The 56,746-nt window shown below is 69.6% G+C and carries 50 protein-coding genes, 1 tRNA gene and 2 pseudogenes (2 of these 53 running past the window's edge); 29 read left to right on the forward strand and 24 right to left on the reverse strand.

What is annotated here, in order from left to right; genetic code table 11:
* From ACIRB4_RS16310 to ACIRB4_RS16345, 8 genes are all read left to right on the forward strand, one after another.
* On the forward strand, window positions 1–475 hold the end of the coding sequence (locus ACIRB4_RS16310; RefSeq protein WP_403291732.1) for a FecCD family ABC transporter permease. 635 nt of this gene lie to the left of the window's left edge; 475 of the gene's 1,110 nt are visible here — the last part of the coding sequence; the start codon falls outside the window, past its left edge; its stop codon occupies window positions 473–475.
* Entirely contained in the window at window positions 475–1,287 is an 813-nt protein-coding gene (locus ACIRB4_RS16315; RefSeq protein WP_403291734.1) for an ABC transporter ATP-binding protein, read from the forward strand. The genes ACIRB4_RS16310 and ACIRB4_RS16315 overlap by 1 nt, the downstream gene beginning before the upstream one ends.
* Window positions 1,288–1,302: 15 nt before the next feature.
* The gene (locus tag ACIRB4_RS16320; RefSeq protein WP_403291736.1) at window positions 1,303–2,325 is read left to right on the forward strand and encodes an ABC transporter substrate-binding protein; all 1,023 of its coding nucleotides are present in this window, start codon (window positions 1,303–1,305) and stop codon (window positions 2,323–2,325) included.
* Window positions 2,326–2,506: 181 nt separating this feature from the next.
* Entirely contained in the window at window positions 2,507–3,847 is a 1,341-nt protein-coding gene (locus tag ACIRB4_RS16325; RefSeq protein ID WP_403291738.1) for a hemolysin family protein, read from the forward strand.
* Window positions 3,844–4,860, forward strand: coding sequence for a hemolysin family protein (locus ACIRB4_RS16330; RefSeq protein ID WP_403291740.1), 1,017 nt, complete (start codon window positions 3,844–3,846; stop codon window positions 4,858–4,860). The genes ACIRB4_RS16325 and ACIRB4_RS16330 overlap by 4 nt, the downstream gene beginning before the upstream one ends.
* Before the next feature lie 148 nt (window positions 4,861–5,008).
* Window positions 5,009–6,328 (forward strand): hemolysin family protein, encoded by a 1,320-nt coding sequence (locus tag ACIRB4_RS16335; protein WP_403291742.1) that lies wholly within the window; start codon window positions 5,009–5,011, stop codon window positions 6,326–6,328.
* Entirely contained in the window at window positions 6,325–7,344 is a 1,020-nt protein-coding gene (locus tag ACIRB4_RS16340; RefSeq protein ID WP_403291744.1) for a hemolysin family protein, read from the forward strand. The genes ACIRB4_RS16335 and ACIRB4_RS16340 overlap by 4 nt, the downstream gene beginning before the upstream one ends.
* 110 nt (window positions 7,345–7,454) lie before the next feature.
* Entirely contained in the window at window positions 7,455–8,051 is a 597-nt protein-coding gene (locus ACIRB4_RS16345; RefSeq protein ID WP_403291746.1) for a DinB family protein, read from the forward strand.
* 103 nt (window positions 8,052–8,154) lie between these two features.
* Here ACIRB4_RS16345 and ACIRB4_RS16350 read toward each other — a convergent pair whose 3' ends face one another.
* The gene (locus tag ACIRB4_RS16350; RefSeq protein ID WP_403291748.1) at window positions 8,155–9,432 is read right to left on the reverse strand and encodes an Nramp family divalent metal transporter; all 1,278 of its coding nucleotides are present in this window, start codon (window positions 9,430–9,432) and stop codon (window positions 8,155–8,157) included.
* Window positions 9,433–10,031: 599 nt separating this feature from the next.
* On the opposite strand from ACIRB4_RS16350, the gene ACIRB4_RS16355 reads away from it, so the two are divergent.
* Genes ACIRB4_RS16355 through ACIRB4_RS16375 form a run of 5 tightly spaced genes read left to right on the forward strand, consistent with a single transcriptional unit; the run spans window position 10,032 to window position 13,874 of the window.
* Window positions 10,032–11,891, forward strand: a complete 1,860-nt coding sequence (locus ACIRB4_RS16355; RefSeq protein ID WP_403291749.1) for a sensor histidine kinase — start codon at window positions 10,032–10,034, stop codon at window positions 11,889–11,891.
* Window positions 11,892–11,898: 7 nt separating this feature from the next.
* Window positions 11,899–12,333, forward strand: a complete 435-nt coding sequence (locus ACIRB4_RS16360; protein ID WP_403291751.1) for a roadblock/LC7 domain-containing protein — start codon at window positions 11,899–11,901, stop codon at window positions 12,331–12,333.
* A 2-nt stretch (window positions 12,334–12,335) separates the two neighbouring features.
* Complete coding sequence (locus tag ACIRB4_RS16365; RefSeq protein WP_355115101.1) at window positions 12,336–12,707, forward strand: DUF742 domain-containing protein; 372 nt, start codon at window positions 12,336–12,338, stop codon at window positions 12,705–12,707.
* Window positions 12,685–13,308: a GTP-binding protein gene (locus ACIRB4_RS16370; RefSeq protein WP_403291753.1), complete on the forward strand. Its 624-nt coding sequence runs from the start codon at window positions 12,685–12,687 to the stop codon at window positions 13,306–13,308. The genes ACIRB4_RS16365 and ACIRB4_RS16370 overlap by 23 nt, the downstream gene beginning before the upstream one ends.
* Window positions 13,305–13,874 (forward strand): GAF domain-containing protein, encoded by a 570-nt coding sequence (locus ACIRB4_RS16375; RefSeq protein ID WP_403291755.1) that lies wholly within the window; start codon window positions 13,305–13,307, stop codon window positions 13,872–13,874. The genes ACIRB4_RS16370 and ACIRB4_RS16375 overlap by 4 nt, the downstream gene beginning before the upstream one ends.
* An 83-nt stretch (window positions 13,875–13,957) precedes the next feature.
* On the opposite strand, the gene ACIRB4_RS16380 is transcribed toward ACIRB4_RS16375, so the two are convergent.
* The 3 genes from ACIRB4_RS16380 to ACIRB4_RS16390 form a co-directional block, all read right to left on the reverse strand.
* Window positions 13,958–15,157, reverse strand: a complete 1,200-nt coding sequence (locus tag ACIRB4_RS16380; RefSeq protein WP_403291757.1) for an acyl-CoA dehydrogenase family protein — start codon at window positions 15,155–15,157, stop codon at window positions 13,958–13,960.
* A 592-nt stretch (window positions 15,158–15,749) separates the two neighbouring features.
* Window positions 15,750–16,643 (reverse strand): transketolase family protein, encoded by an 894-nt coding sequence (locus tag ACIRB4_RS16385; RefSeq protein WP_403291759.1) that lies wholly within the window; start codon window positions 16,641–16,643, stop codon window positions 15,750–15,752.
* A 95-nt stretch (window positions 16,644–16,738) separates the two neighbouring features.
* Window positions 16,739–17,476, reverse strand: coding sequence for a transketolase (locus ACIRB4_RS16390; protein WP_403291761.1), 738 nt, complete (start codon window positions 17,474–17,476; stop codon window positions 16,739–16,741).
* Window positions 17,477–17,603: 127 nt separating this feature from the next.
* Here ACIRB4_RS16390 and ACIRB4_RS16395 point away from each other — a divergent pair.
* Window positions 17,604–17,677, forward strand: a tRNA-Pro gene (locus tag ACIRB4_RS16395).
* Between the two features lie 97 nt (window positions 17,678–17,774).
* On the opposite strand, the pseudogene ACIRB4_RS16400 reads toward ACIRB4_RS16395, so the two are convergent.
* Window positions 17,775–18,151, reverse strand: a pseudogene (locus ACIRB4_RS16400) (tyrosine-type recombinase/integrase); the annotation flags it as partial.
* A 134-nt stretch (window positions 18,152–18,285) separates the two neighbouring features.
* Between ACIRB4_RS16400 and ACIRB4_RS16405 the strand changes: the two are divergent.
* Entirely contained in the window at window positions 18,286–19,218 is a 933-nt protein-coding gene (locus ACIRB4_RS16405; RefSeq protein ID WP_403291763.1) for a hypothetical protein, read from the forward strand.
* Window positions 19,219–19,511: 293 nt separating this feature from the next.
* Here ACIRB4_RS16405 and ACIRB4_RS16410 read toward each other — a convergent pair whose 3' ends face one another.
* Both ACIRB4_RS16410 and ACIRB4_RS16415 read right to left on the reverse strand, forming a co-directional pair.
* Window positions 19,512–19,847 (reverse strand): hypothetical protein, encoded by a 336-nt coding sequence (locus ACIRB4_RS16410; protein WP_403291765.1) that lies wholly within the window; start codon window positions 19,845–19,847, stop codon window positions 19,512–19,514.
* 404 nt (window positions 19,848–20,251) lie between these two features.
* A complete protein-coding gene (locus tag ACIRB4_RS16415) occupies window positions 20,252–20,416 on the reverse strand; it encodes a hypothetical protein (protein WP_403291766.1) in 165 nt (54 codons plus the stop codon).
* 1,102 nt (window positions 20,417–21,518) lie between these two features.
* Here ACIRB4_RS16415 and ACIRB4_RS16420 point away from each other — a divergent pair.
* Entirely contained in the window at window positions 21,519–21,725 is a 207-nt protein-coding gene (locus tag ACIRB4_RS16420; protein ID WP_403291768.1) for a hypothetical protein, read from the forward strand.
* Entirely contained in the window at window positions 21,722–22,729 is a 1,008-nt protein-coding gene (locus ACIRB4_RS16425) for an MvdC/MvdD family ATP grasp protein (protein ID WP_403291770.1), read from the forward strand. The genes ACIRB4_RS16420 and ACIRB4_RS16425 overlap by 4 nt, the downstream gene beginning before the upstream one ends.
* 280 nt (window positions 22,730–23,009) lie before the next feature.
* On the opposite strand, the gene ACIRB4_RS16430 is transcribed toward ACIRB4_RS16425, so the two are convergent.
* The 4 genes from ACIRB4_RS16430 to ACIRB4_RS16445 all read right to left on the reverse strand — a co-directional run bounded on the left by ACIRB4_RS16430 (window position 23,010) and on the right by ACIRB4_RS16445 (window position 26,362).
* Window positions 23,010–23,869 (reverse strand): IS5 family transposase gene (locus tag ACIRB4_RS16430; protein ID WP_403291866.1). Its coding sequence is split into 2 segments (ribosomal slippage): window positions 23,010–23,510 and window positions 23,513–23,869, totalling 858 coding nucleotides; the frame shifts between segments, so codons are not numbered across the junction.
* Between the two features lie 44 nt (window positions 23,870–23,913).
* Window positions 23,914–24,978, reverse strand: coding sequence for a ferritin-like protein (locus ACIRB4_RS16435; protein WP_403291771.1), 1,065 nt, complete (start codon window positions 24,976–24,978; stop codon window positions 23,914–23,916).
* Between the two features lie 116 nt (window positions 24,979–25,094).
* Window positions 25,095–25,265, reverse strand: a complete 171-nt coding sequence (locus tag ACIRB4_RS16440; protein ID WP_403291773.1) for a hypothetical protein — start codon at window positions 25,263–25,265, stop codon at window positions 25,095–25,097.
* A gap of 113 nt (window positions 25,266–25,378) precedes the next feature.
* Window positions 25,379–26,362: a hypothetical protein gene (locus ACIRB4_RS16445; RefSeq protein WP_403291774.1), complete on the reverse strand. Its 984-nt coding sequence runs from the start codon at window positions 26,360–26,362 to the stop codon at window positions 25,379–25,381.
* 258 nt (window positions 26,363–26,620) lie between these two features.
* Here ACIRB4_RS16445 and ACIRB4_RS16450 point away from each other — a divergent pair.
* Window positions 26,621–27,479 (forward strand): IS5 family transposase gene (locus ACIRB4_RS16450; RefSeq protein WP_403291868.1). Its coding sequence is split into 2 segments (ribosomal slippage): window positions 26,621–26,974 and window positions 26,976–27,479, totalling 858 coding nucleotides; the frame shifts between segments, so codons are not numbered across the junction.
* A 214-nt stretch (window positions 27,480–27,693) separates the two neighbouring features.
* On the opposite strand, the pseudogene ACIRB4_RS16455 reads toward ACIRB4_RS16450, so the two are convergent.
* The 3 genes and pseudogenes from ACIRB4_RS16455 to ACIRB4_RS16465 all read right to left on the reverse strand — a co-directional run.
* Window positions 27,694–27,807 (reverse strand): annotated as a pseudogene (locus tag ACIRB4_RS16455) (IS5/IS1182 family transposase); the annotation flags it as partial.
* 73 nt (window positions 27,808–27,880) lie between these two features.
* The gene (locus tag ACIRB4_RS16460; protein WP_403291775.1) at window positions 27,881–28,708 is read right to left on the reverse strand and encodes a hypothetical protein; all 828 of its coding nucleotides are present in this window, start codon (window positions 28,706–28,708) and stop codon (window positions 27,881–27,883) included.
* 205 nt (window positions 28,709–28,913) lie between these two features.
* Window positions 28,914–30,008, reverse strand: a complete 1,095-nt coding sequence (locus ACIRB4_RS16465) for a hypothetical protein (protein WP_403291776.1) — start codon at window positions 30,006–30,008, stop codon at window positions 28,914–28,916.
* A gap of 1,252 nt (window positions 30,009–31,260) precedes the next feature.
* On the opposite strand from ACIRB4_RS16465, the gene ACIRB4_RS16470 reads away from it, so the two are divergent.
* The gene (locus tag ACIRB4_RS16470; protein ID WP_403291777.1) at window positions 31,261–32,112 is read left to right on the forward strand and encodes a DUF72 domain-containing protein; all 852 of its coding nucleotides are present in this window, start codon (window positions 31,261–31,263) and stop codon (window positions 32,110–32,112) included.
* A 188-nt stretch (window positions 32,113–32,300) separates the two neighbouring features.
* On the opposite strand, the gene ACIRB4_RS16475 is transcribed toward ACIRB4_RS16470, so the two are convergent.
* Together ACIRB4_RS16475 and ACIRB4_RS16480 are read right to left on the reverse strand one after the other, a co-directional pair.
* The gene (locus ACIRB4_RS16475; protein ID WP_403291779.1) at window positions 32,301–32,708 is read right to left on the reverse strand and encodes an FKBP-type peptidyl-prolyl cis-trans isomerase; all 408 of its coding nucleotides are present in this window, start codon (window positions 32,706–32,708) and stop codon (window positions 32,301–32,303) included.
* Window positions 32,709–33,031: 323 nt separating this feature from the next.
* Window positions 33,032–33,217, reverse strand: a complete 186-nt coding sequence (locus ACIRB4_RS16480) for a ComEA family DNA-binding protein (RefSeq protein WP_403291870.1) — start codon at window positions 33,215–33,217, stop codon at window positions 33,032–33,034.
* A 501-nt stretch (window positions 33,218–33,718) separates the two neighbouring features.
* On the opposite strand from ACIRB4_RS16480, the gene ACIRB4_RS16485 reads away from it, so the two are divergent.
* Window positions 33,719–35,227, forward strand: coding sequence for a DUF4246 domain-containing protein (locus ACIRB4_RS16485; RefSeq protein WP_403291781.1), 1,509 nt, complete (start codon window positions 33,719–33,721; stop codon window positions 35,225–35,227).
* Between the two features lie 650 nt (window positions 35,228–35,877).
* Here ACIRB4_RS16485 and ACIRB4_RS16490 read toward each other — a convergent pair.
* Entirely contained in the window at window positions 35,878–36,363 is a 486-nt protein-coding gene (locus tag ACIRB4_RS16490; protein ID WP_403291783.1) for a class I SAM-dependent methyltransferase, read from the reverse strand.
* A 219-nt stretch (window positions 36,364–36,582) separates the two neighbouring features.
* Between ACIRB4_RS16490 and ACIRB4_RS16495 the strand changes: the two genes are divergently transcribed.
* The 5 genes from ACIRB4_RS16495 to ACIRB4_RS16515 all read left to right on the forward strand — a co-directional run bounded on the left by ACIRB4_RS16495 (window position 36,583) and on the right by ACIRB4_RS16515 (window position 41,977).
* Window positions 36,583–37,347, forward strand: coding sequence for an NAD(P)H-binding protein (locus tag ACIRB4_RS16495; RefSeq protein ID WP_403291784.1), 765 nt, complete (start codon window positions 36,583–36,585; stop codon window positions 37,345–37,347).
* A gap of 73 nt (window positions 37,348–37,420) precedes the next feature.
* Window positions 37,421–37,888, forward strand: a complete 468-nt coding sequence (locus ACIRB4_RS16500) for a VOC family protein (protein ID WP_403291786.1) — start codon at window positions 37,421–37,423, stop codon at window positions 37,886–37,888.
* Window positions 37,889–38,311: 423 nt separating this feature from the next.
* Entirely contained in the window at window positions 38,312–39,844 is a 1,533-nt protein-coding gene (locus tag ACIRB4_RS16505) for a Re/Si-specific NAD(P)(+) transhydrogenase subunit alpha (RefSeq protein ID WP_403291788.1), read from the forward strand.
* 1 nt (window position 39,845) lies between these two features.
* Window positions 39,846–41,264, forward strand: coding sequence for a Re/Si-specific NAD(P)(+) transhydrogenase subunit beta (gene pntB, locus ACIRB4_RS16510; RefSeq protein WP_403291790.1), 1,419 nt, complete (start codon window positions 39,846–39,848; stop codon window positions 41,262–41,264).
* Between the two features lie 146 nt (window positions 41,265–41,410).
* A complete protein-coding gene (locus ACIRB4_RS16515) occupies window positions 41,411–41,977 on the forward strand; it encodes a HutD family protein (RefSeq protein ID WP_403291792.1) in 567 nt (188 codons plus the stop codon).
* A gap of 82 nt (window positions 41,978–42,059) precedes the next feature.
* On the opposite strand, the gene ACIRB4_RS16520 is transcribed toward ACIRB4_RS16515, so the two are convergent.
* The 5 genes from ACIRB4_RS16520 to ACIRB4_RS16540 all read right to left on the reverse strand — a co-directional run bounded on the left by ACIRB4_RS16520 (window position 42,060) and on the right by ACIRB4_RS16540 (window position 48,564).
* The gene (locus ACIRB4_RS16520) at window positions 42,060–42,353 is read right to left on the reverse strand and encodes a hypothetical protein (protein WP_403291793.1); all 294 of its coding nucleotides are present in this window, start codon (window positions 42,351–42,353) and stop codon (window positions 42,060–42,062) included.
* Window positions 42,354–42,385: 32 nt separating this feature from the next.
* Window positions 42,386–43,864 (reverse strand): serine/threonine-protein kinase, encoded by a 1,479-nt coding sequence (locus ACIRB4_RS16525; protein ID WP_403291794.1) that lies wholly within the window; start codon window positions 43,862–43,864, stop codon window positions 42,386–42,388.
* Window positions 43,861–44,670: an FHA domain-containing protein gene (locus ACIRB4_RS16530; protein WP_403291796.1), complete on the reverse strand. Its 810-nt coding sequence runs from the start codon at window positions 44,668–44,670 to the stop codon at window positions 43,861–43,863. The genes ACIRB4_RS16525 and ACIRB4_RS16530 overlap by 4 nt, the downstream gene beginning before the upstream one ends.
* Window positions 44,671–44,717: 47 nt before the next feature.
* Window positions 44,718–46,952, reverse strand: a complete 2,235-nt coding sequence (locus ACIRB4_RS16535) for a family 43 glycosylhydrolase (RefSeq protein ID WP_403291798.1) — start codon at window positions 46,950–46,952, stop codon at window positions 44,718–44,720.
* Window positions 46,953–47,025: 73 nt separating this feature from the next.
* Entirely contained in the window at window positions 47,026–48,564 is a 1,539-nt protein-coding gene (locus tag ACIRB4_RS16540) for a peptidoglycan DD-metalloendopeptidase family protein (protein WP_403291800.1), read from the reverse strand.
* A gap of 222 nt (window positions 48,565–48,786) precedes the next feature.
* On the opposite strand from ACIRB4_RS16540, the gene ACIRB4_RS16545 reads away from it, so the two are divergent.
* Together ACIRB4_RS16545 and ACIRB4_RS16550 are read left to right on the forward strand one after the other, a co-directional pair.
* Window positions 48,787–51,255, forward strand: a complete 2,469-nt coding sequence (locus ACIRB4_RS16545) for a penicillin acylase family protein (RefSeq protein WP_403291802.1) — start codon at window positions 48,787–48,789, stop codon at window positions 51,253–51,255.
* A gap of 76 nt (window positions 51,256–51,331) precedes the next feature.
* Window positions 51,332–52,366, forward strand: coding sequence for an alpha/beta hydrolase (locus ACIRB4_RS16550; RefSeq protein ID WP_403291872.1), 1,035 nt, complete (start codon window positions 51,332–51,334; stop codon window positions 52,364–52,366).
* Window positions 52,367–52,466: 100 nt separating this feature from the next.
* Here the strand turns inward: ACIRB4_RS16550 and ACIRB4_RS16555 are convergent, their stop codons facing one another.
* Window positions 52,467–54,128, reverse strand: coding sequence for a peptidase M23 (locus tag ACIRB4_RS16555; protein WP_403291804.1), 1,662 nt, complete (start codon window positions 54,126–54,128; stop codon window positions 52,467–52,469).
* A gap of 183 nt (window positions 54,129–54,311) precedes the next feature.
* Here ACIRB4_RS16555 and ACIRB4_RS16560 point away from each other — a divergent pair, with 183 nt between their 5' ends.
* On the forward strand, window positions 54,312–54,977 hold the full coding sequence (locus ACIRB4_RS16560) for a cutinase family protein (RefSeq protein ID WP_403291806.1): 666 nt from the start codon (window positions 54,312–54,314) through the stop codon (window positions 54,975–54,977).
* 80 nt (window positions 54,978–55,057) lie between these two features.
* On the opposite strand, the gene ACIRB4_RS16565 is transcribed toward ACIRB4_RS16560, so the two are convergent.
* A complete protein-coding gene (locus ACIRB4_RS16565; protein WP_403291807.1) occupies window positions 55,058–56,137 on the reverse strand; it encodes a BTAD domain-containing putative transcriptional regulator in 1,080 nt (359 codons plus the stop codon).
* Window positions 56,138–56,360: 223 nt separating this feature from the next.
* Here ACIRB4_RS16565 and ACIRB4_RS16570 point away from each other — a divergent pair, with 223 nt between their 5' ends.
* Window positions 56,361–56,746, forward strand: partial view of an MFS transporter gene (locus ACIRB4_RS16570; RefSeq protein ID WP_403291809.1) — the 5' portion only. It continues 862 nt past the right edge of the window; only the first 386 of its 1,248 coding nucleotides appear in the window; it begins with the start codon at window positions 56,361–56,363; its stop codon lies beyond the right edge, outside the window.

Below are 56,746 nucleotides of genomic sequence, written 5' to 3' on the forward strand. Positions count from 1 at the left end.
GATGATGTGGCTGCTCGGCAGCCTCGGCGGAGCCAGCTGGGCCTCCGTGCCGATCGCCGCGGGAGCCGTGCTCGCCGGCCTCACCCACCTCACGGTGTCGGCGCGCCGCCTGAACGCGCTGGCGATGGGTGACGAGACCGCGGCCGCCCTCGGGGTGGACGCGGGGAGGCTGCGCAAGGAACTGTTCCTGGTCTGCGCCGCCGTCACGGGTGCCGTGGTCGCGGTGAGCGGCGCGATCGGTTTCGTCGGCCTCATGGTCCCGCACGCCGCACGGATGCTGGTCGGCGCGGACCACCGCCGGCTGCTGGCCGTCGCCCCCCTCGCCGGCGCCGTCCTGCTGATCTGGGTGGACATCCTGTCCCGTGTGGTGCTCGCGCCCGTCGAGCTGCCGGTGGGCGTGCTGACCGCCGTCATCGGCGTCCCGTGCTTCGTCCTGCTGATGCGCCGCCGCTCCTACACCTTCGGAGGCGCGTGATGCGGATCGACATCGACGCACTCACGGTCGAGGTCACCGGCGCGAAGCTGGTGCGCGAGGCCACGCTCCGCGCGGACAGCGGGCAGGTCGTCGGGCTCGTCGGGCCCAACGGCAGCGGGAAGTCCACCCTGTTGCGCTGCGTCTACCGAGCCCTGCGCCCCTCGGCGGGGATGGTCCGCCTCGGCGGTGAGGACCTGCACTCGCTGAGCGCGCGCGAAGGCGCCCGCCGGCTGGCCGCCCTGCCCCAAGAGGCGGTCACCGAGTTCGACTTCACGGTCGCCGAGGTCGTGGCTATGGGACGGCTGCCCCACCAGCGATCCGTGGCCCGGACCACCGACGAGGACCGGAAGGCGTGCGAGGCCGCGCTGGTACGGGTCGGCGCCGGCCACCTCGCCGACCGCGGCTTCCTCACCCTCTCCGGCGGCGAGAAGCAACGGGTCCTGATCGCCCGCGCGCTCGCGCAGCAGCCGCGCGTCCTGGTCCTCGACGAGCCGACCAACCACCTCGACATCGCCCAGCAGTTGGAAGTCCTGGCCCTCGTGCGCGGCTGGGGGTCCCCCCGGACGGAGTCTGGGGGAGGGCTGACCGTGCTCACCGCCCTGCACGACCTCAACCTCGCCGCGCTCCACTGCGACCTGCTCTACGTCATCGACAGCGGCCGGATCGTCACCTCCGGCGCCCCGCACGACGTACTGACGCCCGACCTGCTCGCCGAGGTCTTCGGCGTACGGGCGCACCGGGTGCCGCATCCGGAGTCCGGCGCCGTGCAGCTGCTCTTCGACCGTCTCCCGCCCACTCAGCCCGCTTCCTGAGGAGTCATCGCCACCATGCCGAACCTCGTACGCCCCGCCGTACTCGCCCTCGCCGCCGCCCTGGTGCTCACCGGTTGCGGCGCGCAGGTCACCCCGGAGAGCGAGGAGGGGGGCGGTGCCAAGGCACGCGGCGGCCACTATCCGGTCACCGTCGAGAACTGCGGCCAGAAGAAGAGCTACGACAAGGCGCCCCAGCGCGTGGTCACCAATGACGTCGGCATCACCGAGATCATGTTCGCGCTCGGGCTAGAGAACCGCATGGCGGGCTATGTGATGCCCGACGACAGGGGCGACCTCTCCTCCGTTCCCTGGAAGGACGCGTACCAGAAGACGAAGTGGCTCTCGAAGAAGACGATCAACAAGGAGCTGGTCCTCGACGCCCGCGCCGATCTGGTCTTCGCGGGCTGGAACTACGGCTTCAACGAGGGGGAGGGCTTCAGCCCCACCGAGCTGGCGCGGGTGGGCATCGACTCGTATCTGCTGAGCGAATCGTGCCGCAACGGGCAGGGAAAGGCGCGCGGGGTGATGCCGCCGCTCGAAGCGCTCTACACCGACCTGCGGAACCTGGGAAAGATCTTCGACGTCGAGGACCGTGCGGAGGCCCTCGTCGCGGACTTCCGTAAGCAGGTGGCCGAAGCGCAGGCGAAGGCCCCGAAGGGCGCCGACCGGCCGCGCGTCTTCCTCTACGACGACGGGCGGGACAAGCCGCTGACCTCGGGCCTGTACGCCGGGCCGCACGACATCATCACCAAGGCGGGGGGCGACCACGTCATGAAGGACCTCAAGGACAGCTGGGCGACGGTCGGCTGGGAGACCGTGGTGGAGCGTGACCCCGAGGTGATCGTGATCAACGATTACGGTGACACCAGCGCGGAGCAGAAGCGGAAGTTCCTCATGTCCTACCCGCCGCTCGCCGGCGTCTCGGCCGTCAAGAACCACCGGATCGTCGTCCTCGACTACGCGGAGCTGGTGGAGAGCCCCCGCAATCCCGCCGCCATCGCCTCGCTCGCCGCCGACCTGAGGAAATTCGCTTCCTGACCTGACCCCTGCGTGGCGGCACGGACCGGGGACCGGGCTGCCGGGATCCGGACCCCGTCCTTTACCGTGGGTGTAGAACCCGGAACGAGTAGAGGAGCCACAGGCCCGCGATGGAGCCTCCCAGTACCAGCCGTGCCATGGCCCGCCCACCGATCTTCGACGTGGCGGCGGGGGTGGCACGGTGACCGAGCTCCTTCTCCTGCTTCTGGCTGTCGCGCTGACGCTCGCCTGCGCGGTCTTCGTCGCGGCCGAGTTCTCCCTCACGACCGTCGAACGCGGTGAGCTGGAGCGCGCCGTCGAGGCGGAGGAGCGCGGCGCGGAAGGCGCCCTGCGGGCGGTCCGGCGCCTGACGCTCCAGCTCTCCGGAGCCCAGCTGGGCATCACCGTCACCTCGCTCGTGATCGGCATGCTCGCCGAGCCCTCCCTGGCGGCCCTGCTGCGTGGCCCGCTGCGTGCCGTCGGGCTCGGCGGGGCCGCCCCGTCCGTCGCCACCTTTCTCGGTGTGGCGGTCTCGACCGTGGTCCTGATGGTCGTCGGCGAGCTGGTGCCGAAGAACTGGGCGATCTCCCGTCCCCTCGCGGTCGCGAAGGTCGTGGCCGGACCGCAACGGGCGTTCACCGCCGCGTTCGGGCCGTTCATCCGGCACCTCAACCACACCGCGAACCGGTTCGTGCGCCGCCTCGGCCTGGAGCCCGCCGAGGAGCTGGCCTCCGTCCGCACCCCCGCCGAGCTTGCCTCCCTGGCCCGCCACTCGGCCGCCGAAGGCGCCATCGACGCCGACTCCGTCGAGCTGTTCGTACGGACACTCCACCTGAGCGAGCTGACGGCGGAGAACGTCATGACCCCGCGTGTCGAGGTCCGCGCCCTGGAGGCCAGAGCCACGGCCGCCGACGCGGCCAACCTCACGTACGCCACCGGCCTGTCCCGCTTCCCCGTCTACCGGGTGAACCTGGACGACGTGATCGGCACCGTCCACATCCGCGACGTCCTCGCGCTCGAGCCGGCCGCACGGGCGGGTACGCCCATCACCCAGCTGGTGACCGAGCCGCTGCTCGTGCCCGAGACGCTCACCGCCGACCGCCTGCTGGAGCGGATGCGGGCTCACCGGACGATGGCGGTCGTGATCGACGAGTACGGCGGCATGGCCGGCGTGGCGACGGTCGAGGACATCGTCGAGGAGGTCGTCGGCGAGGTCCGCGACGAGCACGACCCCGTCGAGGCGCCGGACCTGCTGCCCGCGCCCTTCACGGAGGACGGCCGGGCCGGCTGGGAGGCCGGCGGAGGCGTCCGTATCGACGAGCTGGCCCGGATAGGACTGCGGGTACCGGAAGGACCGTACGAGACCGTCGCGGGGCTGATCGCCACGCGCCTCGGCCGTATCCCCGAGGCGGGTGACGCGGTCGATCTGGTCGGATGGCGGCTGGAGGTGCTGGACGTCGAGCACCACCGTGCCGACCGGGTCCACATCACCGAAGCCGCCGGTCTCCCGCCGCGGAAGCACCCCCACGGAGCGGCCCGATGACCGTCGTCCAGCTCGCCATCGGCTTCCTCACCCTCCTGACGAACGCGTTCTTCGTCGGGGCCGAGTTCTCCCTGATCTCCGTACGGCGCAGCCAGATCGAGCCGTACGCCCACGACGGCCACCAGCGCGCCCGCATGACCCTGTGGGGCCTGGAGCACATCTCGACGGTGATGGCGACGGCCCAGCTCGGCATCACCGCCTCCTCGCTCGTCCTCGGAGCGGTCGCCGAACCGGCCATCGCCCACCTCGTGGAGCCCGCCTTCGAGGCGGCGCACGTGCCCGGCGGCCTGGTCCACCCGGTCGCGTTCGTCATCGCGCTCACCCTGGCGACGTACGCGCACATGCTGATCGGCGAGATGGTCCCGAAGAACATCGCCCTGGCCGCCCCGGTGCGGACCGCGCTGCTGCTCGGACCGCCGATCGTCGCCCTGACCCGGACCCTCAGGCCCGTCGTGTTCGGCATCAACGCCTCCGCCAACGCCCTGCTGCGGCTGCTGCGGGTCGACCCGAAGGACGCGGTCGCCTCCGTGTTCACCGACGACGACCTCGCCCGGATGATCCAGGACACCAGCGAGGCCGGGCTGCTCTCGCCCACCGACGGGCAGCGGCTGCGCGACGCCCTGGAGCTGGGGACCCGGCCGGTCGGCGAGATCCTCGTACCGACCGCCAGGATGGTCACGGTCGACCATCGCATCACCCCCGCCGAGCTGGAACGAGCCGCGGCCCGCGCGGGCTACTCCCGCTTCCCCGTCATCGGCCCGACCGGAGCCGTCCTCGGCTATCTGCACATCAAGGACACCCTCGGCGCCGTCGACCGCGACAGGCCGTTCCCCCGCGCCGCGCTGCACGCGGTCACCCGCGTCCGTATCGACACACCGCTGGACGACACCCTCACGGCGCTGCGGGCCGCCGGCAGCCACCTCGCCGCGGTCACGGGCGAGACGGGCGCCGTCCTCGGCTACGTGACGATGGAGGACGTCCTGGAGGAGCTCGTGGGACCCGCCGCCGTGTGAAGCCCTCCCGGCCCGCCGGCACCCCGATACTCAGTTCTCACCCCCTTCTCACTTCTCACCCTCTTCTCAGTTCTCGCCCCCTTCGCGAAGGAGCCCCTTTCTTGTCTGCCAGACCGACGTCCACCGACGCCACGATGAGGTGCGGTCGATGAACGCCGCTCTCGGCCTGCTGGCCGTCCTCGTCCTGACCGCCGGCACGGGCTACTTCGTCGCTCAGGAGTTCGCCTACGTCGCCGCCGACCGGCTTGCGCTGGCCCGCGACGCCGAGGCGGGCGACAAGCGGGCGGCGCGTGCGCTGACGGTCCTCGAACGGCTCTCCTTCATGCTGTCCGGGGCACAGCTCGGCATCACCGTGACCGGACTGGTCGTCGGTTTCCTGGCCGAGCCGTCCGTCTCGGCGCTGATCAGACCGGCCCTGGAGGGCATGGGGCTGCCCGACGGCGCGGTCTCCGCGATCTCCGTCGTCCTCGCGTTCGTGGTGGCGACGGTCCTGCAGATGGTGCTCGGCGAACTGGCCCCGAAGAACCTGGCCCTCGCCGTTCCCGAACGGCTCGCCAAGTCCCTCGCCTCCTCCACCCTCGTCTATCTGAAGATCGTCGGACCGGTCGTACACGTCTTCGACGGCGCTGCCGACAAGCTGCTGCGCAAGGCCGGCATCGAGCCGGTCGAGGAGCTGCACCACGGGGCCACCCTCGAGGAGCTCAGTCACCTGATCGGGGAGTCCCACGAGCAGGGCGAGCTGCCGCCTGACACCGCCGAGCTGCTCGACCACGCCCTGGAGTTCTCCGAGCGGACCATGGACGAGGTGATGGTGCCCCGCGTGGACGCCGTGTTCGTACGCAAGGACGCCACCCTCACCGAGGCCGTGGAGCTCATCGCGCGGTACGGACACTCCAACTACCCCGTTCTCGGCGACCACCCGGACGATGTCGCCGGGGTTCTCGGCGTGAGCGAGCTGACGCGCCTGCCGGCCGCGGACTTCGACACGACCACCGCGGGCGAGGCCGCCCGCCGCACCCTCCTGCTCCCCGACACGCTGCCGCTGCCCCAGGCGGTGGCGCAGATGCGGGAGCGCGACGACGAGTTCGCCGTGGTCCTGGACGAGCACGGCGGCGTCGCCGGCATCGTCACGTACGAGGACATCGCCGAGGAGCTGGTCGGCGACATCGCGGACGAGACCGACACCGTCGTCGACCTGGCCGTCCCCGACGGGGCCGGCTGGCGCGTCGACGCGGGCCGCCGCCTCGACGAGATCGAGGAGGCGACCGGAATCGACCTGCCGGAGGAGGACGACTATGACACCGTCGCGGGCCTGATCATCGACCGCCTCGGCCGTTTCCCGACGATCGGTGACCGGCTCACGGTGAACGACGTCCGGATCGAGGTCCTCAGCCTGGACCGTCACGTCCCCGAACGCGTACGCATCGAGAAGACCGTCGCCGAGCGGTCCGAGGAGGCCCAGGCATGAGTTTCCCCATGGCCATCTTCGTCACGATCCTGCTGCTGGTCGGCAGCGGATTCTTCGTCGCCGCCGAGTTCGCGCTCGTCGCCGCCAAGCGGCACCGCATCGAGAAGGCCGCCGCGGAGGGGCAGCGCGGAGCCAGGGCCGCGCTCGCCGGTATGCGCGAGCTCTCCCTGATGCTCGCCGGCGCCCAGCTCGGCATCACCATCTGCACCCTGGGCCTCGGCTCCATCTCCAAGCCCGCCATCTCCCACGAACTCGACCCGCTCCTCGTCAGGCTCGGCCTGCCGACAGGGCTGAGCTACGGCATCGCGTTCGCCGTCGCCATGACCATCGTGGTGTTCCTGCACATGGTGGTCGGCGAGATGGCCCCCAAGTCCTGGGCCATCGCCCACCCCGAGCGCTCGGCGATGCTCCTCACCCCGGCCTTCCGCGCCGTCGTCAAGACGGTCAGGCCGCTGATCTGGGTGCTCAACAAGGTCAGCAACGCGCTGGTACGGATGTGCCGCGTCCAGCCCCGCGACGAACTGGCCGCCGTCCACAACCGCGAACAGCTCACCCACCTGGTGGAGGAGTCCGAGCGGCTCGGCCTGATCAACAAGACCGACTCGCAGCTCATCACCCGCTCCCTCACCGAGCCCCACACCCCGGTGGCCGAACTCCAGACCCCGGCCGCCGCCATCGTCACCGTCCCCGCCTCCGCCGGCCTCGACGCGATCCTCGCCCGCGCCGCCGAAGCCGACCGCTCCCGCCTCCTCGTCCACGACGGCGAGCGCGTGCTCGGCTCGGTCCACGCCCGCGACGCCCTGGTCGCCCGCACCCGCGGCCGAGACCTGACCGCCCGGGACCTCGCCCGCCCCGTACCGGAACTGGCGGCCGCGGACACCGTCTCCCACGCCGTCGAACAACTGCGGCAGCGCCGCTCCTCCCTCGCCGTCGTACGCGACGAACACGGCGCGCTCACCGGCCTCGTCAGCCTCGACGACCTGCTGGTACGGCTCATGGGACCGCACATGGTCTGATCGACGCCGACGACGTCCGATGCCGATGACGTCCGATGCCTACGACGTCCGATGCCTACGACGTCCGATGTCACGCCCGGCTGTCAGTGCCGGGTGGAAGACTGCCCGGCATGATCGAACCGAACCCGAAAGCGGACCTGCTGCGGTACCTGCGAGAGGCGCGTGACGCCCTGGTGTGGAAGCTCGACGGGCTCTCGGAGTACGACACACGCCGTCCGCTGACCCCCACGGGCACGAACCTCCTGGGTCTGGTCAAGCATGCCGCCGGCGTGGAGCTGGGGTACTTCGGCGACACGTTCGGGCGGCCGTTCTTCGGCGAGGAGCGGCCGCCCTGGTGGTACACCGAGGAACCGGAGGACAACGCGGACATGTGGGCCACCGCGCACGAGTCACGGGAGCAGATCGTCGGGCTTTACCGCCAGGCGTGGGAGCACTCCGACAGCACGATCGCGGCGCTGCCGCTCGACGCGATCGGCCACGTCCCGTGGTGGCCCGAAGAACGGCGGGAGGTGACGCTGCATCACCTCCTCGTGCGGGTCATATCCGATACCCAGCGGCACGCCGGCCACGCCGACATCGTGCGCGAGCTCATCGACGGCTCCGCCGGAAGTCTGCCGGGCAAGGACTCCATGCCGCCGGGGGACCAGGCATGGTGGCAGGGCCACCGGAGCCGACTGGAGCGCGTGGCGCGGGAAGCCGGCGGCTGACCTGTCCTCGGCCGGCGCCGCCGCGTCGCCCGCCCCATGCTGTGCATGTAGGACGGGCGACGGGCGACGGGCGACGCGAGAGGGAGCCATCGACCATCGGCGTCTACCAGGGCAGGTCGCGGACCTGTTGGACGCAGAGCACGAGGAACAGCAGGCCGGCCGCCCCCAGCATGCCGTTGCTCAGCAGGCCGTTGCGCCACTCGGACGGGGTGCGGGCGGAGTTGAGCAGCCACAGCAGGGTGAGGGCCAGGAACGGCATGAAGAGGGCGCCGATCACCCCGTACGCGACGATGAGGCCGAACGGCTGGTCGAGGAAGAGCAGGCTGATCGGCGGGAAGGTGAGCCAGAGCAGATAGGCCCGGAAGGGCACCGACTTGTCCGGGCGGGTGCCGGGGGCGATCAGGGACGGCCGGTACTTCGTCACAAAGTCGGCGAACATCAGGCTCACGCCGTGCCAGACGCCGATCAGCGAGGTGAAGGACGTGGCGAAGAAGCCGATCAGGAAGAGCTTGGCGGTCGCCGACCCGTAGCGCTCCTCCAGGACGGCGCTCAGGTCGAGCAGACCCCTGTCGCCCTTCGCCAGAGCCACCCCGGACGAGTGGAGCAGCTCCGCCCCGACGAAGAGCATGGCCACCACGAAGATCCCGGTCGTCACGTAGGCGACGCGGTTGTCGAGCCGCATCACCTTCATCCAGCTCGTGTCGGTCCAGCCCTTGGCGTTGACCCAGTAGCCGTACGCGGCGAGGGTGATCGTGCCGCCCACGCCGCCGATCAGGCCGAGTGTGTAGAACAGCGACCCGTCCGGAAGGACGGGCGCGAGGCCGGCGAAGGCGCTGTCGAGACGGGGCGTGACCCTGATCGCGAGGTAGACGGTGACCAGGAACATCACGCCGACCAGGACCGTCATGACCTTCTCGAAGACGGCGTACCGGTTGAACCAGACGAAGACCAGCCCCACCAGGCCGCACAGTACGGCCCAGAGCTTGAAATCCATCACGTCGGGGAAGAGCGCGGCCAGCGGAAGGGCGCTGGAGGACATCGCCGCGGCGCCGTAGACGAAGCCCCAGATGACGACGTACCCGGCGAAGTAGACGGTGGTCCAGGAGCCGAGGCTGCGCCAGCCGTCGAAGAGCGTACGGCCGGTCGCGAGGTGCCAGCGGCCCGCCGCCTCGGCCAGCGAGATCTTGACCAGACAGCCGATCACCGCCGCCCAGAGCAGCGTGTAGCCGAACTTGCCGCCGGCGATGAGGGTGGCGACGAGGTCACCCGCACCGACGCCGGTCGCCGCCACGACGATGCCCGGACCGATGGATCGCCACGATGCCTTGCGCGGCGCCTCGTTCCCTCTGCCCGCCGTATCGGTCTGCTTGGTGTCCGCCATGCGTGGCCGCCCTCTCGTTCGCCCCGGAGATGATGATGACGGGGCCACCAAAACGGGTCGGCGGCGGTCGCGCAAGAGGTCCGCCCAGGACAGCGCGCCCCGCACGCTCCGGAACGTACCGACGCGGGGCTTGCGGTCCATACGGACAGTCACCTCCCACGCGCCGCCGGAGCCCGGTCCGAGACGAACCCCCAGGCCACGCCACGGTCGTGAGCGGCGCGCGCGGGCACCTGCCGGGGCGCACCCGAGGCCGCGCCCGGCCCCCGGTCCGGAAGCGGCGACGTGGCGGCCCGGCGGATTCCGGTCAGCGGCGATTTCCTCGCGCCGTGGGGGCGTGCACCCGCCTCCGCCCCCTTCCGTTCCGCCGCCCTCCCGCACACCGGCGACTTTCGGCCGAGCGTTCTCGGCCTGGTGTGCGAGGGCTGATACCAGAGTGGGACGCTGTACGGGTAAGTTTGCCAACTGCGCACCGCACATGAACGGTTGACGACTACAGTGTGTGGTTGGTGATCATCGGTAGGCTCATCACACCCACGTAGCACAGACCCGTCAGAACACATCGCAGTACGCCGATTCCTGGGCACGTACCAAGGACACTCATGTCTCAACTTCGCGCACCCGCCCCGCGGTCCGAACGCCGCGAGGGCGGGCGGCACGGCCGGACAGGCGCCCGCCCCGCTCCCCCCGCGGGCGCCCCCAACCCGGCGCAGCGCTCCGCGCCGCTGTCGATGGAAGCCCGCATACGCCCCCAACTCCTGCGCACCTCCGTACTCCCGGCCGTGGCGGTGGCCCTCGGCGGCGCCGCCGCCGTGCTCTTCACCATCCGCTCCACCGGCGCCAGTCCGACCCCCGGACTCTGGGCCGCGCTGACGGGCGCCGCCGCCCTCACGATCGCCTCCGTCACCGCGGCGGCGCTCGGGGCCGACCGGGCCGCCAAAGCCGTCATGGACCGCTGCAACGCCCTGCGCCGCACCAGCGCCCGCGGGCAGAGCGAACTGCGTACGATCGTCGAACAGCTGCGCCGCGGCGACGGGCCGCCCACCCGCCCCGCCACTCCGCCCGCCGCCGCCTCCGGCGACGAGTTCGACCTGCTGGCCCAGGAGCTGAACCGTTCCCACGAGGCCGCCGTGGCCGCCGTGGTCCAGGCGTCCCGGCTCTCCAGCAGCGTCGGCAACGAACAGAAGGTCGAGGTCTTCGTCAACCTCGCCCGCAGGCTCCAGTCCCTCGTCCACCGCGAGATCCAGCTCCTGGACGAGCTGGAGAACGAGGTCGAGGACCCGGAGCTGCTCAAGGGCCTGTTCCACGTCGACCACCTGGCCACCCGCATCCGGCGCCACGCCGAGAACCTCGCGGTGCTCGGCGGCGCCATCTCCCGGCGGCAGTGGTCGAACCCGGTCACCATGACCGAGGTGCTGCGCTCCTCCATCGCGGAGGTCGAGCAGTACCCGCGCGTCAAGCTCGTCCCGCCGATCGACGGCACGCTGCGGGGCCACGCCGTGGCCGACGTCATCCACCTCCTCGCCGAACTCGTCGAGAACGCGACGCTGTTCTCCGCTCCGCACACCACGGTCCTGCTGCGGGCCCAGTACGTCACCGCCGGCCTCGCCATCGAGGTCGAGGACCGCGGACTGGGCATGCCGCTCACCGAGCAGAACAAGATGAACGCCCTGCTCTCCGACCCCGACCAGGTCAATGTGGCCCACCTGCTCCAGGACGGCCGCATCGGGCTCTTCGTCGTCTCGGCGCTCGCGCGGCGCCACGGCATCGCCGTACGCCTCCAGTCGAACATCTACGGCGGTGTCCAGGCCGTACTCGTGCTGCCGAAGGGGCTCCTCGGCGCCGACCCCGAGGGACTCGCGCAGAACGACCGCCAGGCCACGGGCGCCGCCGCCCAGGCCCAGGCCGCCGCCCAGAGCCAGCCCCCGGCCGTCGGCCCGGCCCAGCCGGCCGCAGCCCCGCCGCACACGGCGCCGGCGGTGACCGGCACACCCGCACCCGTACCCGTGGGGGGGCCCGTGCCCACCCCCGTACGGGAACCGCTGGCCGCACCCGTACGGGACCGGCAGGACGTGCCCGAGCCCGAACCCTCGCAGCGCGCGCGGTCGTACACCACCGCGGCGTCCGCGGTGCCGCTCCAGCCGTCGCACACCGGCGACCCCTACCCGGCCGCCGACCGTCCCCGCACCGGGGGCGCCCCGCTGCCCCCTCAGGCACCTCCCGGCCCGCCGGCACCCCCGGCCCCGCGGGCGGAGACGCCGACCCGCCCCCTCCTCCCAAAGCGGCGTGCCCAGGAGCACCTCGTCCCGCAGCTGCGCGACGAGCCCGCGGCCCGCAAGCCCGAGGAGCACACTCTGCACGACCCGGGTCTGATGGCCGCGTTCCAGCGCGGCATCGGACTCGCCGAATCCCAGCCCTCCCCCCAAGAACCGCTGCGTCCCGGTGACGCGCACAAGGAGTAGATGCACCATGGCGAGCAATGCGCCGAACGGCCATTCCTCGGATCTCGACTGGCTGCTGAGCGGTCTGGTCCAGCGGGTCCCGTACACCCGCAACGCTGTACTGCTCTCCTCCGACGGCCTGGTGAAATCGGTCCACGGCCTCGACACCGACGCCGCCGACCACATGGCCGCGCTGGCCTCCGGACTGTACTCGCTCGGCCGCAGCGCCGGCGCCCGCTTCGGCGACGGCGGCGAGGTACGGCAGGTGGTCGTCGAACTCGACTCCACCCTGCTGTTCGTGTCCACCGCCGGCTCCGGCACGTGCCTGGCGGTGCTCGCCGGGCGCGAGGCGGACGCCGCCGTCCTCGGCTACGAGATGGCGATGCTGGTCAAGAGCGTACGGCCGTATCTCGTCACGCCCGCCAGGCAAGCGGCGGGCGCGGCGGGCAGCACGGGGCAGTGAGCGTGACGTCCCCACAGGAGGGACCCTGGCTCGACGACGCGGCCGGCCGGCTGATCCGCCCGTACACCGTGAGCGGCGGGCGGACCCAGCCCACCACGGCGCTTGACCTCCTCTCCATGGTGATGGCGACGGGCTCCTCCCCGCAGCCGCACATGGGTCCCGAGCACAGCCTGGCCCTCGGGCTGTGCGACGGACCCACCTCGGTGGCGGAGATCGCGGCGCACTTACGGCTCCCGGCGGTCGTCACCAAGGTCCTGCTCTCCGATCTCGTGGACTGCGGGGCGCTCACCGCCCGCGCCCCGCGCTTCCACGCCAATCCAACCGACCGTTCCTTGCTGGAGGCAGTGCTCGATGGCCTACGACAACGGCTCTGAGCGCCACGAGAGTTTCGCGACCGACCCGTTCCCCACCGCTCTGAAGATCCTGGTGGCCGGCGGCTTCGGCGTGGGCAAGACGACCTTCGTGGGCGCGGTCAGCGAGATCGAACCGCTGAGCACCGAGGAGCTGCTGACCCAGGTCAGCGCGGCCACCGACAGCCTGGAGGGCGTGGAGTCCAAGACCACGACCACGGTCGCGATGGACTTCGGGCGCATCACCCTCGACGACCGCCATGTGCTGTACCTGTTCGGGACTCCGGGCCAGGAACGTTTCTGGTTCATGTGGGACGAGCTCTCCGAGGGCGCCCTCGGAGCGGTCGTCCTCGCCGACACCCGCCGCCTGCAGGACTGCTTCTCCGCGGTCGACTTCTTCGAGCGGCGGGGCATCGGATTCGTCGTGGCCGTCAACGAGTTCGACGGCGCCTACCGCTACGAGCCGGACGAGGTGCGGGCAGCGCTCGACCTCAAGCCCGAGGTTCCGGTCGTGATGTGCGACGCCCGGATCTCCAGCGCCGGAATCCGCACGCTGCTCACCCTCGTCCAGCATCTGCTCACCACCATCCCGGCCGCCGTGCCGAGCTACGGAGCACCGACATGACCTACGACCCGACCGGTCATCTGCTGCTGACCCCCATCGACCGGGAGGCGCCGACCCGAGTGCGGCGGCTGCGCGAACTGGGGCTGGGGGAGCGGCCGGAACCGGCCTTCGACGAGTTCGCCCACCGCCTCGCGGAGGTGACCGGTGCCCCGTACTCGATGGTCAACTTCATCGACGAGAACCGGCAGTTCTTCGCCGGCCTGCACACGCCGGCCGGTACCCACTCCGGCAGTGACCTGGGCGCGGCGGCGGCCGGCGGCAACGTCGGCCGGTTCATGGCCCGCGACCACGGTTACTGCCCCCACGTGGTCGTGCGCCGCAAGGCCCTGGTTCTGGAGGACGTCTGCGACTACCCGCGCTTCGCGGGGAACCCGGTGGTGGACGAGATCGGCATCCGCTCCTACATGGGAGCGCCGCTGATCGACCGTACGGGCGTGGCGCTGGGCACGATCTGCGTGGTCGACACCGATGTACGGCCGTGGGGCCGGGCCGGTCTGGAGACCATCAAGACCCTGGCGGCGGAGCTGGTGGAGCAGATCCACCGCCGCGAGGAGGGCCTGATCTGATCTTTGGCACGGCGGCGCCCCGGGACGGCCTGAGGCCGAGCCGGGGCGTTCCCGTGTCCGCACCTGGTGACGCGGCCTGGTTCTCAGGCGTGTACGGGCTCCAGCTTGACCAGCTCGGACAGCTTCTCGGACCAGCTCCCCTTGGCCGTGCCGAGGGCGACCTCGGCGAGACGGAGCAACTGGATGTCCGAGGTGCCGGCGGGGGCGAAGATGTGGTGCGCGTCGCGCAGATAGCGCTCGATGGGGCGGTCCGTGAAGAGCCCCGCGGCGGCGTGGATCTCCATCGCGTTGCGGGCGGAGTCGAGCGCGGACTCGACGTTGAACAGCTTGGCGTTCATCAGCTCGGCGTCGCAGGACAGACCGCGGTCGAGCAGATGCACCGCGTGGTACGCGGTGAGCCGGGCGGTCATCAGCCGGGACTGCATCTGGCCGAGTTTGAGCTTGACGGAGGGGAGTTCGTGGAGCGGCTTGCCGTAACGGTGGCGTTCGGCCGAGAAGCGGGTGGTCTCCTCCAGGATCGCCTGGTGGATGCCGAGCGAGACGGCGGTGAGGTTGGCCCGGCCGTAGAGGACGCTGGAGGAGTACGCCACGGAGAGCCCGTCGCCCTCGTCGCCGAGGCGGTTGGAGGCCGGGACCCGGCAGTTCTCGAAGATGAGCTCGCCGAAGCTGAAGCCGTGCAGACCCATGGCGGGCTGCTGGGGGCCGGTCCGGAAACCGGGGCGGTCGGATTCGACCAGGAACGCCGTGAGGCCCTTGGAGCCGGGACCGGTCCTGACCACCACCCCGTGCAGGTCGCCCACGTGGCTGTTGCCGACGAACACCTTGCTGCCGTTGAGGATGTAGTCGTCCCCGTCGCGGACGGCGCTCGCGGTCATGCCCAGGACGTGCCCCCCGGACTCCGGCTCGGTGACCGCGATCGTGGGCAGGCACTCGCCGGCCGCGATGGCCGGGAGCCAGGTCTTGCGCTGCTCGTCGCTGCCGAAGTGCACGATCTTGGCGGTGCCGAGCTGCGAGGCCTGGACCATGGCGCCCATCGCGCCACTGACCCGGGAGAGCTCCTCGATGATGATCGTCTTGGCGAGATGTCCCGCCCCCATGCCTCCGTACTCCTGGCTGATTGTCGCTCCCAGCCATCCCTGTTCGGCGATCAGCCGCGACAGTTCATGGTGTACGGATCGAGACGCCTCCATGGCGGGTATCCGTGGCCGAACCTCACTCTCCGCGAAGGCTCGGACCGTCTCCCTGAGCTGATGATGGAGCCGGCTGCTGAAGTAGCTGTCCATACGAGTCCTCCCCTGCGAAACGCCTGCTCGTTCGGTTGTTCGAGCAGGTGGTGCATCGGCAGTGGTCCCGTCCCGAACAGGCCGACCACTTCATGGTGTTGATCTTTCGGGAGTGGAGCAATATCGCCACGGAGTTTGTCTGAAAACGGAGTGGTTGACGTTTGAATCTGACTGTGTTTCGCGTGGTCTTGGCCTGCTCGGTCCGGCCACCACGTCATTCCCACGCGGCGTCTTTCTGCCACATGCCAACGGCAACCTGTTCCAGGGCATATGGCCACGAGCGTCTTCTGGTCACCTCATACGCCTCTTCTTCACCACAGGGGTGCCGTTCCGGAACCGTCCCCGATTCCGGACGGACGAGGATCCACGGGCTTTTCCGGCGCCGGGAGCTTGGGGTGCCGGCTTGGAACGCGGCGTACGGGGGTGACGGGCGGCGCCGGGGCGCGTCACGTAGCGTGACCGGCGCGTGCTCCGGCGCGTACGCCGTTTTCCGCGCCGGGCGCCCGGGCGCCCGGTCGGGGGGGCTTGCCCCAGGCGGGCCACCTGTGTCCGAGCCGGGGGCTGCCCGGGGCCCCGCGCAGGCGTCGTTTGCTCAAGGGGCGAGGAACCTCGTGATCCGCTCCCGCAGGCCGGCCGGGTCGAGGCCGTGCGCGGCCAGGTGCTCGTCGATGGTTCCGTACCGGCGCAGCTCGCGGCGCGAGACGCCCAGGCCCAGGACGCGGTGGGGAACCTCGGCGAGGGCGTCGTTGGCGGCGGCCGTCGAGGTGCCGGCGAGGTAGGGCTCCACCAGGACGACGTCCGCGCGAGCCGCCGCGGTGGCCCGGCGCAGGGCCGCGGCGTCGAAGGGGCGGACCGTGGAGGCGTAAAGGACGGTCACGTCGAGGTCCTCGGTGGCGGCCAGCACGTGGTCCAGCATGGGGCCGACGGCGACGACCACTCCGGCACGGCCGTCGCGGAGCGGGGTGAAGCCCGTGGAGGCGGGGCGGGGGGAGGCGTTGGACTGGAGGGAGAGCCGGATGTAGACGAGATCGTCCCCGGTGGCGGCCGCGCGCAGCAGGGCCTCGGCCTCGTCCGGATGGCCCGGGACGTGCACCGTCCAGCCGTCCAGGGTGTCGAGCAGGGCCACGTCCCCGGGCGACATATGGGTGAAGCCGCCGGCCGGCCAGTCGTAGGAGGCGCCGGCGCTGACGAACACCCCGCCGACGCCCTGGTGCCCGAAGTCCAGCTTGAGCTGTTCGAAGGGCCGCTCCACCAGGAAACTCGCGAACGTGTGCATCACCGGCCGCATCCCGGTCAAGGCCAGCCCGCCGCCCGCGCCGATGAGGAGCTGCTCCCGGATGCCGACGTTGATCACCCGGTCGGGGTGGCGGCGCTCGGCCTCGCTGAACCCGTCCCTGCTGATCTCCGCGAGGACGAGTGCGAGGCGGGGGTCGTCGTCGAGAAGGCGGCTGGTGGTCGAGATGAAGCGGTCGCGCATGGTGTCCATGGAACGGCTCTCCTGAGGGGTGTGGATCTGTCGTGGGCCGGCCGACGACCGGCCGGCCGGCGGTCGGGAGTGGTCAGAGGGTCCGTCGGGCCTGGTCAGGGGGTTTTGGGCTCGACGCGGGCGACGACCGCGCGGGGCCGCCCCGGGTGCGGCGCGGTGAAGGCGGCGTACAGCGCGTCGTGATCGCGTCCGTCGACGGTCCGGGCGGACCACCCCGCCGCCTCGAAGCGGGAGGCGATCCCGCCGGGCCAGCCGTAGGTGGCGGAGCCGTTGTCGATCACCAGCGTGTGCAACTGCTCCAGGCCGGCGGGCCCGGCGTAGGCGATGGCCTCGTGATTGCTGCCCTCGTCCAGCTCGGCGTCCCCGATCAGCACCCAGACCCGCGGCTCGGTCAGCCCCTGCGCCCGCAGCCCGAGCACACTGCCCACGGCCAGCGGGAGCCCGTGCCCCAGCGACCCGCTCCCGATCTCGGCCCCCGGCACGAGCGTCCGGTCCGGGTGGTGCCCGAGCGGGGAGTCGTACGAGCCGAAGCCGGGGAGCAGCTCCTCGGGGAAGAACCCCTTGGCGGCGAGGACGGCGTAGTACGCCATCGGTCCGTGCCCCTTGGACAACAGGAACCGGTCCCGCCCGGCCGCGTCGACGGTCTCGGGTGACACCCGGAGCACCCGGTCGTAGAGCACCCAGAGGGCGTCGAGCGTGGAGGTGGCGGCGGGGGAGTGCTTCTCGTCGCCGACCATGAGCCCCATGAGGCGCGTGAGCCGATCGAGGTGGGCGCGGTGATCGCGGTGATCGCGGTGATCGCGAGGGGTGAGCGTGTCTGTCGTGTTCGTCATGGCCCCCAGCGTTCAACCTCAAGCGAACTTGAGGTCAAGCCGGTAAAGGGGTTCGTGACCACCGGGCGAAGTGCGGTATTGTTCTCATGCGCGTTCGGCCAGGGGAAACCCCAGGTCAGACGGGCACCGGGACGTGGCGCAGCTTGGTAGCGCACTTGACTGGGGGTCAAGGGGTCGCAGGTTCAAATCCTGTCGTCCCGACTTGCTTTTACGCAGGTCAGAGGCCGTATCGGAAGCATCCGATACGGCCTCAAGATCGTTTTTGGGGACCAGTTGGGGACCACGGCGGTCGCTGGGGTCAGACGGCGGTAACTGCCGTGACAGGCGGCGAACGAGGTGCACGGAGCACCATGAGGTGCGCGGAGAGGGCTGCACCGGCTGCGGTGATCTGGCTGGCGTCGGGGTGCAGGTAGCGCTGGGTGGTGGTCAATGAGCCGTGCCCGGCGATCTTGCGCAGGACGTGAAGGGGGACCCCGGCGTCCGCGAACCACGTCAGCCCGGTGTGGCGCAGGTCGTGTCGTCGAAGGTGCTCGAAGCCGAGCTGGGTCACGACGTCGTCCCAGTGCGTGGCGTCACGCAGGACGGCCGTGGAGATGCGTCCACCGCGCGACCGAAGAAGACGCGGGCGTCCGGGCTGTCACCGGCCGCGAGCAGGCGCTGGGCGACCATCGACCGGAGATGTTTGACGTCCTGCACACGGAGATGCGCGAGCCCGCCGACGCCCGGGACCGCTAACAGGTGCCAGCGGCGCGTGGTGGCCGCGCTACCGTTCCGCAGGAACGCTGCGTAGAGCAAGGGGGAGACCGCTCATGGCCGATCTCGACACGTTCATATCCCAGGACTTCGGTTCGGTGGCGTCGGCTGTGGTCGCCTTGCTCGCCATCCCGGGAGTCATCATCGCGGGATACATCCAGGGCAGCAAGGCGCTCACGGGCGCTCAGGCTCAGGCTCAGAAGGCACTCGAAGCCGCGCAAGCGCAGGCCGCCGCGACCTTGGAGACAGGGAGGCTTCAAGCGCAGGCGGCCGTCGCTAGCGCCAGGGAGCTGTCCCGGGAGACACACGCCCAGTGGCAGCGGGATCGGTGTCAGGAGGTCTGGGCGGAGTACGTCAAAGAACTGGACTTGCTGTTGCCGAAGACGGAAGCCGACGACCGGGAAGCTCGGTCCGAGGACTTGTTGAAGGCGTACGCCATGGTGGAGCTGATGAGCCCGCCCGATGTCTTGTCCAAGGCGCACGAGGCGCACGAGGGGGCGCTTGACTTTGCGGCGGCGCTGTACATGGAGCACCTGGAACGCGAGAACTACCTCCGTTTGGCGCGGGCGAGGCGGCGACTGGAGGACGCTGTCGCGGCAGCGTCACGGCTGTCCCGAGCCCCAGGCGATAGCTTCGTCGAGCAAGTGCCGATCTCCGCCGACGAGTGCGACTACGTCGGACCGGAATCCCCGGCCGAGTGGGAGGAGATGGCGGCGCGGTTCGAGCGAGGCGAGACCGCCCGTACAGCCCTTGAGGCGCTCGATGAAGCGGAGGCGGCGCTCGGAGACGAAGCGGCGGAGAACCGCATTCGTGTGGCCCTCATTGCCGCTGGTGTGAGCGAATCGGAAGCCGCTTCGTTGGCCCGCACGGCCTGCTTGGACCGCGAAGCGCAGGGTGAGGCGCTGGCACAGAAGCGCGTGGCGCTGAGCGGTCTTCGGGAGGCCTTCGTGGTTGAGGCGCGCAAGGAGCTGGACGGGCTCGGGCGTTGACGAGGGTGGGCGACTATGCCCAGGTCTCCGGGCCGCCGCCCACTTGAACAGGCCCTCGTTGGCGAGATCGGCGCCCTCCCAGCCGGGTAGCCCGACGTGGCGTAGGAACTCGCGGAGGTCCTTCTCGCTGTACGCCATGCCGAGGATCGCGCCGTCCACGTAGACGCGCCGGCCACCGGTCTCGTTGAAGGAGTGAATCACGATCCGCGGGTCCACGGCTCCCAGCGTGACCGTCCTCATGAGTGAGTGCCCGGTGGGTGCGGCAACAGCGGGATGGCCGCTCACACGGCTCGTTACCCCGCTTCTTCTGCGCCAGCCTGAGCGTCCACCAGGGCGAGGTCTTCGTTGGCCAGGCGCTCCAGCAGCAGGCGGGCCAGCGCCCGTGCGACGTCACCGGTGTGGTTCAAGCCGTCCTGAGAGTCGAAGATGCCGGGGAAGACGACAGACCTGGAGAAGAAGTCACACAGGATCGCGTAGGTGTCATCCGGGTCTTGCGTCCTGTCGGCTGGGTACGGCTCCCCGGTTTCGGCTGCCCCCGCGGTGCGCGGATCGTGTGCGCGGTGAGCTACTTCGAGGATCGTGTCGAGGTACTCGGAGCGTTTCTGCTCGTTCAGCTCGTCGAGGGTCATGGGGAGGTTCTAGCGCCCCACGATGCCCCGGTGAGGCAGGCACCTTCTCGTGGGCGTGGCGTGGCCGCTTTGGAGTACCCCGGCATTTTCATGCCCGCCCAGAATCGTCGCCACAAGGACGACGCCCGCCAGAAGCATGGGCCGGAACCCGGCCGCGACGGCGAAGCAGAGGGCGGCCCGCGCACGCGAGCGCCGGGAAGCGGTGGCCGTCGAGGAGCAGGATTTCGGCGAGCGCCTCCGCGCGGCCGAGAAGCTCTTTCGGGAGACCGGCGAGTCGGGCTTGTACAGGCCCGAGGCGGCGCAGGAGCGGCTTCTGCAATCATCGACGGCCTGGAAGACGGCTTCATCGTCAAGATCAACTGACACGGGTGTGTGGCCGGCGCTCCCGGCGCCGGCCCCGCACGTCAGACCTTCGGCCAGAAGTCGATCAGATACTTCTCCACCCCGTACGCGACGCGCTCCGTCTGCGTCACACGGGCGACCTCCGCGCGGCCGGTACATCCGACACGGACCCGCCACCACCCTGGCCTGCCCAGCCGGATCAGGTGCTCCGACCGGCCCAGCGTCATCGTCCACACCGCGACGCCCCCGGTCGTGGTCTCGAAGTCGACCTCGCCGCGTTCGTCCCACCCCCCTCCGCAGCAGGCGGCTCACCATCCCACACCCGGACCTGCACGCTGGCCGTATGGGCGCGGCCGGCGCTGAACAGGTCGAAGCGCCGCTCGTGCTCCTGCAGGAACACGCCCCACTCGTAGCCGTCTCCGAACGGGACAGGAACCGCACTGTCGTCGGACTCCTGGAACCCGAAGCCCCGGAACGCCACCTCCCCGTCCAGACGCTCCTGGCACAGCAACTCGAGGGCACGGTGCCTCTCCTCCCTGTGCGGGGTCCCTGACAGACCTCGTCCTTGTCCAGAGGTACACGGGCTCCTGATGACGCCCTTCGGGATCCCGCCAAGGACACAGCGAACGGACCGGTCACCGACCGCGTGACCGCGTCCGCTGCGCCTCTCTCCCCATGGCGCTCTGTCGGCGGCATGGCCTGCTTGGCCCGCATCGGTCGCCTCCATCCCTCGCGCCGGAGCCCCTCCGGTGAACCGGGGCGTCAGCTGCTCGCCATCGAAGAGGAGTGGCTGCGCCGGCAAGGGGGCCTCGGCATGCGAACGCGTGATTCGGCTCGCAGAATGGAGGGAGGAGCCATTGGCGGATGTCTCTGCCAAGTTTCTCTCGAGGAGGGGGATAACTACTCGAAGGTGAGGTTGGGCTGATCCATTGGTCGTGCTCCTCGGCCGACGCCGACTGCAACATCGTTGCGTGAACTGACCGCGCTTTATACCTGTGCGTCCGCGACGCTCTGCGGTCCTGTAGACCCATCTGTGGCACGCAAGAGGCACTTATGAATGAGAAACAAGGAACTGGGCAGTACCAGCCAGAGGAGCCAGGGGTCCAGGTGGTGGCCATCCCCCCTGGGAAACTGGACGACGCGAGAGAGGCCGTGAAATCTCTGCTTGCGGAAGGCGAGGAGTACGACGAAACGCTGCGATTGAGCGGAACGGGCTGTCGACACACAACGAATGGCGATTTGCATTGCGGTGACACCGACCCGACATAACGTGCTGGGGCAGCCCCTGTGACGCGAAGTTCAGGATCGCGACGGGAAAGAGGGAGTTTAATGGATCCGCACGAACGGGCGGAAATTGCGGGCCGACCGCTTCCATTCATCATGCAAGTCGCTGGCGAATGGATCGACGTGAGCGACATTCCCTTCCCGAACGATCCTGCTCTCCTATTTCGGGATCGAGTTCCCCTGACTGGAAATCTCAACGTCACCGCAGGCGGGTCAGACGTTGAATTCTCGGACATCGGCGTGGCGTCGTGATCCTGATCATTTCCGATCAGGATCACGACGGCCACGTCGCATCCGTCAGATCGGAACTGTCACGCAGGGGCGAGGAATTCCGGATCTTCGATCCAGCCACGTACCCAGAGTCTTCCACCTTGACCTTGGAGAGTGTACCAACGGGTGTGCGGGCATTCCTTAGTTGGGATGGTAGCGAGCTGGATCTAACTCGCGTCAAGAGCGTTTGGTACCGCCGACCTGGCCCATTTGCCCTGTCGGATGAGCTGACGGCGGAGGAGGATAAATGGGTCCGCTGCGAATGCGATCATCTGTTTCGCGGAGTTTGGGGGAGTCTGCACGGGCTATGGGTGAGCTACCCTGACGCGATAAAACGGTCAAGCGTGAAGATGACGCAGCTCGACATGGCCATGAAAATGGGGTTCTGTGTACCTCGATTCACCGTTACGAATGACGTTGACGTAGCCTTGCAATTCATCTCCTCGTGTGATGGAGGGGTCGTAGTCAAGGTCCTAGCAAATCCGGCAATCAACTATTCGGAGCAAGCCTGCACGCTGTACACGCATTTGATCTCCAAGAAGGACTGCGATCTGATCGATTCGGTACGATTCGGCCCCACATTCCTCCAGGAATTTGTCGAAAAATCAATGGACGTGCGCGTCACTGTGTTTGGTGAAGAGTTGTTTGCTGTCGGCATCGAATCGACATTTCTGGCGGACGCGCGCGTAGATTTTCGGCGAGCAAATATATACGACCTTCCGCACGTGGTCCTGACGTTGCCGGAAGGCTTGCAGTCGATGTGTATCTCGATGGTGAGGCGCCTGGGTCTCAACTTCGGAGCGATCGATCTCATCCTCACGTCGGACGGCCGATATCTGTTTCTGGAGATCAACCCAAACGGCCAGTGGTACTGGCTTGAATGGGTGACGGGAGTTCCAATGACTAAGTCGTTGTGCAACCTCCTGGTGTCCGGGAGCGATAGGGAAGAATCGCTCTGCTGGCCAGCCGGACTATCCCTCGACTGAACGGATGGTGCTCGTTATGTCTGTTGACCAGCCCGATCGGTACGATGTGAGCACTATTCGAGAGAATGACCTGTCGAGTGAAACACGGTATGTCTTTGTCCCTGTTGGGACGCATACCGTCCGCGTACCGTCCCACGTGACTGCTCATCTGCAGTCAATCCCCCATGAGGAAAACCCGGCTCTCGATGGCACTCGGGTGTGGATCGGGCATAGCGAGGCCGGCCTAGAGCTCCACTTGGGCGACGTAGATCGTTCCACGCTGGAGGACTAGGGTCCGTCTTCAAACGGATCTTGCCCAGAGCAGGAACGATGCGAGGGTGACCGCCGCTTCGTAGGAAGTGGCGGTCTTCTCGTATCTGGTGGCGATGCCGTGAAAGCCTTTGAGCCGGTTGAAGCAGCGTTCGACGACGTTGCGCTGACGGTAGGCCTGTCGGTCGAATGCGGGTGGCCGGCCTCCTCGGCGGCCTCGGTTGCGGCGGTGGTGCTTCTGGTCGGTCTTTTCCGGGATGGTGAGTGCGATGCCGCGTCTGCGCAGGTAGGCCCGGAACCCGCGGGAGCTGTAGGCCTTGTCGGCGATGACCTGGTCGGGCCGGCAGCGGGGTCGGCCAGGGCCGGTGCGCGGAACCCGGATACGTTCCAGGAGGGGACGTGCGCAGACACTGTCGTGGCGTTGGCCGGGTGTCAGCAGGATGGCGAGGGGCCGGCCGCGACTGTCGCAGGCGAGGTGGATTTTGGTGGTTAGTCCGCCTCGGGATCGGCCGAGGGCGTGATCGTCCGGTTCGTCCGGCCAGTGGATCCCCCTTTTCGGCCGGTGTCGGCGGCGTGCTGGTGGGCTCGGACGATGGTGGAGTCGATCTGGACGGGCCAGTCGATGTCGCCCACTGCGTCCGCACTCGTCTGGACCTGTTGGAGTGCCCGTGTGAACACGCGGTCCAGCGCGTAGCGGCGGAAGCGGGTGTAGACCGTCTTCCACGGCCCGTAGCGTTCCGGCAGGTCACGCCAGGAGACCCCGGTCCGGATCTTGTAGACCATCCCGTTGATGACCTGCCGGTCCGCCACACGCGGCCGTCCCGTTGCGGCACTGGGTATGAGCGGAGCGGGTAACTCCCACTCCAGATCGGTGAGTTCATGACGGTGTATCACCCGAGCATGATCCACCATCCGGTGATCTTTGAAGACGGGCCCTAGTCGTCGATGTACCGGAACTCCGGTCCGTAGGTCTTGCCGCCGCCGCCCGGGACTTCGCGGAGCATCAGGGCCCGAGCCGGGCCCTTGAGAGCGGCCATCGTGGAGACGGCGTCGTCGAGGAGGCCGGTCGCCGTGTCCGGGTCGTTCGCCTGCCAGGCGTCCTCCAGCAGGTCCAGCATCCGGCTGTACGCCTGGTTGCCCTGGTCCAGCTGGACCTGTGTCTCGGCGTCGGGGGTCGGCTGCCCCGGCGCTCCCCAGCCGCCGTCGGGCACCGTGCCCATCGGGCGGGTGCCGGGCATCGCGATGACGTCCCCGGTGAACTCCCACCGGTCCGGGTTCTCGGCGACCTTGACCATCCTGCGCCCGTGGAAGAGCTCGCGGAAGACGTAGAAGTGGGCGAGCTCGTCGGTCGCTCCGGGGTGCGGATTCTGTGGCGAGGCGGAGGTGCCCTCGCCCTGCTCCTTGATCACCGCGATGGCCGCTTCGACGTCGGCGAGCGAGTTGAGTACCACGAGGCTGTTTCCCGCGCCATGGTGCTGCATGTCCCGTTCGAGCTGGTGAGCCCCGGTGATCAGCTCCGCGTGGTCCTGGAACGCCTCCAGGATCGCGGTGTAGAACGCGCCGATGGAGGTGTGCGACCGGGCCTCCGCGGTCGGGTCGTCGGGCTCCTCGATGCGCGCGAACAGATCCAGGGACTCCTTCGACAGCCCGCTCAGGAACACGGTCAGCGACGGACGTACGCCGCCGGGCAGCGGACCGGGATACTTCGGCACCGTGTGCACGTCGCCGAGGCGGGGGACTCCGCCGATGGTGGTGAGCATGTTCCCGGCGAGACCGAGGTGGGACATCTCGTCGAAGACGATCCGCTTGATCGCCTTCAACACGTCCCCGCTCTGCGGCTCGATGGACCACATCGCGGACAAGTACGGAGGAAGGGTGCCGAGTTCCACCATCATCGCCTGCTGAAGCGACTCCTTCAGCCAGTCGGCGTCGCGGCGCTCGGCGGGCTCCTCCATCAGTTCGACGATCCGGTGGCTCCGGTACTCGAGAAGCGGCGTCATGGATAGCCCCTTCCGTGCCGCTTTTGCGCCCTTTCGTTCATGAAAACGGGTAGGCCGGTGGCGTCAGCGCCTTGTCATCGCGCCGTCATCGGTGGGCCGCCGGAATCATCCGGACGTCAGCCCTCCGCCAGGGCGTCCAGCGCGTGCAGCCTCAACTGTCGCAGCCGCTCACGCTCAAGGAGCACCCACTCCTCGTAGCCGGGCAGCAGCTCGCCACCGCCTAGCAGGACCGGTGGCGCAGGGCCGTGCGGCGGCGTCGCTGGTGCCGATTGCCTGCTGTGGTACACCGGCAGGGACGTTTTCACTGTATTTGGCAGAGCGTCTGATCGACGGCTGGTAGCAGGCGCCGCACCGAGAAGGTCTCATCGCCAAGGTTCGGCTCGACCTCCAAGCGCGGACCTCAGCCGTAAAGGCCCGTTCGGATGGTCCACTGGGGAACTCCTATCCCTAGGCCAGCTGGACCGGATTCCCAGTCGAGCATCAAGGTGCTGCCTCTACCTTCGAGTTGAAGGTCGAAGGATACTTCGACGTATGCCCAGATACTGTAGGCGGGCAGCAGCTCATAGCTCTTGAACCAGACCTCAGGAAAGTTGAACCGGCGGTTCATTGCAACATCCAGAGTCTCGCCGTCCTGAGACAGGTTGGCCAAGGTGACTGGCACATGCTTCAGCCCACCGCCCAGATATCTGACTCCCCCGAAAGCCGGGATGTACAGCAAATGCTTCAGGTGCATCCAGCATTTTGACCAGTTGTCACCCGAGAAGAAATCGTTGCCGGTCGCCGCCCGCAGCGTGCCCCGCATGTCGGCGAACGGGGTCGACTTATACCATCCGTCGACCGCGTACGGCAGGCGATTCTCGTGAAGCTCGTACAGTGCCGTCAGCCCGAAGTGGTGGGTGTGAAGCTGCCCGTCAGGGCATACGAGCCAGCCTCCGAAGTAGCGCTTCTCAAAAGCGCCGTCCCAGGACCTCAGTTGTCGGTCCCACCAGTAGTTGCTCGAGTTCCACCAGAACTCGCCAATTGAGCGCCCCGCCTCGACGGCAATTCTGGCGTCACCGACGTCGGGGGAGATGGTTGTGGGGCCTTCCGGCAATGGCTGAAGCCCACGGGTCAACTCGTCCGGCGAGAGCCTTGAATCGATCCCTTGAAGAACGCTCCGGAGTTCCTGCAGCGTTGCCTCGCTAACTCCGGCCTCCTTGGCTGCTTGCTCTCGGAGGGAGCTGAGCTGCTGTCGCTCCTTCTCGGTGGGGCGTGAGCGACGTGCGAGCTCGTCAGCATTACTTACCTCCACCAACCTTCTTCGCTCCAGCTTTTCAACGACCGCTGCGACTTCTTCGGGGAGTCGGCGATCTGGATGCTTGCTGCTTGACGTAATGAGCGCCATTGCTCGTCGCCTCGCACATCTCTGTGTGGCGAAGTCGCTGCCTCACCGAAACTTTAGAGGTAAACACAGACCGCGTGTCATGCTGGTCTAGAGACGAGTCGATGGCTGCATCCGGACGAATAGACGATGCGCCATCACTCGCGCCCGGCTCGTATCGCCTCACGATCAAGTGTGCCACTGCTACGTCTGGCATGCACGTTGGCAAAGTGGCTAGGGTCCGTATTCAAAGATCATCGGGTGGTGGATCATGGTGAGGCGATACGGCGCCATGAACTCACCGATCGGGAGCGGGAGTTACTTGCTCCCCTGATACCGCGGGCTGCTACGGGACGTCCGCGTGTGTCGGACCGGCAGGTCATCAACGGAATGGTCTACAAGATCCGCACTGGGATCTCCTGGCGCGACCTGCCGGAACGCTACGGGCCGTGGAAGACGGTCTACACCCGCTTCCGCTGCTACGCCCTGGACGGCGTGTTCACCGACGCTCTTCAGCACCTCCAGGCCCAGGCCGACACCGTCGGCTACATCGACTGGCTGGTCCAGATCGACTCCACCGTCGTCCGCGCTCACCAGCACGCCGCGGCCACCGGCCGAAAGGGGGCGCCACTGGCAGGACGAACCGGACGATCACGCCCTTGGCCGATCCCGAGGAGGCCTGACAACCAAAATCCACCTGGCCTGCGACAGCAAAGGCCGCCCACTCGCAGTGCTGGTGACCCCGGGCCAGCGGCACGACAGCATCTGCGCACTCCCGCTCCTCGAACGCATCCGGGTTCCGCGCACCGGCCCTGGCCGACCCCGCTGCCGGCCCGACCAGGTCATCGCGGACAAGGCCTACAGCTCCCGAGGCTTCCGTGCCTACCTGCGCAAACGCGGTATCGCGCACACCATCCCAGAGAAGACCGACCAGCGACGTCACCGGCGCAACCGGGGCCAGCGCGGCGGGCGGCCGCCGTCCTTCGACCGGGACATCTACAGGCAACGCAACATAGTCGAGCGCTGCTTCAACCGGCTCAAAGGCATCCGAGGCATCGCCACCAGATACGCGAAGACCGCCGTCTCCTACGAATCGGCGGTCACAATCGCGCCATTCCTGCTCTGGGCAAGATCCGTTTGAAGACGGACCCTAGTTCACCGAACACGCCGGCTGGTCCGCCCAGGATTACACCTACGACGCAACCGGCTGCCTCACTGCCGTCGACGACACCGGCGGCGACATCTGCACCCGCCGCGCGTACGGCTTCGACAAGCGAACCAACCGCACCAGCCTGACCACCATGATCGGCGCCGCAGGCGCTGCCTGCCCGACCATCGGAGGAACCTCTCGCCGACCAGATGAAGATGGCGGCGATGTGGAGTCCGGCGAGGTCGATGGGTGGCGTCTTGTCGTATCGGGTGTCCAGGCCGCGCCACTGCTTGAGCCTGTTGATGCACCGTTCGACGGTGCATCACTGCTTAGGTCCTCTCCCTCCAGCGTGAAGCGTGGCGAGCCAAGGGCAACAATTTCCGCCGTGCCGCTCACGCTCTTGGCTTGGAGTCGACGCCTTCGTCGTCGGCGAGCGAAGCCATTGCTTCCCACATGGCCTCATCGTCGTAGTCCGGCACTACGAGGTCAGGCGTCAGATCGTCGCTGTCGGGATCCAGCTCCTCGGACTGAGCCAGTACTTCGACCAGGAACGTCTGCGCTGCCTTCATCAAGGATGGATCCTCCACCCAGAGCCCGAACTCCAGGCTGTGGCGCGAGCTTTCCGTGCCGTTCGCACTTCCCAGCCATAGCCGGTGAGGTGTGAAGCCGATGACGTCGGCCACACCTCCCAGAGCATCCTCGTCGTGCCACCACAGCTCGCCCAGCAGAAGCATCTTGGTGTGGAGGATCGGGACGAGGTGTTTCCCGGCCTTGCGGTAGCCCAGTGTGCGCACGGCGGAGAGCCGCTTATGTTCCGGCGGCGACCACGGCCCAACCACTGGCGCTGCACCGTCCTGCCGGTAGCGCAGCTCTTCCAGCTCAGGCAGGGCGCGAGTCGGAAAGCCGTCCGCTTCGCGCACGGCCTCTGCCACCTTGCGCAGCCGCTCCTGCTGGTGCTTCCCACGCTGTTGCTTGCTCACGACCACGCATGCCGAGGGGAACTCAGCGATACGCCGTAGCAGCTCGGCGTCGTCCACCCACATGAAGGCCCCGAGCATCGCCGGCCCCAAGCTACGAGACCCCGGCCGCTGCTCGAGATCCCTTTTAAACCTGTCGATCCCCTCAATGAGACCCGCGAGTACGTTCGTTCCAAACTGGGCGGGACGGGTTCCGTCCAGCACCGTCTGGACATTGAACTGGTTTGAAAATGACGGATTCATGCGCCCCCTGCCTTACCACCATTATGACCTGCCGTAACGGACCCCTGATGGAGATCGTCAGACAGCGACCCCGGGGTGGGCTTGAAAGCTGCGCTGCGGTGGCGCCCTTGGCGCATCGCCCAGATCCTGCCTGGTGCACGTCTGGCTCGACTGCTCTCTGACTCAATCGACGGCCCACGACGGCCCTCTAAGGAGCTCGGCGCACCTACCGCCACGGTGCTTGGGCGCGCTGGGCCTGTCGTCGGGCGGAGGCGGCTTCTGTGCGCGCCATGACCAGGAGGTGGGGGAGCCGGCCGGCTGCGTTGGTGTTCCACCAGCAGTGGGCGTCGAGGGAGAAGGCGGCCTTGGGGACGTTGTCGATGGCTTCTTGGTAGACGGCTGGTGAGTCGTGCCAGTCGGTGTCGGCGATCACGTCGAGGGAGCGGCGTGAGAGGCTGTCGAGGAGGGTGAAGAGCCGGGGGAGTGCGGTCAGACGATGTTGGCTGCGGCTGGCCTGACGGACACCACCCGGGTATTGGACCCAGAGGATCTCCTGGGCCAGCCAGGGAAGATCGATCACCTCGCGCCCGTCGTAAGCCACGACCACCGGCTCGGCCATCGACGCAGCGATGCCGACCACCAATCCTCGACCGGTGTGGTGCAGGCGGTCGGCCAGCCGCACCGCCCATGGCTGGTCCTGAAGATCACGCCTGATTGCACGCTCCAGCGCGTCATGGGCACGGGCCCATCGGGCCGCGACAGGTGAAGGACGGGCGTGCTGTTCGGCAGGTGAGAGGTCCATGAGGGCCGTGAGCCACTTCTCGCACCATCGGTCGAAGCCATGCCGGTAGTCGTAGCGGAGCTGGCCTGACGAAGGGCTCTCCAGCTCCTGCGCATCGAGGGCTTCTTCGCAGATCTCTTCCCAGGCCTCCTGCCAGGGCAGTCGGAACTTCCCCGGTCGGCGGCGATGGAAGTCGGTGTGGAGCAAGGACGCCGTGCCGATCAGCAGGAGCTCTTCCGTGGCCTCCCCGCCGCGGTAGGCACCGGCGTGGCGTGCCGCCACCTGGTCCCGGGCTGCTGCCAGGGCCGCGAGCGGTTTACGCAGGAGGCGGTGGGCGTCTTTCGAGTCACGCCCTCCCAGCCCGTGCATCCTGAAGGCGAGCACCCCGCAGTAGGCGTCCAGGTCGTGTCCGGCTACCAGGCGATCGGCCAGTTTGCGGAGCTCCTCCATGCGTGAGACCAGGTGGCGGGCCTCGGTGTAGTAGTCCGGAAACGGGTTGGGGCAGCTCTGGCAGCCTCCCGGCTCGGGAACGTCGGCCATGCTGCCGCGGTCCGGAACGCGCAGGCTGACGCCAGCTCGCTGTGGAGGGACTCGGAACGCTCTGCACTCGGCCGACAGGTGGAGCACTGCACCGGTAGCTGCCTTCCACAGTGGTACGTCCATCCCTGCCAGAGGGCCGAGCGGAACGTCGCGGGCCGTTGGAAGGGATGCCTCGTTCTGTGCTGCAACGCTCGCGGACACGCTCGTGCGCTCCTGCCCTCGGGATGTCGGATGTGTGCCGCATCAGACTGTCGTACGGCCGAGGGCCGCGGGGTGTCTTTCGCCGATCGAGTGACGGGACAGGCCATCGTGCCGACGGCCAGGCCGGGCTGCGCGTCCCGCTGCAGCACACGGCGCTCAGCTCACGCGAGCGAGTGGCGAGTCTCACAATTGAGGGGAGATGGCTCCCATCTCGCCGGGGCGTCCAGCAGTGGAGGTGACGCGTCGTTGGGGACCACGTGGGGACCAGCATCGCCGCACGCCGGTGCACGGCAGGTGCGTTCACGCACGTTAGCCGCCCTTAAATAGTGGCACATGTCCCAATTGTGGCCCCAGCGCAGCCATCTGGGGGTCAAGGGGTCGCAGGTTCAAATCCTGTCGTCCCGACTGTGCGGAAACGCAGGTCGGAGGCCGTTCTCTCATTCGTGAGAGGGCGGCCTTTCGTGCGTCCGGGGGCGTGGTGGTCGCAGTGTGGTCGCCGCCATGCTGGCCGGGGCGGGCGGGCCAGTGGCTCGCGCGCCCGTGGTGAGGCTGTGGTCGATGGTGCCGACGGCTTGGTGGGCGGCTTGTCGGGTGAGGTGGCTGTAGAGGTTCGCGGTGGTCGACGGAGTGGAATGCCGCAGCGTCTTGGCGACCACGGTCAGCGGGACGCCGGCGGCAGGACCTCGAACAGGTCGGCCATCTCGGGATCGGCCTGGTGGCAGTAGGCGAGGAGTGCGCCGCCTCACTCTGCGGTCCGGATCCGTCGCTCTGGCGAGGGCGGCCGGCGCGGGACTGGGGGCGAGGCGGGGTTGTGGGGACGGCGGTGCTGGTGGACGGCGTCGCCGAGAGCGCTGGAGAGGGTGCCCGGGCATCGGTAGAGGGTGGTCCGGCCGCGGCGGGCCGTGAGCTGCCCGGTGACGAAGGCGGGGATGTGGCGGTGGGGGAGCGCGATCGCCCCATGCCATGGCGTCACGCGTGAACCCACCGTTCGTCACGAAGGGCGGAGAGAGCTTTCCCGGGTAGAAGGGGCCGCGAAGAAAGGACGGCCGGTATGGGCGAGTTGTTGATCGGGACGTGTTCATGGACGGACAAGGCGCTGGTGGCCAGCGGGTGGTACCCACCCGGGCGGCGTGACCCGGAGGGGAGGCTGCGGCACTACGCCGAACGCTTCTCCGTCGTGGAGGTCGACGCCGGCTACTACGCCCTCCCCAGCGTGCGCAACAGTCTGCTCTGGAGCGAACGCACGCCGCCGAGCTTCCGGTTCGATGTCAAGGCGTTCTCCCTCCTCACCGGCCACCCGACCCGCAAGACCGCCCTGCCCGCCGACCTGCGCGGCCACACTCTCGGCGACCCGGAGCTGCTCGACGAGGTCTGGCACCGTTTCGGCGCGGCCCTGCGGCCCCTTCGCGAGTCCGGCCGGCTGGGCGCCGTACTGTTCCAGTTCCCGCCGTGGTTCGGTCCAGGCGCGCGGGCGGAGACCATGCTCCATGCCACCAGGAAACGGGCGTACCAGTGGCCGATGGCCGTGGAGTTCCGCCATCCCGACTGGTGGCGCGAGGACCGGCGGGAGCGCACTGCCGCCCTGTTGAGGGACCTGGACGCCACCGCGGTGGCCGTCGACACGGCCCAAGGACTGCCCCTCTCGATGCCCGCCGTCACACCCGTCACGTCCTCGAGGCTCGCAGTGGTCCGCTTTCACGGCCGTAGCGCCGCCTGGGGGACCGGAAGCAAGGAGGACCGCTTCCGCCATTCCTACACGCGGGACGAACTGGCCGCCTGGCTGCCGCGCCTGCGCTTTCTGGCGGACCGGGCCGAGCAGCTGCACGTCCTGTTCAACAACTGCTGCGGTGACGCCGCGGTACGCGCCGCCGAGACGCTGCGCGGTCTGCTGGAAGGTTCCTGAAGCGACCGTCCGGTTACCGCTGCCGCGGTGGCGAGCGGGCGCTCACGCCGCAGCGGCCTGAAACGCAGGTCTATGGCGTTCTCTCCTCCATCAGAGGGGGCCTTTCGTGCGTCCCCGCCCCGCGTCCGCGACGGCGCGGGGCGCCTGCGGGTGACCGCGCCGCGCCGTCACGGGGAAGTCGGCCCATCTCAGGACGTGCTGCTCCACCCGGCGGTCCGGGAGTACGAGTCGAGCAGGTCCACCACGAAGACCAGGGTCGAGTGCGCCGGGATCAACGGTGAGGGCGCCTCCTTGCCGTAGCCGAGACGCGGAGGAACGATGATCTCGCGCCGCCCGCCGACCCTCATCCCCCGCACACCCCGGTCCATACCCTTGATGACCCTGCCGCCGCCCACAGCGAACTTGAACGGCTCGCCGCGGTCCCAGGAAGCGTCGAACTGCGTCCCGGACTCGAAGGTCACCCCTACGTAGTGCACCCGGACCACCATGCCCGGCTTCACCTCGGCCCCGTCCCCGACGATCAGGTCGCGGATGGTCAGCTCGGTGGGAGCTGCACCCTTCGGAACGTCGACCTCGGGCTTCGTCTGCTCACCCATCACAGCCTCATCACTCTCCGCAGGCGACCCGCACGGACCATCCGGACACACGGACTCTCCATGTCAGCCTATGCCGGTCTCGTGGCGGTCACGGACGCTGCTCGGGGGTACCCACCGCACCGGGGCCGCTACCCGGATGTCCCCTCGGCCGGGGGCCGAACAGCGCTGCAATCAACGGCGCCGCCAAGATCGAGGTGTACGCACAGAGGGAACCGGATGGAAGGGCGCCCTCCCTAGAGGGCAGCCTCAGGGGTTCGAGCACTCCCGTGACGAGAATGTCAGACAAGTCGCGGTGATCACGATGGTGCGGGCGCGGCTGAGATTCAACGGAGGAAGACCAACCGTTCGGCAAGTTCGTCGGCAAGTCCCCCGGGGAGGTCGGCGTAGACCTCCAGCTCCTGGACGAAGGCGAAGCCATGGTGCTCGTCGCGGGAGCGGACGACCCGTTCAGCCAGCTCCGGCGTGAAGCCGGGCAAGGTGGCGAGCACCGTGACCGGTACGTGATTGATGGCATCCTCGCCACTCCATCAGGCTACTTCGGTCGTGCCTCGCCCAGCCCTGCACCGGATCCCTGGTGCGGGCACGGCGAGCGATGGACAGCGAGCCGCACCGGCGGGCGTGAGGCTCTGCCGCTTGGCGCTCGCCTACCTGGCCAGTGGCGTGCGTATCGACGATCCGGGCCGTCAGTGGGCTCAAGTCCTGGCCACCGTGCTAGAGCCCGCGGGGCGTGCCCGGCGGTGATCATGCTGTTGGGACAGGGGACAGGGGACAGGGGACAGGGGACAGGGGACAGTTTGGGGTCGTCGTGGGCACCGTGTGGTCACACGCCCGGGCCGGGGCCGGTTCGCCGTGCTGTTGGCGGCGTGCGGTGCGGGAATGAGGTGGCGAACCAGCTTCGGTTCGACCTACGGAGGGCTTCACCGTCGCTCCCGGCGACCTCGACCGCTGCGGTGTCAGTCTGCTGGGCTATTCTTCCCGCCACCGCACAACGACTGTAGGGACCACCAGAATTGACCGGCCTGTCTGCTTTCCCGCTGCCCTTTCACGCCTCCCGTTCCATATCCTTCGCGGCACCGCGAACGCTGCGGGAACTCGAGATGATGCGGTGCAGCGCGCACATCCGGGCGAAGCCGGGGTGGTTCGAGAAGATGAACGACGCCGACATCGTCGCCAGGTGGACGCGAGAGGCGATGGACCAGGGCCTCACCGAAGCGCAGGTTCGTTACGTGCTCGCTGAACTCGCGCACTACGCCGCCCTGCGGGACGGACGAACCGGCATCGAGGTGTCCGCCGTCGACGGGGTGTGGCAGTCGGACACGCTGGTCGACGACACGCTCCGATCCCGGCTGCGCGAGGCCGTTCGGGTGCTGGAGCAGGTCCCCGAAGAAGAGCTGGACTGGCACCCCGGATCCGACGGGCAGGTGCTGGATCTGGTGCATCCCTCACTGTTCTGCCTGGTGAGAGACGTGAGCGGCGCGCCCGAGCGGGCTTGGCAGAACCCGACGGACCGCTACTCGAAGTACGAGTTCTCGGAGAGGTTCCAGTGGCTGCCCACAGACGTCGACGTCAGTGACGAGGGCGATGTCGCCTTCCGTTCGTACGTCAACAACGTGCACCCCGAGACTCATCAGGAACTGGCTGCCGTCCTGCCCGACTTGTTCGCGCGCATGCGCCCGCTGCTGGAGAACGTGCTCACCGATCTGCGCCATCCGCGGCCTCTGCGGATCGAGGCCGATCCCTACGGGTGGTACGACTCGGAACCGGTGCATCCGGACAAGTCCTCCTACAGCGATGCCGCGGCCTACGACGAAGCCCTCCGTGCATGGGAAAGGGCGCTGGACGACTGGTGGGAGAACCGCAGCCCGGTCGTCCCGGACGCCCCGGCCTTCACCCCGCCCGCGTTGCCCGATGAATCCGCCCGAGTCGACCTGCGCGGGCGCCGTCTTCAGGTCATCGTGAAGCTCGCCACCATTCACCTCACCCCGGAGAAGCCCGAGTACCCGGGCGGTTCCTGGCATGTCGAGGGGATGCTGAACGAGCGGATCGTCTCGACCGGCATCTATTACTGGGACAGCGAGAACATCACCGAAAGCCGGCTGAGTTTCCGGGCGGCGCTCGACGACCCGGACTACGAGCAGAACGACGACAACGGTCTGCGTGAGGTCTACGGCCTGGAGAACGAAGACGCACTGAACCAGATGCTGGGATCGGCAGCGACCCCGGCGGGTCGCTGCCTGGCGTTCCCGAACGTCCTGCAACACCGCGTCGGCTCGTTCCGGCTCGCGGACCCCACCCGCTCGGGGCACCGAAAAATTCTCGCCTTCTTCCTGGTGGACCCGTCGGAGAAGATCGTCTCGACATCCGATGTGCCACCGCAGCAACCGTGGTCCGAGACCTCCACCATGACGCTTGAACAGGCCAAGGACTACCGCGAACAACTCATGCGGGAACGCAAGTTCTTCGTCGACGAACACAACGAGCAGCTCTATGAACGCCAATTCTCGCTGTGCGAGCACTGACGGGCCGGGGGGTTATCACCGGGCGGAGACGAGTGATGAGTGACGTGATCGCGAGACGGGTCACGCCATAGGAATCGCGGCGTCCGGAGAATCGCCGCGGGGATGCCCACCGGCGGAGTTCGGCGTGGGTGGGCACCACACAGATCATCGCCGAGGACCGTCAACGTCGAATGTTTCGTCCTTGTGTCCCGTCATGTCCTGCGGCGCTGTGAACTCCTTGACGCATCGCGTCTGCCGGGACCTCGAAGACGATCGCGAGGCCGTCGCGCTCGTTGCCCTGCTCGCCGACGCGTGTGAAGCCGAAGCCCGCGATGGTGGCCGGGGAGGCGGTGTTGACGGAGCTGATCCTGGCCCGCACGGTCCGGACATCGGGTTCGGCGGCGGCCCTGACGAAAGCGCCGACAGCATGGCGCGGGCATAACCCTGGCGGCGGTGCCCGGGCATGACGACGGCGAGGTCACCGTCGGCAAGCGCCCGCAGCGCCTTCGCGCTGAGTTCGACGCAACGGAGGCGTCTGGGGGTGGGGAGAGGTTCGCTGGGCACGACGGAGATGCCCGCCCAGTAGCCGGGGGCAGTCCATCGCTTTACGGCCCCGGCGGACACCGAGCTGCCCGCCGCGATTCTCGCCCGGATGCTCGGCAAGACACCCCCTAGGCGGCGGTCTCCTGCTGCCATCCCAAGTGGCTCCAGCGCACACCCCGCCGAGCATGCGGGTCTTCACGCTCGCTGTGGTGCACAACGGTCAGACCATGGGCGCGCGCGAGCTGGATCGTCTCGTGCGCCGAGACGTCGAACATCCGTCGCCCGGCAGGGACGGGGCCGTGCCGCAGCGAGAGGACCACACGGCACTCGGGGGCGAGCATGTTGGCGATGCTCTGCATCGCCAACGACCGCTGCGGTTCGTCCAGATGCATCCATACGGCCGTCCGAAGGATCAGGTCGAAACGTCGGCCGCGGCTGCAAAGCACTCTCATTTCGGGCAGCGAGTCGTCGACCCATTCGAAGTCCTGGTCCCCGTGGATCTGTTGGCTCAGCGCACGAAGTTCCGGGGTGGGCTCAACGGCGACGACCACGTGCCCCTGGCCGGCCAGCGGGGCGGCGTCGCGGCCGCTGCCTGCTCCGATGTCGAGGATCACGCCGGGCTGAGAAGGGAACGAAGGAACAGGTGCAGTACGTCGCGGTGGACGTCGGTGAAGGAGACGCTCTCGTACTGCTCGACGAGCGCGTCGGCGGCTTCGCCATAGCCGGTGGTGCTGGGCCAGGGGGTTCGGATCGCTCACTCGCAGAGACGAGCGAGCGAGCCCGCCCCAGGGGCAGACCCACAGGCCCGGGCGGCATCTTGACCTGAAGTGTGATTGAGGTTGCTGAGAGGGCTGACCCGTGATGCCGCGCGGGCCGTCTTCCCCGAGGGCGTCGAGGCTGTGGAGGGCGACCTCGCCGCGCCGGCGTCGTGGGAGTCCGCGCTGGAGGGGGTGCGGTGGCTGTTTCTCGTGTCGCGCCTGGGGCCCGACGCCGACATACTCCAAGCCGCCCGGCAGGCGGGTGTGGAGCACGTCGTGCTGGTGTCGTCCATCACCGTCCAGACCCATCCGCACCTCGGCCCCGCCATCGACAACCTGGCGGTGGAGGAACTGCTCAAGGGCAGCGGCATGGCCTGGACGATCCTGCGGCCGACGCAGTTCGCCTCGAACGCCCTGATGTGGGCGGCTTCCATCCGTGCCCATGAGACCGTCCGCGCGCCGTACGCCGAGACTCCGTTGCCGACCATCCACCCGGCGGACATCGCGGCGGTGGCACGGGTGGCATTGACCGAGCCGGGCCACCGGGGGCATACGTACGCCCTGACCGGCCCCGAGCCGGTGACGGCCCGGCAGCAGGTCGAGGCCATCGCGGCGGCGCTGGGCCGGCCCATTCCCTTCGCCGAGATCAGCCGCCGACAGGCCTACGCGCAGATGGCCGAGGTCTTCGGCGCCGAGGTCGCGGACGCGGTGCTCGATGTGACGGGCGGAGACGTGAACGACGAGTTGCTGAGGGTGCGCGACACGGTTCCACGGGTCACCCGAGTGCCGGCCCGGCCGTTCCGGCAGTGGGCTTCGGAGAACGCCGCCGCCTTCCGGTGAGCCACCCCGGCAGGCCGGTGAGGGACCCGAATTCGCCTCCTCAAGGCAGGGACCAAGATCGTAGGGTCGGGCCATGACCCCAGGAATACCCACCGAGAACCAGTCCACCGCGCAGTTCGGCCGACCCGATGGAGGCGGCCGCGTGATCGACTCCACGGTCCATGTCCGGGTGGCGCGGCCCTCGCGGGACCTCGCCGCGGCCGAGCGCTTCTATGTGGACGGGCTCGGCCTGCACGTCCTGTGGCGCACCACCGAGCGCGTCCCGGGCGAGCATGACCTCGTCATGATCGGCCCGCCCGACGCCGGCTGGCATTTCGAGCTGACTCACGACCCCGAGCGCCCGCTGGAACCCACCCCGACAGTGGACGACCTGTTCGTGTTCTACCTGGGCGAGCCGGCGGACGAGGAGTTGGTCGACCGCCTGACGGTGTTCGGCGGCATCCGAGTCCCGGCCCACAACCCGTACTGGGACGAGTACGGAGTGACGATCGCCGACCCCGACGGCTACCGCCTGGTGCTCTGCTCCCGTACCTGGGGCTGAGGAGAGCGCGGCGGATGCCGAGAACTCCGACGCGATGACTGACGGATCGCGCCTGCGGACGGCTACGTTGCGGGAGTGACCTCCCCCCAAGGACAGCATCGTCGTGGCTCTGCCGGCCGCGGCATGCAGCGCATTGCTGACCGCGATGTGCGTCGGTGAGTTGTTCTCCTGACGGCACCACCTGTCGCGGTGACTTCGAACGTCGGGCCGGCCGGTGAGTGCGCACCCGGCACGACGCACGGCGTTATGCGAGGCATGCGGTTCGTGTCCCGACGAGTGTTGCGTGTACCTCACCTGTGGGTGCTGTTCAAGGAGAGGTCTCCGCGGCCAAGCTGAGCGTCGTGCTCCACAGGGATGCGGGTGCACTTCTGATCGGGTGGAGAACACGCCGGTGACGGCCAGAGCAGCGAACGGAGATCACTCGTGATTGTCGGAGTCCTCAAGGAAGCGCGGGCCGGTGAAAGCCGCGTCGCGGCCACGCCGGCCACGACCGAACAGATCCGCAAACTGGGGTACGACGTGGTCGTCGCCCCGGGCGCGGGGGTCGCGGCCGGCTTCACCGACAGTGCCTACGAGGCCGCCGGCGCGACCGTCGGCGAGGCGGAGGCCGCGGACGTGGTGTTGGGGGTCAACGCCCCCACCCCTTCGCAGCTGGACGCGGTACGCCCGGAAGCGACGGTGATCGCCCTGTTCGCGCCGGCCTTCGACCCGGCGATGGTCGAGGAGCTGGGCCGTCGTCCCTTCACGGTGCTGTCGATGGACGCCGTGCCGCGCATCAGCCGGGCGCAGTCGATGGACGTGCTGTCGTCCATGGCGAACATCGCCGGCTACCGGGCCGTCATCGAGGCCGCGCACGAGTTCGGGCGGTTCTTCACCGGCCAGGTGACCGCGGCGGGCAAGGTTCCGCCGGCGAAGGTCCTCGTCGCGGGTGCCGGTGTCGCCGGTCTGGCGGCGATCGGTGCGTCCGGCTCGCTCGGCGCGATCGTACGGGCGACCGACCCGCGGCCGGAGGTCGCCGACCAGGTCCGCTCACTGGGCGGCGAGTACCTGTCGATCGCGTCCCCGGAGGTGGAGGTCTCGAAGACCGGTTACGCCAAGGAGATGGGCGACGACTACAAGGCGCGCGAGGTCGAGCTCTACGCCGCGCAGTGCCGTGAGGTCGACATCGTCATCACCACCGCGCTGATCCCGGGCCGTCCCGCGCCGACGCTGATCACCGCCGAGATGGTGGCGAGCATGAAGCCGGGGTCGGTGATCGTCGACATGGCGGCCGCCAACGGCGGCAACGTCGAGGGCACCGTCAAGGGCGAGAAGACCGTCACGGAGAACGGCGTGACGATCATCGGATACACCGATCTGGCGGGCCGGCTGCCGGCCCAGGCCTCGCAGCTGTACGGCACCAACCTGGTGAACCTGCTCAAGCTGATGACGCCGGGCAAGGACGGGTCGCTGGTCCTCGACTGGGACGACCCGGTGCAGCGCTCGATCACCGTCGTACGCGAGGGCGAATCGGCGTGGCCGCCCCCGCCGGTCCAGGTCTCCGCGAACCCGGCCCCCGCGCCCGCGGCGGCCGCGACGGCGACCCAGGCGAAGCCGAAGAAGGCGCCGATGACGGCGAAGCAGACGTTCGGCGGCGTGGCCCTCGGGGCGCTGGCGCTGTTCCTCACCGCCGCGTTCGCCCCCGCGGCGCTGCTGCCCCACGTGACGGTCTTCGTGCTCGCGATCGTGATCGGCTACTACGTGATCGGGCACGTACACCACGCGCTGCACACGCCGCTGATGTCGGTGACGAACGCGATCTCCGGGATCATCGTCGTCGGCGCGCTCCTGCAGATCGGGCACACGAGCACGGCGGTCACGGTGCTCTCGTCCGTCGCGATCCTTCTGGCCAGTATCAACGTCTTCGGCGGCTTCGCGGTGACGCGTCGCATGCTCGCCATGTTCAACCGGAGCTGACATGTCTGCGACCCTCGCCGCACAGGCGGCCTACCTTGTTGCCGCGCTGCTCTTCATCCTCGCGCTGGCAGGACTCTCCAAGCACGAGTCGGCACGGCTCGGCAACGCGTTCGGCATGCTCGGCATGGGCGTCGCGCTCGTCGCGACGGTCGTCCTCGCGCTGGACGGCGACATCAGCGGCGCCGGCCTCGGCCTGATGGCCGCCGCGCTGCTGATCGGCGCGCTGATCGGCCTGCAGCGCGCCCGCGGCGTCGAGATGACCGGAATGCCCGAGCTGATCGCGCTGCTGCACTCCTTCGTCGGCCTCGCCGCCGTACTGGTCAGCTGGAACGGCTTCCTGAACGTCGAGCACGACCCGAACGGCCACGAGGCCAGGACCCTGGACGCGCTCGGCACCCTGGGCATCCACCACGCCGAGGTGTTCATCGGCCTGTTCATCGGCGCGGTGACCTTCACCGGCTCCATCGTGGCGTATCTCAAGCTCGCCGCGAAGATCGACTCCAAGCCGTTGGTGCTGCCGGGCAAGAACGCCCTGAACCTCGGCTCGCTGGTCCTCTTCCTCGCCCTCACGGTCTGGTTCGTGATCACGCCCGAGCTGTGGCTTCTGATCACCGTGACGGTCCTGGCGGTGGCCCTCGGCTGGCACCTGGTGGCCTCGATCGGCGGCGGTGACATGCCGGTCGTCGTCTCGATGCTCAACAGCTACTCCGGCTGGGCGGCGGCCGCCTCCGGCTTCCTGCTCGCCAACGATCTGCTGATCATCACCGGTGCGCTCGTCGGCTCCTCGGGTGCCTACCTGTCGTACATCATGTGCAAGGCGATGAACCGCTCGTTCCTCTCCGTGATCGCCGGCGGCTTCGGCATCGAGGCGCCGGCGGGCGCGGACGTCGAGTACGGCGAGCACCAGGAGACCACCGCTCAGGGCGCCGCCGAACTCCTGGGCTCGGCCCGCTCGGTGGTCATCACGCCCGGGTACGGCATGGCCGTCGCCCAGGCGCAGTACCCGGTCGCGGAGCTCACCGCGAAGCTGCGCGCGAAGGGCGTCGACGTACGGTTCGGCATCCACCCCGTCGCCGGCCGCCTGCCCGGCCATATGAACGTGCTCCTCGCCGAGGCCAAGGTGCCGTACGACATCGTGCTCGAAATGGACGAGATCAACGACGACTTCGCCAAGACCGACGTCGTCCTCGTGATCGGTGCCAACGACACGGTCAACCCGGCCGGAGCGGAGGACCCCAGCAGCCCGCTCGCCGGCATGCCGGTGCTCAACGTCTGGGAGGCCGGCAAGGTCATCGTGTTCAAGCGCTCGATGGCCTCCGGGTACGCCGGTGTGCAGAACCCGCTGTTCTTCCGTGAGAACACCGCGATGCTCTTCGGCGACGCGAAGGCCCGGGTCGAGGACATCGTCGGCGCCCTCTGAAGCGCGACAGGTGGGGACCTCCTGGCATCGGCGTGGACGGAGACGTCCACCCCGATGCCGGCAGGGCCCTCAGCCGCCGGGGACGGCCCCTCTATCGTTGTCGGTCGGGTGATCCGCACCCGTACGCACGCAGCTCAGGAGCTCCCATGCACCCCTTCGACGTCGAGACCCTGACGGCGGGACCGTGGCGCAACGGCGGGGGCGCCACGCGGGAGATCGTCTCGTGGCCGGTCGGCGCCGAGGAGTTCCAGTGGCGTGCGAGTGTGGCCGACATCGACCGGGACGGGCCGTTCTCGGCGTTCCCCGGAGTCGACCGGACGTTCACGCTCCTGGTGGGCGACGGCGTACGGCTGACCGCCCCCGGGGGGTTCGACCGGACGGCGCGAGCGGGGGAGCCCCTCGCGTTCTCCGGTGACCTGCAGCTGACCGCCCGACTGCGGGGCGGGCCCTGCCGAGTGCTCAACATCATGGTGCGGACCGGCCGTTGGACGGCCAGGGTGGACCGGATCACCGGGCCTGTCCTGCCGGCCGGCGGCCACGCCGGGGTGTTCCACGTGCTGCGCGGCCACTGGTGGACGGGCACGGAGGGGCGCCTTCTGGCTGCCGGCCAGGGTGCGTGGTGGGGCGGGAACGACGACGCGCCGGGCCGGGGGCTCGCACCGCTCTCACCCGACGCCGTCGCCCTGTGGGCGGATGTCGCGCCCGTGGGGTGAGTACGGGTGCCCAGGCACGGGATCCGTACGGCGGATCGACTGCGCACCTGGGCCGAACGATCGGAGCATCGCGCGAAAGCGGCTATGCGCCGGCCGGGCCGACGGCCGCCGGGCCGGCCGACCTCCACCAGGCGATCACTCGGGCGGCCATCGCTTCGGGCCGCGAGCCCGGAGCGTCCAGCTCGAAGTGATCCTCCAGCTCGTGCCGTAGGAATTCACCGATCGCGCTCCGGTCGGCGCCGGCATGGAGCCGCTGGAGCAGAGGGGCGAGCATGCGGTCGTACTCGTCCCGCACGGCGTCGGCGACGCCGATCGGATCCCACTCGTTCAGCAGACGGCGCAGGTCGTTCTCGGTCGAGGTGTTCCACGGTCGCATCGCCCCAGACTGCCACGCGGAAACGACCGCCATCACGGGACTTTTCGGAGGCACTCCGGCAGCGCCGGGTGTTCGTCGCTGCGTACGGCGGGGAGCCAGGCCGTCGGGGGCTCCGAGCCGGCCGGGAGGCGGACACGGAACCAGCGGGTGGACCGCCGGTCCTCCTCGTCGATGATGGGCTCCCCGGCGGGCACCTGGCAGTCGGCGGTGAGAACGTCGCCGTGCCACACCCTGGTCGGCACGACGTTCTCCGCGGTGTAGGGCCGCTCGGGATCGATCGCCAGGCCCAGGCTGCAGCGCGGATTCCGGTCGGCCCGCTCCCGGCACCCCCGCTCCGCGTTGTACACCCGGACCGCGCCGGGGGTCGTCGCGGCCGCACCGCCGGGCGGCGCGGCCGAGGGAGCCCGTACCGCGTCCGAGCACAGGGTCGCGCCGGCGATCCCGCACAGCGCCGTGGCCAGGACGGCGGCGCGGGCCCGGCCGCCACGCCGTCCCGGCCCCGCCCCGGGTGACTCCTGGTGGGCGGTGATACGGGCCAGCAGGCTCTCGGCCGTGTGGGGGGCGCGGGCCTCGTGGGACGGGGCGAGGCAGTCGGCCGCCAACTGCCGCCAGAACGGCGGCACGGCGTGGTCCATGCGCAGCGGCGCCCGCCCCTCGCCGTACTCCTGGACCGCCGCGCCCCGCGCCACGGGTGTCGCCCCGGCGAACGGGGAGCCGCCGGACGCGAACACCTCGTGGATGACGATGCCCAGCGCCCAGATGTCCGCGGACGGCCGGACCCGCACGCCGAGTTCACCGAGGGGCGCCCGCCAGCGCTCGGGCGGGAAGTAGTCCAGGGTGCCCATGGGAGGCGCGTACCCGTGGGTGCCCGTCAGCTCGGTGGCGAGGCCGAAGTCCGAGAGCTTCACGGAGCGGTCCCTGCCCAGCAGGACGTTCTCCGGCTTGAGATCCGCGTGGACCCAGCCCGACCGGTGCAGATGGGCGAGCCCCTCGCAGACGCCCGCGATCAGCCGGCCGCGCTCGGCCTCCGGAACGCCCGCGTCGACCAGTTCCCGCAGACTGCCGGCGGCCCGTTCCATCACCAGCACGATCGCGCCCTCCAGGGCGGGGCGGTCGGGTGCGGTCAGGACGAACGACTCCAGGAGGCCGATCAGCCGGGGATGCCCTGCCCTGCGCCCGAGTTCGACCTCGCGGTGGGCGGATTCGACGATCCTGCGCACCTGGCGCGGCGCGAGACCGGCGGTCGGCATGATCTTGAGTGCGACATCGGCGGAGACCGGAGGCGTGGCGCTCCCGCCGGTTCGGCCCGGGCGACCGTCGGGTCCCGGAGGCGTGGTCGCCCCGCCGGTTCCTGCCGGGCGCCCGTCGGCCGGACGGGCCGCGTAGACCGTGGACCAGCCCCCGGAACCGATCAGCTCGGTGACCACCCAGTCTCCGACCCGGTAGCCGGCGGGGAGCAGGTCCGTACGGTCGCACTCCGTGGTGCCCCCCAGGCCGTGCGGCGGTCTCATCGCGCGGCCTGCCGCTCCCGCCCGCCGGCCCCCGCCAGGGGCGGCAACAGCGCGAGATGCTCCTCCCGTACGAGCCCGAACCGCAGCGCCAGCCCGACGATCTCCTCCCGCTTGCCGTTGCGGCGCTCGCCCTTGCCGGGCTCGTGCGCGTCCGGGGCGCCGATGCGCAGCTTCTCCTCGGCGAGATAGTCGATGTGCGAGCTGACCGCCCGCGCGGTCAGCGCGCCGCAGGTGACATGCCCCCGGAGCCGCTCGACGATCTGGGGAGTGGTGGGGACCGCCACACGCGACTGGTCGCGCAGGCGCGGTTCGCAGAGTGCGACCAGGACGAGGAAGTACGTGGCCGTCTCGTCCAGGGAGTACGCGGTGACCGTGCTGTTCCCCCAGGGAACACCCATGGCCTCCGGGTCCAGATAGACATGGTCGGGAGCGAACACCTGGAAGGAGACCGGGACGTCACCGCGGGTGGGCAGCACCACGCGCGCGAACTCGAACGGGATCGGCGCCCCGACCCGGCGCGGCGGCACCCTCAGGTATTCGCCCGCTCCCTCAGGGTTCTCCACGAGATAGCTGTGGGTGGTGCTGTGGTTCGTCAGCTGCCAGTGGTCGTCGGTCACATGGATCTCCCCGGCGAGCCGGGAGATCGCCGGGTCGTCGAGGCGCAGCTCGACGGGGATCGCCGTGGAGCCCCGTCCGAAGCGGGCGACCTCGCCGGGCCCCAGCCGCAACGTCACCGCGTCACCGTGCGGTTCGCCTCCGACGGCGCCACCGCTTCCCCCCGGCAGATGGACGACTACGCCGCTCACCGCTCCCCCCGTTCCCCGCGTCGCTTGTCCGACCAGCGGAACGATACTCACCTCTCCGGGGAGTTCACCGGCGTACTTCGGCCACATCGACCGAACCGGCCGCCGGGGGGCCGTGGTTGCCTCGTTCCCGACCGCGCACAGTGGGGAAAGTCACCGTACGGGCAGGCGGGAGCCCGATGGCGGCGGGAGGGGCGGAGGGAACGGAGCACCCGGCCCCCGGCCACGTGGCGCGATCCGCACGCCGCGCTCAGAGAGCGGGGCTGCCCGACACGAGGGGCGCGACCGCGTGATCCCCGAAGGCCGTCCACGGCTGCCAGCCGCCGCTCGGCCCGGCCTGGACGCGGGTCCGCATCCGGCCCGCGAGGGTGACGGCGAAGACGTGCAGCCGTCCGGCGGCGTCGAGCGCCGCCGTCGGCGTGGCGGCGAGCCGGAGGCCGGGCTCCCCCGAACTCTGCGCCGGGATGCGTGTCCCCACCCGGGGCGACCTGCCAGCGGTGGCCGAGCCGGGCGCCGCCGGGCGTCAGCGAGAACGCCTCGAGGCGGCCGTCGGCGTTCACGGCGAACGCCGGGGCGGCGGCGCTCCAGCCGAACAGTGGCAGCCACTCGTCCCAGCCGCCGCTCGGCACGGTCTGCCGTCGGACGAAGGTGCCCACGCCGGACGGTCCGATCGCGGCGACGCCGAGCCGGCCGCTGCCGTCCCTGGCCACCCGGGGCGCGGCGCCGGCCGCGGTGCCGAACCGGTGCCATGTCGCGGTCCAGGGACCGCCGGGGGATTCCTGCCAACGGTGGTCGATGCCCGAGCCGCCGGGCGCGAGGGCGAACACCTCAAGGCGGCCGTCGGCGTTCGCCGCGACGACCGGTGGCGCGCTCGCCGCCCCGCCGAATCCCGCCTCCCACGGGTCCCAGACCGTGGCCCCGGCCGACCTCTGCCGTCGCCGCGCGACGGAGGCGCCGCCGGGGCTCAGGGCGAAGACCTCCAGACGACCGGAGGCGTCGCGCGCCACGGCGGGAGCCGCACCGGCCGGACCGCCGAACTCCTCCCAGTCGTGCCAGCCGCCGTCCGGCCGCTGCACCCGGTGGTGCAGATTGACGCCGCCCGGGGCGAGCGAGAAGACCTCGAGCCGGCCGTCGGTGGTGCGGCCGAGCGTGGGAACCGCACCGGCGGGCCCGCCGAAGGGCTCCCACCCCGACCAGCTGTCCGTGTGCGGGTCGAGCTGGACGCGCCGCAGCATCGAGCGGTCGCCCGCGTCGAGGGCGAACACCGTCAGGCGGCCGTCCACGTCGAGACCGGCCACCGGGTTGTCGGGGCTCTGCCACGGCGGTGGCGTGTCCCGCCACGACAGGGGCGCCACGTACAGCCCGTTCCGGAACCAGCCCGCGGCGCTGGCGTACCAGCTCTCCCCGGCGCGGACCACCTCGACGGCGTGACCGGCCACATGCCCCGCGTATCCGTCGAGCCCGAAACGGAACGGGTTTCGCGACGCGAGGACGTCGGTGCCCTCGTAGCCGTTGCGCGGACCGATGAACAGGTAGTACCAGCCGTCTCGTTCGACGACGCACGGCGACTCGGTGACCGAGACGGTCGCGTCCGTGCTCGCGTCGGTGAACGCGATGCCCGGCTCCCCCCAGTGCAGCAGATCGGCGGAACGCCGGTAGGCCACGACATGGTGGCCGCCCGGGCCGGAGAGTTCGGTGTAGTACATGACCCACTCGCCGCCGACCCGCAGCACCATCGGGTCGCGCGCCGCGAGCCCCCGGAACAGCGGGCCGGACGGTTCGCGGGTCCAGGTGAACAGGTCGGTCGACGTGGCGAGGTTGACGGCCGCACCGCTCGCGCCGCCCGCGGCGTAGAACATCCAGAACCTGCCGCCCGCCTCGACCACGTGCGGTGCCCACAGGTGTTCCTCACCGAAATAGGACGGGTCGACGGTGAGCGCGTCGGGGTGGCTGGTCCACGGTCCGTGCGGGCTCGGCGCGGAGGCGTGGGCGAAGGAGATCTCCGCCGCGCTGTCCGGGGATTCACCGCGCGGCGCGCTGTTTCCGACGATGCCGAACAGGTGCCAGCGGCCCTGAGCCTCGATCAGGGTGTGATCGTTGAGATAGCGGGGGCCCGCGGAGGTGGACGGGTCGTAGACGTACGTGAAGGGCCCCGCGCCGACCCACTGCGGGGCCGGCGCGGACGCGGAGGGCGTCGCGGCGGCGGCCGGGCCGGCGCCCAGGAACGGGAGGGCGCCGGCGCCGGCCGCACCGCGCAGCAGGCTTCGTCTGCTGATCGGAAGCATGGGTTCCTTCAGTGGGGTCGGTCGGGTCGGTCGACGGTGGACGGTCGGTCGGGTCGGACGACGGCCGGGCAGGTCAGCCGACGCCGGGGCCTGCGGTGCCGTTGAGCCAGAGCCACTCGGACCAGGTGGAGAAGCCGGTCTGCCACCTGTGGAACGTACCGGCGTGGCTCGTGCCGAAGACTTCGATCCGGCCGTCGGCGTTGGTGGCGGCCGTGACCTCGGTGCCGCCGGTGCCGAAGGACGCCCATTCGCTGTAGGGGGCGTTGACGGCGGTCTGCCAGGTGTGCATGGCGGTGGTGCCGTTGATGGCGAAGACCTCGACGCGCCCGTCGGGGGTGCGTTCGCTGGTGAGCTGTGAGTCGGCGGGGCCGCCCGTGGGTTCCCACTCGGACCAGCCGGCGGGGCCCGTCTGGTACCGGTGGAAGACACCCACCGGGCCGGAGGCGAACACCTCCAGGCGTCCGTCGGCGTTGTGGTCGACGGTCAGGTCGTGTCCGCCCTCCCCGAAGGCGCCCCACGGGGACCAGCCGCCGTTGGGTGCCGTCTGGTAGCTGTGCTGGAAGGTGGTGCCGTTGAGGGCGAACACCTCCAGGCGTCCGTCGGGTGCCTTGCCCATCTCCACCCGGCTGTCGGCCGGGCCGCCGCCCGTGGACTCCCACTCCGACCAGCCGCCGTTCGGGGCGAGTTGATACCGGTGGAATAGCCCCGCCGGGCCCGACGCGTAGACCTCGATGCGGCCGTCGGCGTTGACACCGGCCGCCGTGTCCCGGCCGCCCTCACCGAAGGTCTCCCATCCCGACCAGCCACCGGACGGGTTCAGTTGCCAGCGGTGCTGGAAGGTGCTCCCGTTCAGGGCGAGCAGTTCCAGGCGGCCGTCGGCGTTCGGCGCGAGGGCGAGTTCGGCGTTGCCGGGCCCGCCGAGCGACTCCCATTCCGACCAGTCGCCGTTGACCGCCTGCTGCCAGGCGTGGTGGATGCCGTCGGCTCCGGCGGCGAACACCTCCAGACGTCCGTCCGCCGACCGCGCGGACACGACCCGGCCGGACTCCGCCGGGTACACGAGCGGCTGGGGCCGCGGACCGCTGCCCGGCGTGCAGGGCAGGACGACGCCGCGCTCCGCCAGGTAGGGCTCGGGGTCGATTCCGTACGTGGCGGACCGGTCGCCCCAGATCCGCAGATGGAGGTGGGGACCGGTGGACTGCCCCTCGGAGCCCATCAGGGCGATCTGCTGGCCGGCCACGACGCGGTCGCCGGCGGCGACGTCCCGCCGGGTCATGTGCCCGTACTCGGAGATCCTCCCGTCGGGGTGCTGAACCCGGATCCACTGGCCGTAGCCGGGCTCGCGCCCCGAGATGGTGACCTCGCCGTCGCCCACGGCGTAGATCGGCGTTCCGACGTCGTTGGCGATGTCGACACCGTTGTGGTCGCTGTGGAAGTGCTGGGACACGAAACCCGCGGCCGGACAGGCCGCGGCGGCGACGGTGGCGCCGACGGCGACGGTGGCGGTCCGGGCGGCCGCGGCCGGAGTCGCGGGCACCAGCGCCGGCAGCAGCAGGGCGGCTGTCGCCGCCAGAACCCAGGTCACTGCGCGTCGGGAAAGTCCTGGAAGCACGAGACCTCCTCCCCGTGGCTGTCTCGGGGTGAGTGGGACGGACATACGGGCGGTACGGAAGCTAGCAACGGAGCGGGGTCCCGCAGACCCCGGAAGGTTACGGACTGACAGGCGGCGGCACGTCCGCTATGAGTCCGTCGTCGCTGGTCATCGGGATTTCATCGGTCCTCCTCAGCGTGGCCGCGTTCAGACGACGGCCCGAGCGACAAGGGAAGGACGGCGATGGCACGGAGGAGATACCGAGCGCGGCTGCCGATGGCGGTCCTGGCGGCGGTGGCCGTGATGAGTACGTCGGCGGCCACCGGTTCGACGGCCACGGGGGCGGCCGCCGCCGGGCCGGGGCCGGAGAAGCCGACGATCCGCTACACCGAGTACGGCATCCCGCACATCATCGCCTCGGACTGGGAGGGGCTGGGGACGGGCTACGGATACGCGGCGGCCAAGGACAACATCTGCACCCTGGCCGACACCTATCTGATGGTCGACGCCCAGCGCTCCCGCCACCTGGGACCCGAGGGCAGGGCGAGCCCCGGCCAGAACCAGAACACCACCACGAACCTCAACAGCGACCTGTACTTCCAGCGCATCAAGGACAACAAGGTGGTGGAGCGGCTCCTCGCCATGCCCGCCCCCGAAGGTCCGGAGCCGAAGGTCGAGGAGGCCATCCGCGGCTACGTCCAGGGATACAACCGGTACCTCGCCGAGACGGGCGTGAACAACATCTCCGATCCGGCCTGCCGCGGCGCCGCCTGGGTCCGGCCGATCACGGAGCTGGACGTCTACCGGCACGCGCACGCCGAGATCATCATGGGCAGCGCCGACGCGCTCCTGGACGGCCAGGTGAACGCCGCACCCCCCGGTGCCTCGGCCGCCGCCCCCGCCGAGCGGCCGGCGTCCTCACCCGAGAAGACCGCGGCGAAGATCCGCGACGCGATGGCGGTGAGCCGTCAGCAGAGCATGGGCAGCAACGCGTTGGCGGTCGGCTCGCAGGGCGTCTCCGGCGGTACCAGCATGATGCTGGCCAACCCGCACTTCCCCTGGCAGGGCAAGAACCGGATGTGGCAGAGCCAGCTGACGATCCCGGGCGAGGTCAACGTCTCGGGGGCGAGCCTGCTGGGATTCCCCGCCGTGAACATCGGCTACAACGACAACGTCGCCTGGAGCCACACGGTCGCCACCGTGGCCCCGTTCGGGCTCTTCGACGTACAGGTCGATCCGCTGAACCCGACCATGTACCTGGTGGACGGCGCCTGGGAGCGGATGACCTCGCAGCGGGTCGAGGTCGAGGTGCTGAAACCGGACGGCTCCCTCGGCAAGGTCACCCGGACGCTGTGGTCCACCCGTTACGGCCCGGTCACCACCTCGATGCAGGGCGTCCCCCTGCCCTGGGTGGTCAGCGCCCACGCGGTACGCGACGTGAACATGCACAATCTGCGCGCGCTGAACACCTGGTTCCGCCTCGACCGGGCCAAGGACGTCCACGACGTGGTGGACATCCTGGAGGCCACCCAGGGCGTCCCCTTCTTCAACACGGTCGCCTCCGACCGCAAGGGCGACGCGCTGTACGCGGACATCCAGGCGGTCCCGAACATCACCGACGAACACGCGCGGTCGTGCCTCACCGAGACCGGCAAGGTGCTGTTCAACCAGTCGCTACGGCTGCCGAACACGCCGCCGGTCTCCATCCTCGACGGCAAGCGCAGCGCGTGCGACTGGCCCGACGACCCTAACGCGGTCGCGCCGGGGCTCCTCGACCCGCACAAGATGCCGCGCCTGATCCGGTCCGACTTCGTGGGCAACGCCAACGACAGCGCCTGGCTGGCCAACCCCGAGCAGCCGCTGACCTTCCCCCGGGTGATGGGCGACACCGCGGCACCCCGGTCGCTGCGTACCCAGGAACTCATCCTGACCGCGCGGAACCGGATCAACGGCACCGACGGTCTGCCGGGCCGTGGCTTCACACCGGAGACCATGGGGCAGTTGCTGTTCGCCGACAACAGCAGGGCGGCCGACCTCGCCCTGAACGCCACGGTGACGATGTGCCAGAACGTGGCCTTCGGACTCATCCTGGTGGACGGCACGCTGGTCAACGTGAGCGAGGCATGCCCGGTCCTCGCCGCCTGGAAGAGCCACGACTACACGTCCGACAGCCGGGGCTCCCTGCTCTTCGCGAACTACTGGTCCTTCCTGCTCAACGGGCAGGGGATCGAGAAGCTGCCGTGGCGGGTCCCCTTCGACCCCAAGAACCCGGTGCACACGCCCAATTCGCTGGACACCGGGAACTCCGCCGTCCGCGACGCCTTCGGCCGCGCCGTGCTCGCGCTGCGCAAGGCGGGCATTCCGCTGAACGCCCCCCTCTCGGACGTCCAGAAGGTCACCCGCGGCGGTGAGCGGATACCGATCCACGGCTCGCTCGGCCAACTGGGTGTGCTGAACGTGATCACTCCCGGCCAGGTCGACGGAGAACTGGACATCGTCTACGGGTCCAGCTTCATCCAGCAGGTGCGGTTCACCGCAGACGGCCCGCCGCAGGCGTTCTCCGTCATGGCCTACTCCCAGTCGGCCGATCCGAGTTCGCCGCACTACGCCGACCAGACCAAGCTCTTCTCGGCCGGGAAGTGGGTGACCGAACGGTTCACCGAGGACCAGATCGCGGCTTCACCGGAATTGCGGATCAAGGTTCTGAACTGAGCACGCCTCGAACGACGTCCCCAGGAGGAAAGCAGTGACAGCGAAAGCGAATTGGCGGCGACTCGCGGTGGCGTGGATGCTCGCCGCCGTGGCCGTGGTCGCGCCGACGGGTTCGGTACAGGCCGCCGGCGGCACCACCCCGCCGCCGATGGCGAACGGCTTCGGCCTGACCCAGGCCGGCCCGGCGACAGGAAGCGCCACCAACTTCTACCTCACCGTGACCACACCCGAGGTTTCGGGCGAACAGCACATCAAGATCATTCTCCCGAGCGGCTACTACGACGACCCGGACCGGCGCTATCCCGTGCTGTACTTCCTGCACGGGTCGCCCGACGACCCGATCCAGCAGAACTATCCGGCGCTGTCCATGTCGAACGAGATGATCACCGTCATCCCCGACGGCGGCGCCCGGAGCTGGTACGCCAACTGGCTCAACCAGAAGACGGTGCTGGGTGCCCAGAACTGGGAGAACTTCCACCTCAAGCAGGTGATCCCGTTCATCGACGCGAACCTGCGGACCATCGCCACCAAGAAGGCCAGGGCCGTCGCCGGCGTCTCCATGGGCGGCTTCGGCGCCTTCCACTACGCCCAGGCGCGCCCCGACCTCTTCAGCCAGACCGCGTCCCTGTCGGGTGACATCGACCTGTCGGCCCGCTCCATGGACCTGCGGATGGCCGTCGTCGCCTCCGTCACCGACGCGTTGGGTGCGATGTGCGCCTCGGCGTCGGGGTACTGCGACCCGAACGAATCCCCGTACAAGCCCGGTGTGGACAGCGACGCCCTGTTCGGCTCGCCCTACCCCGTGTTCAACGTCGACCGGCGGTGGAACGAGGTCGACCCGTCCCAGCACATGGACCGGCTCGACGGAATCGGCGTCTCCATCTACACGGGCGACGGCGGCGGCTCGCCGGTGAACATGGAGTTCTGGGTCTCGGGCGCGGCCAAGAACGTCAAGGCCGAGATGGACGCCCTGGGCATGCCCTACTACTACGTCAACTACGGCGACGGCTCCGGCTGGGGCACCCAGTGCGACGGCGGCCACAACGCCGGCTGCTGGGAACAGGACCTCCGCGACCTGATCCCCAGGCTGGAGAGGTCCTTCGCCTCCTGATCCCGACGCGCCGAGCGCCCGCCGTCGCCCCGTGGACCGCGTCAGCGGCGGACGGGACGACGGCGGGCGCGCGATCCGGCTCTGATCCGCCGGACGGGCCCTACGTGACCGCGGGGCCGGAATCGTTCAGCCAGGCCCATTCCGACCAGGTGGTGAAGCCGGTCTGCCACCGGTGATAGACGCCGGCGTGGCTGGTGCCGAACACCTCGATGCGGCCGTCGGCGTTGGTGCTCGCACCGATCGACGTGCCGCCGGTGCCGAAGGTCTCCCACTGCGAGAACGCGGCGTTCGGGCCGGTCTGCCAGGCGTGACTCGCGGTGGTCGAGTTGATGGCGAACACCTCAACCCGCCCGTCGACCGACCGCGAGGTGGTCAGCTCTGCGTCGGGTATCCCGCCGGCGCCGGTCCACTCCGACCACGAGGCCGGGCCGGTCTGCCAGCGGTGGAACACCCCCTCGGCGTTGGACGCGAACACCTCCAGCCTGCCGTCCTGGTTGTAGCTGGCGGTGACGGCGCGTCCCCCGGTGCCGAAGTTCTCCCAGGCGGACCAGCCTCCGTTCACGCCGGTCTGGTACAGGTGCTCGAACGTCGAGTCGGACAGCGCGAAGACCTCGAGTCGCCCATCGGGCGCGGTCTCCATGGCGAGTCGTGCGTTGGCCGGGCCGCCCTGGGTGCCTGCCCACGGGGCCCACCCGCCGCTGGGCGCTGTCTGCCAGCGGTGGAAGACGCCGTCGGCGTTGGAGGCGAACACCTCGATCCGCCCGTCGGCGTTGTTGCCCGCCGCCAGTCGGTGCCCGCCGGTGCCGAACTTCTCCCAGGCGGACCACCCGGCGCTGGGCCCGGTCTGCCACATGTGATCGAACGTACTGTCCGACAGCGCGAACAGCTCCAGGCGGCCGTCCGCGTTGGCCGCCACCGCCAGCTGGGCGTTGCGCGGACCACCCGCGAACCGCCACGTCGACCAAGCGCCGTTCACCGCGGTCTGCCAGGCGTGGTACACACCGTCGGCACCGGCGGCGAAAGCCTCGAGACGCCCGTCAGCGGACCGCCCGGACACGACCCGGCCGGAGGCGTACGGGTGCTTGGGGCCGCCGCTCGTGGCGGACCACAGCGCGTTGGCGATCAGCGTGGCGTCGCCCGCCTCGATCCCGTACAGATGACGCAAATCCTCCCGCGGTCGCTGCACACGCCAGCACACCTCGCCGATCGGCGCGTCGTTCCACCCGCCGCCCGGAAACTCGTCCTCCATCGCGTTGAGGAAGGCGTTGGTGGCGTAGACCGGGTCCAGACGCTGCTCCCGGCTGCCCCACCAGTCCTGCTGCTGGAACAGCCCGATGCTGGTGTGGTCGACGGCCTGGGAGTAGTTGTTCATGCTGGTCTCCACGATGATCGTCGCGATCGCGATCGCCGCGGCCCTCGGGTTGAGCCCCCGGTCCTTCACCGCCTGCGTGACCATCCGCGCGCAGGACATCTTGTACGCGTTGAGATAGCCGGCCATCTTCGCGCCGAGCTGCGGGTTGAGCTGGTCGGCCATGATGCCGTCGGTGGCCGACGGACCGGCCGGATCACACGGCTCGGTCGGAATGGCCATGCCCTCGGGGCCGGCGAAATACCGGGAGACGTCGGAACGGTCGCCGCCCGGGTCCGGAACGGGCTCGGGCCGGGCGACGGCGACCGAGGCGGTCAACCCGACGACCAACGCCCAGATGCCGGCCAGTAAGGCCAGTCTGGTGAATACGCGGTACAAGCCGCTTCCTGCCATGGTGTGCCTCTCCGTGGTGAACTCCGGTCGTTGCCGGCCGACGGTAGGGGGCACCCATGAAATGCCGATGGAATCGGCCCCGCGCGTTTCAGGGCCGCGTTTCACCGGGCCGCGTTTCATCGGGAGGTCATCGGCCGCTGCCAAGCTCCTGACGCGTAGACAGACCACATGGGGAGGATCGAAATGCGAGCGAAGAAGATGACGGCCGCGTTGGCCGGGCTTCTGCTGACGGCGGGGCTTTCGGTGGCACAGGCGTCCACGGCGCAGGCGGCGGCGACGGCCTCGTGCGAGGGCACCTACACGATCGTCGTCGGCGGCACGGGAAGCTCCTGGAACAACGACGGCTTCACCGGCAACATCCAGCAGCACGTCGGGTACCCCACCCAGATTCCCAACGGCGCGAGCGCCCGGGCGGGCGTCAACGAGCTGAACCGCCTCGTGCGCGACCAGCGAGCCGCGTGTCCGAACCAGCACGTCAAGATGGGCGGGTACTCCCTGGGCGCCGCGGTCGTGCACATCTGGGTCACCGAGAACTGGCAGACCTTCGACAACGTCAACGCCATCCTCATCGCCGACCCCAAGCGCCAGGGCGGCCCGGGCGCCAACGGAGGGTCCGTACCGTTCGGCGGCATCGTCGGAGCACCGCTCGCCGGTGCCGACAAGTTCTTCGGTGACGTACCGGTCAAGACGATCTGCCACTGGGACTACGTCTGCGACGAGTCCGCCGGCATCTGGACGTACCCGGGGAACCACATCAGGAACTACCCCCACGACTTCAACATGGACCACCACAACGACAGCGCCAACGAGCAGTGGTACAACGGCGCGTGGCACCCCGCGTCCTGGTGACAGCGGCGGGCCGTGATGACGGGCCGGTCGGTCACCGACTGGTCCTGATCACGGGCCGATCGGTCACCGGCCGGCCGTGATCACCGGCCGGGCGCCGACCCGGTCAGGGGGCTGAGGCCGAGACCGGCCTCGTCGCCGCGCAGAATCATCTGGTGCGCCCGCCGCAGCATCCGGCTCGGAGGAACCCCGAGGTCTTCGGCCAGACGGCGGCGGGCGCGCTCGAACATCGTCAAGGCGTCCGCCTGGCGCCCGTTCCGGTACAGCGCCCGCATCAGCATCGCGGCCACCGGCTCGTTGAGGGGGTGCGCCGCCGCCAGGGCGAACAACTCGGCGATCACCTCCGCGTCCTGGCCCAGGCGCAGCTGCCACTCCAGCTTCCGCTGCACGATGGCGATCCGGCGCTCGCCGAGCCGCAGCCGCTCCAGCTCGGCGAGCGGCCCCGGCAGACCGGCCAGGGGCTCCCCGCGGAACAGCTCCAGCGCCTGGGCGCAGAGGCGGACCGCCTCACGTGGTTCGCCCGCTCGATCGGCCTTCCCGATGGCGGTGACCAGCCGCTCCACGCGTGCCACGTCCACGTCGACCGCACCGGAGGCCAGCCGGTAGCCACGGAGTCCGCGCTCGATGACCGCGTCCGGACCGTCCCCGACGCGCAGGGCCTTGCGCAGCCGGTAGATGTACACCGGCACCACGTTCGCGACCGGCGGCTCCATCCCCCATACGTCATCGAGCAGTTCCTGCTGGCTGAGGGAGCGTCCCGCGCCCAGCGCCAGGGCCGCCAGGACGGCCTGCTGGCGCAGATGCCCCAGGTTCAGGGGCCGCCCGTCCCGCCATGCCCGCAGCGGCCCGAGGAGGGAGATCCGTACCGTCGGTCCCGCCGCTCGCGCGGCGATGGTCCGTGGTCTCACCGGCCGGGTGCGGGGGCCGCGTCCGGGGACGGCCAGACCGCAGTCGAAGGCGTGGACGATCGCGGCGGCCCGGTCGCGCAGGCCGAGCTTCCCCATGATCCGCGCGAGGTGCTCGGCCACGGCGTCCTCCGGGAGGCCGAGTGCGGCGGCGATCTCGTCGTCCCGCAGGCCGCAGCCGACCGCGGAGAGCACCTGGCGCTCCTGGCGCCTGAGCACGGTGGCGGTAGGGCGGTCGGTGATGACGGTCGTCGGCATCGCTGCTCCCGGGGCTCCGGACGCTCCGTCTGGCGAGCGCCGTCGACAAGCTAGTGGGGGGACCGTCGGGCAGGGCATCCGGAACGATCCGGAGTGACACACGCGCGGGAACGCGACATCACCCGTGGCGGGCCAGGGTGATGTCGCGGATCTGCCAGCCCGCTCCTGGCGCCCCCTGCTGGACTGATCGCGAAACGCGCTGCCTTACCCAGGACGGAACGCCATGCCGACCACGACCACGACCACCACCGCCTCCGCCGACGGCCAGGTCTCCCGTACCCGCTCCCCGTTGATGGGGTGGTCGGCCGTGGTCTCGGTGATGCTGGGGATCTTCGCCATCGTCACCACCGAGATCCTGCCGATCGGTCTGCTGACCTCGATCGGGTCGAGTTTTGGCGTCTCGGACGGAACGGCCGGGCTGATGATGACCATGCCGGGCTTCCTGGCGGCGATCGCCGCCCCGGCCGTCACCGTGGTCACGGCGCGGTTCGACCGCCGACTGATGCTGTGCGTGTTCGTGCTCCTGCTGGCGGTGGCGAACTTCCTCGCCGCCGTCGCGCCCGTCTACTGGCTCGTACTGATCTCCCGGATCATGGTCGGGATCACGAT

Origin of the sequence: Streptomyces sp. NPDC093600 (genome assembly GCF_044764755.1) — a bacterium.
In the GTDB taxonomy this organism is placed as follows: domain Bacteria; phylum Actinomycetota; class Actinomycetes; order Streptomycetales; family Streptomycetaceae; genus Streptomyces.

Bases quoted from the DNA above. Each gene is read 5' to 3' on its own strand.
- ACIRB4_RS16315 (WP_403291734.1), top strand. From the start codon at position 475: ATGCGGATCGACATCGACGCACTCACGGTCGAGGTCACCGGCGCGAAG.
- ACIRB4_RS16320 (WP_403291736.1), top strand. From the start codon at position 1,303: ATGCCGAACCTCGTACGCCCCGCCGTACTCGCCCTCGCCGCCGCCCTG.
- ACIRB4_RS16330 (WP_403291740.1), top strand. From the start codon at position 3,844: ATGACCGTCGTCCAGCTCGCCATCGGCTTCCTCACCCTCCTGACGAAC.
- ACIRB4_RS16335 (WP_403291742.1), top strand. From the start codon at position 5,009: ATGAACGCCGCTCTCGGCCTGCTGGCCGTCCTCGTCCTGACCGCCGGC.
- ACIRB4_RS16340 (WP_403291744.1), top strand. From the start codon at position 6,325: ATGAGTTTCCCCATGGCCATCTTCGTCACGATCCTGCTGCTGGTCGGC.
- ACIRB4_RS16345 (WP_403291746.1), top strand. From the start codon at position 7,455: ATGATCGAACCGAACCCGAAAGCGGACCTGCTGCGGTACCTGCGAGAG.
- ACIRB4_RS16350 (WP_403291748.1), bottom strand. From the start codon at position 9,432: ATGGCGGACACCAAGCAGACCGATACGGCGGGCAGAGGGAACGAGGCG.
- ACIRB4_RS16355 (WP_403291749.1), top strand. From the start codon at position 10,032: ATGTCTCAACTTCGCGCACCCGCCCCGCGGTCCGAACGCCGCGAGGGC.
- ACIRB4_RS16360 (WP_403291751.1), top strand. From the start codon at position 11,899: ATGGCGAGCAATGCGCCGAACGGCCATTCCTCGGATCTCGACTGGCTG.
- ACIRB4_RS16370 (WP_403291753.1), top strand. From the start codon at position 12,685: ATGGCCTACGACAACGGCTCTGAGCGCCACGAGAGTTTCGCGACCGAC.
- ACIRB4_RS16375 (WP_403291755.1), top strand. From the start codon at position 13,305: ATGACCTACGACCCGACCGGTCATCTGCTGCTGACCCCCATCGACCGG.
- ACIRB4_RS16380 (WP_403291757.1), bottom strand. From the start codon at position 15,157: ATGGACAGCTACTTCAGCAGCCGGCTCCATCATCAGCTCAGGGAGACG.
- ACIRB4_RS16385 (WP_403291759.1), bottom strand. From the start codon at position 16,643: ATGGACACCATGCGCGACCGCTTCATCTCGACCACCAGCCGCCTTCTC.
- ACIRB4_RS16390 (WP_403291761.1), bottom strand. From the start codon at position 17,476: ATGACGAACACGACAGACACGCTCACCCCTCGCGATCACCGCGATCAC.
- ACIRB4_RS16405 (WP_403291763.1), top strand. From the start codon at position 18,286: ATGGCCGATCTCGACACGTTCATATCCCAGGACTTCGGTTCGGTGGCG.
- ACIRB4_RS16410 (WP_403291765.1), bottom strand. From the start codon at position 19,847: ATGACCCTCGACGAGCTGAACGAGCAGAAACGCTCCGAGTACCTCGAC.
- ACIRB4_RS16415 (WP_403291766.1), bottom strand. From the start codon at position 20,416: ATGACGCTGGGCCGGTCGGAGCACCTGATCCGGCTGGGCAGGCCAGGG.
- ACIRB4_RS16420 (WP_403291768.1), top strand. From the start codon at position 21,519: ATGGATCCGCACGAACGGGCGGAAATTGCGGGCCGACCGCTTCCATTC.
- ACIRB4_RS16435 (WP_403291771.1), bottom strand. From the start codon at position 24,978: ATGACGCCGCTTCTCGAGTACCGGAGCCACCGGATCGTCGAACTGATG.
- ACIRB4_RS16445 (WP_403291774.1), bottom strand. From the start codon at position 26,362: ATGGCGCTCATTACGTCAAGCAGCAAGCATCCAGATCGCCGACTCCCC.
- ACIRB4_RS16460 (WP_403291775.1), bottom strand. From the start codon at position 28,708: ATGAATCCGTCATTTTCAAACCAGTTCAATGTCCAGACGGTGCTGGAC.
- ACIRB4_RS16465 (WP_403291776.1), bottom strand. From the start codon at position 30,008: ATGGCCGACGTTCCCGAGCCGGGAGGCTGCCAGAGCTGCCCCAACCCG.
- ACIRB4_RS16470 (WP_403291777.1), top strand. From the start codon at position 31,261: ATGGGCGAGTTGTTGATCGGGACGTGTTCATGGACGGACAAGGCGCTG.
- ACIRB4_RS16475 (WP_403291779.1), bottom strand. From the start codon at position 32,708: ATGGGTGAGCAGACGAAGCCCGAGGTCGACGTTCCGAAGGGTGCAGCT.
- ACIRB4_RS16500 (WP_403291786.1), top strand. From the start codon at position 37,421: ATGACCCCAGGAATACCCACCGAGAACCAGTCCACCGCGCAGTTCGGC.
- pntB (WP_403291790.1), top strand. From the start codon at position 39,846: ATGTCTGCGACCCTCGCCGCACAGGCGGCCTACCTTGTTGCCGCGCTG.
- ACIRB4_RS16515 (WP_403291792.1), top strand. From the start codon at position 41,411: ATGCACCCCTTCGACGTCGAGACCCTGACGGCGGGACCGTGGCGCAAC.
- ACIRB4_RS16520 (WP_403291793.1), bottom strand. From the start codon at position 42,353: ATGCGACCGTGGAACACCTCGACCGAGAACGACCTGCGCCGTCTGCTG.
- ACIRB4_RS16525 (WP_403291794.1), bottom strand. From the start codon at position 43,864: ATGAGACCGCCGCACGGCCTGGGGGGCACCACGGAGTGCGACCGTACG.
- ACIRB4_RS16535 (WP_403291798.1), bottom strand. From the start codon at position 46,952: ATGCTTCCGATCAGCAGACGAAGCCTGCTGCGCGGTGCGGCCGGCGCC.
- ACIRB4_RS16545 (WP_403291802.1), top strand. From the start codon at position 48,787: ATGGCACGGAGGAGATACCGAGCGCGGCTGCCGATGGCGGTCCTGGCG.
- ACIRB4_RS16550 (WP_403291872.1), top strand. From the start codon at position 51,332: ATGCTCGCCGCCGTGGCCGTGGTCGCGCCGACGGGTTCGGTACAGGCC.
- ACIRB4_RS16555 (WP_403291804.1), bottom strand. From the start codon at position 54,128: ATGGCAGGAAGCGGCTTGTACCGCGTATTCACCAGACTGGCCTTACTG.
- ACIRB4_RS16560 (WP_403291806.1), top strand. From the start codon at position 54,312: ATGCGAGCGAAGAAGATGACGGCCGCGTTGGCCGGGCTTCTGCTGACG.
- ACIRB4_RS16565 (WP_403291807.1), bottom strand. From the start codon at position 56,137: ATGCCGACGACCGTCATCACCGACCGCCCTACCGCCACCGTGCTCAGG.